The organism is Demequina sp. NBRC 110056, assembly GCF_002090155.1.
GTDB lineage: Bacteria > Actinomycetota > Actinomycetes > Actinomycetales > Demequinaceae > Demequina.
The window spans coordinates 1-57,671 of sequence record NZ_BBRM01000004.1 but is presented as its reverse complement, the minus strand read 5'-3'; the positions used below and the strand labels follow the sequence as shown (position 1 = coordinate 57,671).

At 73.1% G+C, this 57,671-nt stretch carries 42 protein-coding genes and 1 tRNA gene (1 of these 43 running past the window's edge); 23 read left to right on the top strand and 20 right to left on the bottom strand.

Going from position 1 to position 57,671, the window contains the following annotated elements; all coding sequences use genetic code 11:
- On the top strand, positions 1 to 2,247 hold the 3' portion of the coding sequence (locus B7K25_RS06620; protein WP_084104951.1) for a UrvD/REP family ATP-dependent DNA helicase. The gene continues 903 nt to the left of window position 1, outside the view; 2,247 of the gene's 3,150 nt are visible here — the last part of the coding sequence; the start codon falls outside the window, past its left edge; it ends in the stop codon at positions 2,245 to 2,247.
- On the top strand, positions 2,244 to 5,543 hold the full coding sequence (locus tag B7K25_RS06615; RefSeq protein ID WP_159450145.1) for an ATP-dependent DNA helicase: 3,300 nt from the start codon (positions 2,244 to 2,246) through the stop codon (positions 5,541 to 5,543). Before B7K25_RS06620 ends, B7K25_RS06615 begins: the two co-directional genes overlap by 4 nt.
- 16 nt (positions 5,544 to 5,559) lie before the next feature.
- Here B7K25_RS06615 and B7K25_RS06610 read toward each other — a convergent pair whose 3' ends face one another.
- Entirely contained in the window at positions 5,560 to 6,495 is a 936-nt protein-coding gene (locus tag B7K25_RS06610; RefSeq protein WP_084104949.1) for a phosphotransferase, read from the bottom strand.
- A 278-nt stretch (positions 6,496 to 6,773) separates the two neighbouring features.
- Here B7K25_RS06610 and nudC point away from each other — a divergent pair, with 278 nt between their 5' ends.
- Complete coding sequence (gene nudC, locus B7K25_RS06605) at positions 6,774 to 7,670, top strand: NAD(+) diphosphatase (RefSeq protein ID WP_144018904.1); 897 nt, start codon at positions 6,774 to 6,776, stop codon at positions 7,668 to 7,670.
- Between the two features lie 99 nt (positions 7,671 to 7,769).
- Positions 7,770 to 9,752, top strand: coding sequence for an ATP-dependent helicase (locus tag B7K25_RS06600; protein WP_084105240.1), 1,983 nt, complete (start codon positions 7,770 to 7,772; stop codon positions 9,750 to 9,752).
- On the opposite strand, the gene B7K25_RS06595 is transcribed toward B7K25_RS06600, so the two are convergent.
- The 3 genes from B7K25_RS06595 to B7K25_RS06590 all read right to left on the bottom strand — a co-directional run bounded on the left by B7K25_RS06595 (position 9,722) and on the right by B7K25_RS06590 (position 12,443).
- Positions 9,722 to 10,588 carry a hypothetical protein gene (locus tag B7K25_RS06595; protein ID WP_144018903.1) on the bottom strand — a complete coding sequence of 289 codons (867 nt, stop codon included), beginning with the start codon at positions 10,586 to 10,588 and terminating at the stop codon, positions 9,722 to 9,724. The two genes, B7K25_RS06600 and B7K25_RS06595, sit on opposite strands and share 31 nt — an antisense overlap.
- A 144-nt stretch (positions 10,589 to 10,732) precedes the next feature.
- A complete protein-coding gene (locus tag B7K25_RS13840; RefSeq protein WP_144018902.1) occupies positions 10,733 to 10,891 on the bottom strand; it encodes a DUF5679 domain-containing protein in 159 nt (52 codons plus the stop codon).
- A gap of 133 nt (positions 10,892 to 11,024) precedes the next feature.
- On the bottom strand, positions 11,025 to 12,443 hold the full coding sequence (locus B7K25_RS06590) for a zinc-dependent metalloprotease (protein WP_234988109.1): 1,419 nt from the start codon (positions 12,441 to 12,443) through the stop codon (positions 11,025 to 11,027).
- A gap of 106 nt (positions 12,444 to 12,549) precedes the next feature.
- Here B7K25_RS06590 and B7K25_RS06585 point away from each other — a divergent pair, with 106 nt between their 5' ends.
- The 4 genes from B7K25_RS06585 to B7K25_RS06570 all read left to right on the top strand — a co-directional run bounded on the left by B7K25_RS06585 (position 12,550) and on the right by B7K25_RS06570 (position 18,328).
- Positions 12,550 to 13,701, top strand: coding sequence for a PDZ domain-containing protein (locus B7K25_RS06585; RefSeq protein ID WP_234988108.1), 1,152 nt, complete (start codon positions 12,550 to 12,552; stop codon positions 13,699 to 13,701).
- 112 nt (positions 13,702 to 13,813) lie between these two features.
- Positions 13,814 to 16,723: a UPF0182 family protein gene (locus B7K25_RS06580; RefSeq protein WP_084104947.1), complete on the top strand. Its 2,910-nt coding sequence runs from the start codon at positions 13,814 to 13,816 to the stop codon at positions 16,721 to 16,723.
- Positions 16,724 to 16,791: 68 nt separating this feature from the next.
- A tRNA-Met gene (locus tag B7K25_RS06575) sits at positions 16,792 to 16,865 on the top strand.
- A gap of 110 nt (positions 16,866 to 16,975) precedes the next feature.
- Complete coding sequence (locus B7K25_RS06570; protein WP_144018901.1) at positions 16,976 to 18,328, top strand: APC family permease; 1,353 nt, start codon at positions 16,976 to 16,978, stop codon at positions 18,326 to 18,328.
- Positions 18,329 to 18,355: 27 nt separating this feature from the next.
- Here B7K25_RS06570 and B7K25_RS06565 read toward each other — a convergent pair whose 3' ends face one another.
- From B7K25_RS06565 to B7K25_RS06535, 7 genes are all read right to left on the bottom strand, one after another.
- The gene (locus tag B7K25_RS06565) at positions 18,356 to 19,135 is read right to left on the bottom strand and encodes an ABC transporter ATP-binding protein (RefSeq protein ID WP_084104946.1); all 780 of its coding nucleotides are present in this window, start codon (positions 19,133 to 19,135) and stop codon (positions 18,356 to 18,358) included.
- Positions 19,125 to 20,339: an ATP-binding cassette domain-containing protein gene (locus B7K25_RS06560; protein WP_144018900.1), complete on the bottom strand. Its 1,215-nt coding sequence runs from the start codon at positions 20,337 to 20,339 to the stop codon at positions 19,125 to 19,127. Before B7K25_RS06560 ends, B7K25_RS06565 begins: the two co-directional genes overlap by 11 nt.
- A 13-nt stretch (positions 20,340 to 20,352) precedes the next feature.
- Entirely contained in the window at positions 20,353 to 23,244 is a 2,892-nt protein-coding gene (locus B7K25_RS06555) for an FtsX-like permease family protein (RefSeq protein WP_084104944.1), read from the bottom strand.
- The gene (locus tag B7K25_RS06550; RefSeq protein WP_144018899.1) at positions 23,244 to 26,555 is read right to left on the bottom strand and encodes an ABC transporter permease; all 3,312 of its coding nucleotides are present in this window, start codon (positions 26,553 to 26,555) and stop codon (positions 23,244 to 23,246) included. The genes B7K25_RS06555 and B7K25_RS06550 overlap by 1 nt, the downstream gene beginning before the upstream one ends.
- Positions 26,556 to 26,727: 172 nt before the next feature.
- A complete protein-coding gene (locus B7K25_RS06545) occupies positions 26,728 to 27,099 on the bottom strand; it encodes a CrcB family protein (protein ID WP_084104942.1) in 372 nt (123 codons plus the stop codon).
- The gene (locus B7K25_RS06540; RefSeq protein WP_084104941.1) at positions 27,096 to 27,488 is read right to left on the bottom strand and encodes a CrcB family protein; all 393 of its coding nucleotides are present in this window, start codon (positions 27,486 to 27,488) and stop codon (positions 27,096 to 27,098) included. Before B7K25_RS06540 ends, B7K25_RS06545 begins: the two co-directional genes overlap by 4 nt.
- Complete coding sequence (locus B7K25_RS06535; protein ID WP_084104940.1) at positions 27,485 to 27,982, bottom strand: DUF2505 domain-containing protein; 498 nt, start codon at positions 27,980 to 27,982, stop codon at positions 27,485 to 27,487. Before B7K25_RS06535 ends, B7K25_RS06540 begins: the two co-directional genes overlap by 4 nt.
- A gap of 57 nt (positions 27,983 to 28,039) precedes the next feature.
- Between B7K25_RS06535 and B7K25_RS06530 the strand changes: the two genes are divergently transcribed.
- Entirely contained in the window at positions 28,040 to 29,488 is a 1,449-nt protein-coding gene (locus tag B7K25_RS06530) for a sensor histidine kinase (RefSeq protein ID WP_084104939.1), read from the top strand.
- Between the two features lie 60 nt (positions 29,489 to 29,548).
- Here the strand turns inward: B7K25_RS06530 and B7K25_RS06525 are convergent, their stop codons facing one another.
- A complete protein-coding gene (locus B7K25_RS06525) occupies positions 29,549 to 29,803 on the bottom strand; it encodes a WhiB family transcriptional regulator (RefSeq protein WP_084104938.1) in 255 nt (84 codons plus the stop codon).
- Positions 29,804 to 29,970: 167 nt separating this feature from the next.
- Here B7K25_RS06525 and B7K25_RS06520 point away from each other — a divergent pair, with 167 nt between their 5' ends.
- Positions 29,971 to 30,399, top strand: coding sequence for a hypothetical protein (locus B7K25_RS06520; RefSeq protein ID WP_144018898.1), 429 nt, complete (start codon positions 29,971 to 29,973; stop codon positions 30,397 to 30,399).
- A gap of 122 nt (positions 30,400 to 30,521) precedes the next feature.
- On the opposite strand, the gene B7K25_RS06515 is transcribed toward B7K25_RS06520, so the two are convergent.
- From B7K25_RS06515 to B7K25_RS06505, 3 genes are all read right to left on the bottom strand, one after another.
- On the bottom strand, positions 30,522 to 33,554 hold the full coding sequence (locus tag B7K25_RS06515) for an FtsK/SpoIIIE domain-containing protein (RefSeq protein WP_084104936.1): 3,033 nt from the start codon (positions 33,552 to 33,554) through the stop codon (positions 30,522 to 30,524).
- Between the two features lie 66 nt (positions 33,555 to 33,620).
- On the bottom strand, positions 33,621 to 35,207 hold the full coding sequence (locus tag B7K25_RS06510) for a cellulase family glycosylhydrolase (protein ID WP_084104935.1): 1,587 nt from the start codon (positions 35,205 to 35,207) through the stop codon (positions 33,621 to 33,623).
- Between the two features lie 259 nt (positions 35,208 to 35,466).
- Positions 35,467 to 37,584 (bottom strand): glycosyltransferase family 39 protein, encoded by a 2,118-nt coding sequence (locus B7K25_RS06505; protein ID WP_144018897.1) that lies wholly within the window; start codon positions 37,582 to 37,584, stop codon positions 35,467 to 35,469.
- 83 nt (positions 37,585 to 37,667) lie between these two features.
- Here B7K25_RS06505 and B7K25_RS06495 point away from each other — a divergent pair, with 83 nt between their 5' ends.
- Together B7K25_RS06495 and B7K25_RS06490 are read left to right on the top strand one after the other, a co-directional pair.
- A complete protein-coding gene (locus tag B7K25_RS06495; RefSeq protein WP_084104932.1) occupies positions 37,668 to 38,345 on the top strand; it encodes a response regulator transcription factor in 678 nt (225 codons plus the stop codon).
- Between the two features lie 9 nt (positions 38,346 to 38,354).
- A complete protein-coding gene (locus tag B7K25_RS06490) occupies positions 38,355 to 39,665 on the top strand; it encodes an ATP-binding protein (RefSeq protein ID WP_084104931.1) in 1,311 nt (436 codons plus the stop codon).
- A 12-nt stretch (positions 39,666 to 39,677) separates the two neighbouring features.
- On the opposite strand, the gene B7K25_RS06485 is transcribed toward B7K25_RS06490, so the two are convergent.
- Complete coding sequence (locus tag B7K25_RS06485) at positions 39,678 to 40,211, bottom strand: GtrA family protein (protein ID WP_159450144.1); 534 nt, start codon at positions 40,209 to 40,211, stop codon at positions 39,678 to 39,680.
- Positions 40,212 to 40,245: 34 nt separating this feature from the next.
- Between B7K25_RS06485 and B7K25_RS06480 the strand changes: the two genes are divergently transcribed.
- Complete coding sequence (locus B7K25_RS06480) at positions 40,246 to 41,391, top strand: 5-(carboxyamino)imidazole ribonucleotide synthase (protein WP_084104930.1); 1,146 nt, start codon at positions 40,246 to 40,248, stop codon at positions 41,389 to 41,391.
- Positions 41,388 to 41,897 (top strand): 5-(carboxyamino)imidazole ribonucleotide mutase, encoded by a 510-nt coding sequence (purE, locus tag B7K25_RS06475; protein ID WP_084104929.1) that lies wholly within the window; start codon positions 41,388 to 41,390, stop codon positions 41,895 to 41,897. The genes B7K25_RS06480 and purE overlap by 4 nt, the downstream gene beginning before the upstream one ends.
- Before the next feature lie 279 nt (positions 41,898 to 42,176).
- On the opposite strand, the gene B7K25_RS06470 is transcribed toward purE, so the two are convergent.
- Entirely contained in the window at positions 42,177 to 43,439 is a 1,263-nt protein-coding gene (locus B7K25_RS06470) for an LCP family protein (protein WP_084104928.1), read from the bottom strand.
- Positions 43,440 to 43,584: 145 nt separating this feature from the next.
- The gene (locus B7K25_RS06465; RefSeq protein WP_084104927.1) at positions 43,585 to 44,793 is read right to left on the bottom strand and encodes an LCP family protein; all 1,209 of its coding nucleotides are present in this window, start codon (positions 44,791 to 44,793) and stop codon (positions 43,585 to 43,587) included.
- Positions 44,794 to 44,896: 103 nt separating this feature from the next.
- Here B7K25_RS06465 and B7K25_RS06460 point away from each other — a divergent pair, with 103 nt between their 5' ends.
- From B7K25_RS06460 to B7K25_RS06445, 4 genes are all read left to right on the top strand, one after another.
- Positions 44,897 to 45,910, top strand: coding sequence for a glycosyltransferase (locus B7K25_RS06460; protein ID WP_234988107.1), 1,014 nt, complete (start codon positions 44,897 to 44,899; stop codon positions 45,908 to 45,910).
- A gap of 66 nt (positions 45,911 to 45,976) precedes the next feature.
- Positions 45,977 to 46,297 carry a WhiB family transcriptional regulator gene (locus tag B7K25_RS06455; RefSeq protein ID WP_084104926.1) on the top strand — a complete coding sequence of 107 codons (321 nt, stop codon included), beginning with the start codon at positions 45,977 to 45,979 and terminating at the stop codon, positions 46,295 to 46,297.
- A gap of 24 nt (positions 46,298 to 46,321) precedes the next feature.
- Positions 46,322 to 49,423 (top strand): glycosyltransferase, encoded by a 3,102-nt coding sequence (locus B7K25_RS06450; RefSeq protein WP_084104925.1) that lies wholly within the window; start codon positions 46,322 to 46,324, stop codon positions 49,421 to 49,423.
- The gene (locus tag B7K25_RS06445) at positions 49,420 to 50,718 is read left to right on the top strand and encodes a DUF5719 family protein (protein ID WP_084104924.1); all 1,299 of its coding nucleotides are present in this window, start codon (positions 49,420 to 49,422) and stop codon (positions 50,716 to 50,718) included. The genes B7K25_RS06450 and B7K25_RS06445 overlap by 4 nt, the downstream gene beginning before the upstream one ends.
- On the opposite strand, the gene B7K25_RS06440 is transcribed toward B7K25_RS06445, so the two are convergent.
- On the bottom strand, positions 50,700 to 51,104 hold the full coding sequence (locus tag B7K25_RS06440; RefSeq protein ID WP_084104923.1) for a metallopeptidase family protein: 405 nt from the start codon (positions 51,102 to 51,104) through the stop codon (positions 50,700 to 50,702). The genes B7K25_RS06445 and B7K25_RS06440 overlap by 19 nt on opposite strands.
- Before the next feature lie 71 nt (positions 51,105 to 51,175).
- On the opposite strand from B7K25_RS06440, the gene B7K25_RS06435 reads away from it, so the two are divergent.
- Genes B7K25_RS06435 through ahcY form a run of 4 tightly spaced genes read left to right on the top strand, consistent with a single transcriptional unit; the run spans position 51,176 to position 55,392 of the window.
- On the top strand, positions 51,176 to 51,532 hold the full coding sequence (locus B7K25_RS06435; protein ID WP_084105228.1) for a DUF3499 domain-containing protein: 357 nt from the start codon (positions 51,176 to 51,178) through the stop codon (positions 51,530 to 51,532).
- Between the two features lie 32 nt (positions 51,533 to 51,564).
- Positions 51,565 to 52,983 carry a phosphomannomutase/phosphoglucomutase gene (locus tag B7K25_RS06430; RefSeq protein WP_084104922.1) on the top strand — a complete coding sequence of 473 codons (1,419 nt, stop codon included), beginning with the start codon at positions 51,565 to 51,567 and terminating at the stop codon, positions 52,981 to 52,983.
- 1 nt (position 52,984) lies between these two features.
- Positions 52,985 to 53,953 carry a cation diffusion facilitator family transporter gene (locus tag B7K25_RS06425; RefSeq protein WP_084104921.1) on the top strand — a complete coding sequence of 323 codons (969 nt, stop codon included), beginning with the start codon at positions 52,985 to 52,987 and terminating at the stop codon, positions 53,951 to 53,953.
- Positions 53,950 to 55,392 (top strand): adenosylhomocysteinase, encoded by a 1,443-nt coding sequence (gene ahcY / locus B7K25_RS06420; protein ID WP_084104920.1) that lies wholly within the window; start codon positions 53,950 to 53,952, stop codon positions 55,390 to 55,392. The genes B7K25_RS06425 and ahcY overlap by 4 nt, the downstream gene beginning before the upstream one ends.
- A gap of 51 nt (positions 55,393 to 55,443) precedes the next feature.
- Here ahcY and B7K25_RS06415 read toward each other — a convergent pair whose 3' ends face one another.
- Positions 55,444 to 56,271 carry an RDD family protein gene (locus tag B7K25_RS06415; protein WP_084104919.1) on the bottom strand — a complete coding sequence of 276 codons (828 nt, stop codon included), beginning with the start codon at positions 56,269 to 56,271 and terminating at the stop codon, positions 55,444 to 55,446.
- A 38-nt stretch (positions 56,272 to 56,309) separates the two neighbouring features.
- Here B7K25_RS06415 and B7K25_RS06410 point away from each other — a divergent pair, with 38 nt between their 5' ends.
- Positions 56,310 to 57,305 carry a stage II sporulation protein M gene (locus B7K25_RS06410; protein WP_084104918.1) on the top strand — a complete coding sequence of 332 codons (996 nt, stop codon included), beginning with the start codon at positions 56,310 to 56,312 and terminating at the stop codon, positions 57,303 to 57,305.
- The last annotated feature ends 366 nt before the right edge of the window (positions 57,306 to 57,671 follow it).

Below are 57,671 nucleotides of genomic sequence, written 5' to 3'. Positions count from 1 at the left end.
GCCGCGGCCGAGGGCCGCCATGCGTTCGGCGCGGCGGTGATGCGTCTGTCCACGGTGCATCGCCAGCGCGAGGGCCTCGCACGCGTGGTCGACCAGGTGGTCGAGCGCATCGGGACCCAGTCGATCGGGTCGGCGCGGCGAGCGGCTGCCGACGCGGACGGCGACGACCCCGCGGACGTCGAGATCCTCGTCGCCCCTCATCGTTACGCGCAGTCGCGGGCGATCGCGGCGGCGCTGCGTCGAGCGCGCCATGGGGCCGGCGACGCCGCGCCGGTGTCCTGGGACCGGATGGCCGTGATCGCCCGGTCGAACCTGCAGCTGCGCGCGCTGCGCGCCGACCTGCTGTCGGCAGACATCCCCTGCGAGTCGCTCGGCGACGGCGTCGCGCTCCACGAGCAGGCCGTCGTCGCGCCGCTGCTCGGGCTCATGCTCGTGGCGGCCGGCGCCGAGCAGTGGAACCCGGAGCTCGCGGTCGAGGTCCTCTCGTCGCGGCTGGTGGGTCTCGACCCCGTCGGGCTGCGGCGCCTGCGGCGCGCGCTCGTCAAGGAGGACCGCGCAGGTGGCGGCAACGGCTCGGCCGACGCGCTGCTCGTCGACGCGCTCGAGGATCCCTCGCGGTGGTCGAGCCTCGGCGGTGAGGAGGCGCGCCTCGCGGCGCGCGCGTCGGCGGCCGTCGCGGCCGCACGTGAGGTCATCGCCGCGGGGGAAGGTTCGCCGCGCCGGGTGATCTGGTCGCTGTGGAACGCCTTCGGGGTGGCCGAGGCGTGGCGCGCGGCCGCGCTCGCTGGCTCGCCGCGCGACGACGCCGACCTCGACGCGGTGATCGCGCTCTTGCGCGAGGCACAGAACGTCGAGGAGCGGCGGCAGCTGAGCGTCCAGGGCTTCGTGACGCACCTCGCCTCGCAGGAGTTCGCGGTCGACAGCCTCGGAGCGCGCGCCCAGGGCACCGAGGCCGTGTCGTTCGCGACCCCCGCATCGGCCGCGGGGCGCGAGTGGGACCTCGTGGTGGTCGCGGGTGTGGAGGAGGGCGTCTGGCCCAACGTGCGACTGCGCGACTCCGTGCTCGGCGCCCAGCACCTCGCGGAGATCGTCGCCTTCCGCGCCTCTGCTGAACCGCTCGACCTCGAGGCGCGCTCGCGCCTCGCGGCAACCTCGCGCCGCACGGTGCTCGATGACGAGTCGCGAGCCTTCGCGGTCGCCGTCTCGCGAGCGACGAGCCGTGTCGTAGTCTCCTGCGTCGAGGATGAGGACACGCGCCCGTCTCGGTTCGTCGACTGGGTCCAGCGCGCGGCCGGTGTCGAGCGTTCGGCGACGGGCACGGTGCCGCGGATGTCGGACCTGCGCCACGCGGTGGCGACGCTTCGTGCGGAGGGTGCGCGCGCATCGGCCCTTCCTGGCGACGGGCACGCGGAGGCGCTCGCGCGGCTCGCGGCGCTCGAGGTCCCGGGCGCCGATCCGACGTCGTGGCACGGCGTCGCGGAGCCGTCGACGAGCGCGGGCTTCTTCGACGCGACGGAGCTCGTCCGCGTGTCGCCGTCCCGTGTCGAGGGCGTGGAGCGCTGCGGGCTGCGGTGGGCGCTCGAGAGCGCCGGGGGAGTCGGCGTCGACAGCGACAAGCAGCAGCTCGGCACCCTGATCCACGAGCTCGCGCAGAGCCTCCCGGCCGGCACGGAGGACGAGCTGCGGGCCGAGCTCGACGAGCGATGGCACGAGATCGCGGGAGAGGCGACCCTGCCGTACCGCACCCTGCGCTCGAAGGCCGACGCGATGGTGCGCCGCCTCGCCGAGTACTTCGCCGCGAACCCCCCGGACCGGGTGGGTCTCGAGCAGCGGTTCGAGGTCGGCATCGAGGACGCTGTGCTGACGGGCAGCGCCGACCGCGTCGAGACGCGAGGCGACGCGACGCGCATCGTCGACCTCAAGACAGGGGATCCGCAGTACGCCGGTGACCCGGAGACGCACGCGCAGCTGGCGATGTACCAGCTCGCCGCCGCGGAGGGCGCCTTCCCCGGAGTGGAGCACGCCGATGGCGCGGACCTCGTGTTCGTCGGCGGCAGCGCGAAGGGCCATGCCGTGCGCGAGCAGCTGCCCATCGACGTGGCCGAGCAGCGCGCCAGGCTCGCCGACGTCGTGGACACGATGCGCGCCTCGACCTTCGTCGCGGTCGAGAACGACATGTGCGGACGATGCCCCGTGCGGCGCTCCTGCCCGATCCAGCCCGAGGGGCGGCAGGTGAGCGAGTCGTGACGACAGACCTCGAGACCGGGAGGGTCGACGGCCTCTCACGTCCGGTGGCGGAGCTGGCCGCAGCCATCGACCCCGACACCACCCCCACGTCGGAGCAGGCGGCGATCATCGGATCGGGGCTCGAACCCACGCTCGTCGTCGCCGGAGCGGGCTCGGGCAAGACCGAGACCCTGTCGATGCGCATGGTCTACCTGCTCGATCACGGTGAGCGGCTGTTCGGTCGCGCACTGAGCCCGGACGAGATCCTGTGCCTCACCTTCACCCGCAAGGCCGCCGCCGAGATCGCGGAGCGTGCCGAGCGGCGCATCGGCTCGGTGTTCGGCGAGGATGCCGCGCGCCCGCCGGTGACGGTCGCGACCTACAACGGATACGCCGCGTCGCTCGTGGCCGAGCACGGACTGCGCATCGGAGTGGACCCGGACGCCGCAACCCTCACGGATGCCGCGCTGTGGCAGCTCGCGGACGGGATCGTCTCGCGGTGGTCGGAGCCCGTCGACACGACCGCCGCGGTGAGCACCTTGACCGCTGCGCTCGCCTCCTTCGCGGGGCAGACCCGCGAGCACCTGACGACGCCCGCGCGCGTGCGTGACTGGGCGCGGCGCACGCTTGCAGGGCTCGACGGGTTGCCGGGAGCCCGGGGCGGCACCGCGCTCGTCAACGCCAACGGCAACCCCACGCCCGAGGCGACCTCCCTCAAGCAGCTCACGACGCTCATCGACCTCGCGCCCATGGCCGAGGAGTTCCTGCGCCGCAAGCGCGACGGTTCTTTGCTGGACTTCTCGGATCAGGTCGCGTACGGCGTGGAGCTCGCCGACCTCGAGGCCGTGCAGGCGATCGAGCGCAGCCGCTACCGGGTGGTGCTCCTCGACGAGTTCCAGGACACCTCGCCGGCGCAGCTGCGCCTCTTCGCCCGCATGTTCGGCCCCGGGCACCCGGTGATGGCGGTCGGCGATCCCAACCAGGCGATCTACGGCTTCCGCGGCGCGTCGGCGAGCGCCCTGTCATCGTTCGTCGAGCAGTTCGGTGGGGCCGAGCGGGTGTCGCGCCGGAGCCTGTCGGTGTCGTGGCGGAACGAGGCCTCCGTCCTGACGGCCGCGAACGCGGTGGCGCGGGCGCTGCCGACGCACCCCTCGGTGGACGTGGTGCCGCTGCGATCGACCGGACAGCATCTTGGGCGCCCCGAGCCTGAGCGCGCCGCGCCTGGTCTCAGCGCCCACATGGCGCAGGACCTCGCCGCCGAGGGCGATGCCATCGCCGACTACATCCAGCGGCGGCGCGGCGAGCACGCTCGCCCCGGCCGGGACGTCACGGCCGCGGTCCTGTGCCGGCGCCGCGCGCAGTTCGGACCCATCGTCGATGCCCTGGCGCGCGCCGGTCTCGACTACGAGGTCGTGGGGCTCGGCGGGCTCATCGACACCCCCGAGGTGGCGGAGCTCATCGCGCTGCTCCAGGTCGCCCACGACCCGTCGCGGGGCGACTCCCTCATGCGGCTGCTCTCCGGCGAGCGCGTCGCGCTCGGCCCGGCGGACCTGATGGCCCTCAAGGATTGGGCCGATCGGGACCGCGACCGGACCGGTTCGCGCATCGACGCGGCGACGATCGTCGACGCCCTCGACACCCTCCCGCCTGCCGGCTGGACCTCGCACTCGGGCCGCGCGCTGACGGACGAGGGTCGCCGCCGACTCCACGCGCTGCGGTCGGTCGTCCGCTCGGTGCGCGAGCACACCTACCTCTCGCTCACCGAGCTCATCGTCCACACCGAGCGTGCGTGGGGCCTCGACATCGAGGCCGAGGTGAGCCGCCCCGACGGCCGCGCCGCCCGCAACGTGGACGCCTTCGTCGACGCCGCACGCTCGTTCGCCTCCGGTGCCGAACGCGCGACGCTCGGCGCCTTCCTCGCGTGGCTCGACGCGGCGCGCGACGAGGAGCGCGGGCTGACGGCGCCCGTGAAGGAGCCCGAGCCCGGCGCGATCCAGATCCTCACCTGCCACAGCGCCAAGGGGCTCGAGTGGGACGTCGTCGCGATCCCCGGCCTGACCCAGGGCGCGGGCAGGGGAGGGCGCTCGCAGTTCCCGTCGGGCGGCATCCCGTCGGTGGCGGTCGAGGACGGCCGTCGGGTGGTCACCGCGACCGACAGCGCGTGGATGTCGGAGGCGGGAGCGCTGCCGTACCCGCTGCGCCTCGACCGCGACGATCTGCCGCTGTTCGATCTCGGCGACGCCGTCGATCGGGCGTCTCTGAAGGGAGCGATCGACGCCTTCAAGGCGGAGTCCGGATCCCACCGCGTCGACGAGGAGCGTCGGCTCTTCTACGTGGCCATCACTCGCGCGCGCTCCCACGTGCTGCTCTCGGGATCGTGGTGGACGACCGCGGTCTCGCACTCGGTTCCTTCGCTGTTCCTCACCGAGCTCCTCGACGCGGGTCTCGTCGACCGCTCGTCGTGGGCACCCGCGCCCGCGGATGGCGAGGAGCGGCCCGAGGTGGAGCCGGCCCGCGCCACCTGGCCGACCGCGCCGACCGCGGAACAGGAACTCCGCCGCGCGCTCGCCGCCCGGGTGCACGAGGAGGCGCGACGTCTCGCCGACGGCGGCGACACTGCGCTGAGGCCGTGGGCCGACCTGCCGTGGGGAGACGACATCGAGGCGATGCTCGCCGAGCGTGCCCGCCGCGCGGCCAGGAGCGCCCGCGTCGCGATGCCGGGCCATCTCACGGCCTCGCACCTCGTCGCGATGCGCCGGGACCGACAGGCGTTCGCGGATCAGTTGCGGCGCCCGCTGCCTCAGGAGCCGACCGCAGCATCGGCGCGCGGCAACGCGCTGCATCACTGGATCGAAGGCCACTACGGCAGGCCGTCGCTCCTGGAGCCCGACGACCTGCTGGAGCGCGACTCGATCGCCGCCGACGAGGTCGAGGCCCTGCGCGCGACGTTCGCGGCGTCGGATTGGGCCGGACGCCAGCCGACGGACATCGAGGTGAGGGTCGAGATGCCGGTCAGCGGCGTCACCATCAGGTCGCGCATCGACGCGGTCTTCCCCCCGGGCAACGGCCTGGCCAAGGTGACCGTGGTCGACTGGAAGTCGGGCGCTCCGCCTCGCGACCCCGAGGAGCGGCGGGCGCGCGAGGTGCAGCTCGCCGTGTACCGCCTGGCGTGGTCGACCTGGAAGGGCCTGCCGCTCGAAGCCGTCGACGCCGCCTTCTACTACGTCGGCGCGGACGCGACGGTGTGGCCGGAGCGGCTCATGGGTCGCGACGAGATCGTCGCCCTCCTCGACGGCGGGGAGGCATCCGCCGACTGAGCCGCGGTCTCTGAGGTCAGTCCTCGGAAGCGTCGTCGAACAGCAGCGCCTCGAGGTCCGCGAGCATGCCCTCGCCGTCCGCGACCACGTCGTCGTTGTCGGTGCGCACGCCGTACATGAGCCAGCGCACCAGCGCGAGCTCCGACGCGAGCCTGGCGCGGTCGATCAGGTGCGGGTCGCGCGTCTCGCGCCGCCCCATCCGGTACGCCTCGGTGATCGACTCGAGGACGTCCTCCGGTGCCGACGCCGCGAGCCACGCGAGGTCGTCGGCGGGGTCCGCGACGCGCGCGTCCATCCAGTCGCCGATGCCGACCACGGCCTCGCCGCGCACGTGCAGCTGGTGCTCGCCGAGGTCGCCGTGGACCACCGTCGGCTCGAACCGCCACCACGCGACGTTCTCGAGCTGGCGCTCCCACCGATCCGCGAGCCGCGGGGGGATCTTGCCGGTGTCGATCGCCGCGTCGAGCTCGGCCATGCGACGCTCGCGGTACTCCTCGGCGGTGTACGTCGGCAGGCCTTCGTCCTCGATGAGGGTGGCGGGCAGCTCGTGGATCGACGCCAGCGCCGTGCCGATCGCCGCGGCGAGCCCGGGGCCCGGGTCCACGCGCGACAGCACCAGCGGGCTGCCCGGAATCTCCGTGTAGACGACCGCGCGTCCGCCCTCGGCGTCGGCGAGCGCAGCAGCACCGCGAGGCCGCGGGACATCGAACGGCACCAGGCCCGTGTCGTGCGCCCGCGCGAGCGCCGTGAGCAGGCTGCGCTCGGCCTCGAGCGCGGCTCCAGCCGCCGGACGCTTGGGCGCGCGCACCACCCACCTCGTGCCCGTCGCGTCCTTCACGACGACGACATCGAAGTCCGCGTCGGTGTGCGGGCTGCGCAGGACGTCGTACACGTCGAGGCCCGGCACGGCGACCGACGCGAGCGCGGCGAGCGCGAGCGGAGAACGAGGCACGCCCTCACGATAGAACCTCCGCGAGCACGGGCGCCACAGCCCACGCCGCTCACCAGGCCCGACGCACCGGCCGGGCCGCGCCCCCAGGTGTCTCAGAGGCGTGCCCGGTACCCCTCGCCGCCAACGCGCCCGTCGGGCCCTTGTGGTGCATCGGGAGGCTCCGACGGACCCGAGGGACCTCGCTCGCGCACGTCGCGGTGCGAGGGTGCGGCCGCCATCCGCGGGCGCGACGACCGAGCAGGGCCGATGCGCGTGCCGGCGTGGCATAGGTTGGAGCGGTGATCTCTCCCGGCAGCTTCGACGAGCCGATGCGCGTGGACCGCGCCGCACACCGTCGCCCGACGGTCGACCTGGGCGCCGCCGTCGCGGTGGCCGTGGCGGACGGTCAGGTGCTCGCCGACGCCGACGGCGTGGTGCTCCTGGCGCCGGGCACGTGGCCGGACGAGAGCGTGATCTGCTACCTCGGGCTCGACGGCGATCAGGACGTCGTGGCCGTGAGCGCCGGTTCCCTCCCGGAGCCGCCCGGCTCCGCGCGACCCGAAGCGCTGCGCTCGCTGCTGGGGCGGCTCGGCGCCGACGACCGGGGCCACCGCGACCGCGAGCTCGCCACGACGGCCGTCGCGATGGACCACTGGCATGGAGCGCACGGACACTGCCCGCGCTGCGGCACCGCGACCGAGCCTGGTCCTGGCGGGTGGCATCGGCGCTGCCCGCGATGCGAACGCGACCACTACCCGCGCACCGATCCCGCAGTGATCGTCGCGATCACCGACGCCGAGGACCGCCTGCTCATGGCGCACGCGAGCTACTGGTCCGCGCGCCGCTTCTCCCACCTCGCGGGCTACGTCGAGCCGGGGGAGAGCCTCGAGCAGGCGGTGCACCGCGAGGTCGCTGAGGAGTCCAGCCTGCGCTTGGAGGACCTGGAGTACGTCGGCTCGCAGCCGTGGCCCTTCCCCGCCTCGATGATGGTGGGCTACACCGCGAAGGCGGTGGACGTGGACTTCGCGCTCGACCTCGACGAGATCTCGGAGGCGCGCTGGGTCAGGCGCGACGAGCTGGAGGCGGCCGTCACGGAGGGCTCGATGATCATCGCGCCCCGCGGCTCGATCGCGCGCCGCCTGCTCGAGGACTGGCACGGGGACGGCGACGCCCTCACGCGGCTGCAAGGCGACTGACGCCCCCGCGCTCGTCGGCGCTCCCTGCGCGCGCATCGGCCGTCCCCAGCTGGCGGGAGCGTGACGTGGATGTCACCCGCGCCTGCGAGAATGCCGGGCATGTCCGCCGACCAGATCCTCGACGCCCTCGACCCCGAGCAGCGGGAGGTCGCCACGGCGCTCCACGGGCCCGTGTGCGTGCTGGCGGGAGCCGGGACGGGCAAGACCCGCGCGATCACCCACCGCATCGCCTACGGCGTGCGCGTCGACGCGTACGCGCCGCAGTCCGTGCTGGCCGTGACGTTCACCGCGCGCGCCGCCGGAGAGATGCGGCAGCGGCTGCGCGCCCTGGGCGCACCCGGCGTGCAGGCACGCACCTTCCACGCGGCCGCGCTGCGCCAGCTGAGCTACTTCTGGCCGCAGGTGGTGGGCGGGCAGATCCCCCAGCTCGTGGAGCAGAAGGCGCCCCTCGTCGGCCGCGCCGCTCGCCGCGTCGGCCTCAGCCCCGACAGGCTCACCGTGCGCGACCTCGCGAGCGAGATCGAGTGGTCGAAGGTGTCGCTCGTGAGCGCGGACGACTACGCCCGCCGGGTGGCCGACGACGGCCGCCCGGTGCCCGCCGGAGTCTCGCCGCAACAGATGGCCGACGTGCTCCGCGCCTACGAGGACGCCAAGTCCGAGGCGGTGGTGCTCGACTTCGAGGACATCCTGCTGCTGCTGGCGGACATCATCGGGCGTCACGGCGAGGTGGGCGACCAGATCCGTCGCCAGTACCGCCACTTCGTGGTCGACGAGTACCAGGACGTGTCTCCGCTGCAGCAGTTCCTGCTGGACCAGTGGATGGGTGAGCGCCGCGAGCTGTGCGTCGTGGGCGACCCGGCGCAGACCATCTACTCGTTCGCGGGCGCGAGCCCGGGCTACCTGCTGGACTTCACCCGCGCGCACCAGGACGCGACCGTCGTGCGGCTCGTGCGCGACTACCGGTCGACGCCTCAGGTGGTGAACCTGGCGAACGGTCTCATGGCCCAGCGCGGCGGGCGCAGGGCCGGCGTGGAGCTGATCTCGCAGCGGCCCTCGGGCCCTGAGCCGATCTTCACGGCCTGCGAGGACGAGCCGGCCGAGGCCGCGGGCGTGGCCGGTCGTATCGACGCCCTCATCAAGGGCGGCGTGCCGGCCTCCGAGATCGCCGTGCTGTACCGGACCAACAGCCAGTCCGAGGCGGTGGAGGAGGCGCTCGCCGAGCGCGGCATCGGCTACCTCGTGCGCGGCGGCCAGCGGTTCTTCGACCGCGAGGAGGTGCGCAAGGCGATGGTGCTGCTGCGCGGCGAGGCGGTGAGCCCGTCGGAGGCGCCGCTGGGCGAGCGGGTCCGGTCGGTGCTCGCTGAGGCCGGGTGGTCGGAGACCGCCCCCCACGCGCGCGGCGCGGTCCGCGAGCGGTGGGAGGCGCTCGAGGCGATCGCCCAGCTCGCCGACGACTTCGATGCCGACGCCGGCGGCGGGGCGACCATGCGCGAGCTGGTCGAGCACCTCGCCGAGCGCGCCCAGGCACAGCACGCGCCTGCGGTCGACGGGGTCACCCTCACGACGATGCACGCTGCGAAGGGTCTCGAGTGGGACGCGGTCTTCGTCGTCGGCTGCTCCGAGGGCCTCATGCCCATCGCACTCGCGGAGACCGACGAGGCGGTCGAGGAGGAGCGGCGACTCCTCTACGTCGCCGTGACCCGCGCACGCGAGCACCTGCACCTGTCGTTCGCGCGGTCACGCAAGGTCGGAGGGCGGGCGAGCCGCAAGCGCACCCGCTTCCTCGAGCGCTGGTGGCCGGAGGCCGCGCGCCCGCGGACGCGGCGCGCGAGCCGCTCGGAGCGCCTCGAGGGGCTCGACGCGGACCAGGCACACCTCTTCGAGGCGCTGCGGTCGTGGCGTCTGGCGGTCGCTCAGGAGGCGTCGAAGCCGGCCTTCACGGTCTTCACCGACCCGACGCTGATCGACATCGCCGTCGACCGTCCACGCACGCTCGGCGAGCTCGCGGCGATCAACGGCGTGGGTGCCGTCAAGCTCGAGCAGTTCGGTGATCAGGTTCTGAGGGTGGTCGCGGAGAACTGACCCGAGCACGCGCATGCCGGGTGCTGCGGGGGCGCGTCGACCGGACGCGCGCCGTAGGCGTCGACGCGCCACGTGCGCGGCGGCCGTCCGCTCGCGAAGGACTGCGCGGCGCTCGCGGCGAGCATGCCCGCAAGTCCCGCGACCAGCGGGTCGCAACGAGGTTCGCGCGACTCGCACTGGAGGGCGACGATGGGCCACTCGGGGTCGCTCTCGGCAGCCCACAGCCCGAGGCACGTGCAGCACGGGCCCGTGCCGGGCGTGACGAGCGGCCCGACTGTCGCCCCGTGCTCGTCGGTGGCGACGATGAGGTGAGGGCGGTCCGCGCTGAGCAGGCGACGGGAGGCGAGGACCGGCAGGCCGACGCTCACGAGGATGTCGAGGTCGACCTCAGCGTCGGGTCCGCGCACCTCCGCTCCGGGAACGCGGGAGCGAACGCTGTGAGCCGCTGCGGTGCCGCGCGACGAGCCGGGAGCGATCTGGGCCCCGGTCAGGTGGTGGCGCCTGGCGGGCGCGGGATCCACGAAGCCGACGGCCCAGCCGCAGCGCGCGAGGACCGTCCCCGCCTCGCACGCGAGCGCGGAGCCCGAGTGGACGCGCACCCGCGCCGGTGCGCGCTCCGGCGCCTCCGGGGAGGTCTGGCGTCCGGTCGCGAGCGCCTCGAGGAGCGCACGATGGCGCCGGGCCTCGCTTGGGCCCACCGAGCGGCCGCCGTCGAGCGTGCCGAGGAATCGTTCCTGCGCCGGGGTGAGCCCGTCGAGCACCACCGGGCTGGCCAGCCCCACCTGGACCGCGCCGGGGCCGCGCGTGAGCACGGGAGAGGACGGCAAGAGACGCATGCCGTTCAGCGTCGCAGGCGGCGCGGCCGCGTGGGCGTTCTCCACAGGCGCTTCTCAGTGACCGGGCCGGCGACGGTCGCGCCCGGACATGACAAGAGGCGGGCGACCCGCAGGTCACCCGCCTCTGATGTCTCTCGGTGAGGCTTAGGCCTTGCCGAGGATGCGGTTGAGCTTGGTGCCGCACTCGGGGCACGTGGCCTTCGCCATGCGACGACCGTTCTCGGACACGACGACGTCACCCTCGGTGGTGCGCTTGTCCTTGCACTTCACGCAGTAGAACTCGCCAGAGTACTTCTCGGCCATGGGCCTTCTCCTTCTCTCACGCACGCCGCCGGGACGGCGTGCTCCGTTGGCCGCGGGGGCCGATACCCCTCAAGACTAGACGCACACGGCGCGGATTCCGCACAACGGCGGCGCGCCGTGTCGCGCGCGTCGGTCAGCGCTCGTCGCCGTCGCCGGGACGTTCGTGGCCACGGTCGTCGCCGCTCGCCTGCGTTCCGTCGCCGTCGTCGCCCGAGACGCCCCCGTCCGCCGCGGAGCTCAGCAGCGCCTCGAGCTCGCGATCCACGTCGTCCGCGACCGCGCCGCCGAGCAGCATGGTGACCCACGCGTGCGGGTCGTCGAGCGCGGCAGCCGGCGGCAGCATGTCGGGGTGCGACCACACGGCGTCGCGCCGTTCGGCGCCCGCCTGCTGGCCGAGCGTCGCCCACAGCGTCGCGGCATCGCGCAGGCGCCGGGGACGCAGCTCCAGGCCCAGCAGCGTCGCGAAGGTATCCTCTGCGGGTCCGCCGGAGGCGCGGCGGCGGCGCATCATCTCGCGCAGCGCGCCGATGCTCGGCACGTGCGGGGCGGCGGCACGCAGCGTCACCTCCTGCACCCAGCCCTCGATGAGCGCGAGCAAGGTCTCGATCGATCCGAGCGTCTCGCGCTGCTCGTCGCTGTGATGCGTCGCGAAGATGCCCGTGGTGAGCGCCTCCTGGAGCTTCGCGGGCTCCGTGAAGCCGGCGTCGCGCACGGCCTCGTCGAGCGCCTCCAGGTCGATCGAGATGCCCGCGGCATAGCGTTCGATGAGGTTGTGCAGGTGCCCCGGCAGCCACGGAGCGGCAGAGAACAGGCGCACGTGCGCGGCCTCGCGCAGCGCGAGGTACGCGCGCACCTCCTCGTCGGGCACGCCGAGCCCTGCGGCGAACTCCGAGACCGCGCTGGGAACCATGACGACGCGCGGCTCCGCGAGGAGCGGGAAGCCGAGGTCGGTGATCCCGAAGGCCTCGCGCGCCATCTGTCCGGCGGCCTGGCCCACGTGCATGCCGGTGACGGTGGGGCTGACCGAGCCGACGATGCCCGAGGCCTCGCCGCCGAGGTGGGCCGTCGCGTCCTCGGAGGTGAGGATGCGACCCAACGCCTGCGAGACGCTCGTCGCGATAGGTCCCGCGAGCACGCGCCACGTCGGCATGGTGCCCTCGACCCACTCGGCGCGGCTCCACACGCGCGGCTCGAGCGGTGACGGATCGAAGTCGGTCACCGCATCGAGCCACAGCTCGGCGCTCGAGACGGCGGCACGGTGCGTCGCCGCGACCTGGGCCGTGACCGAGGGGTCGCCGCCCTGAGCTGCGACGCCGCGCGCGACATCGTGGGCGAGCGTCCAGTTGACGTCCTCGCCCTGAGACTGGGAGACGAGCGAGCGGATCTGCGACAGGACGTGGTCCATCATCGCGGGGTTCGCGAGCATGCCGCTGGCCTGGGCGAGGGCCTGGGGATCCATCCCCATGCGCTCGAGCTCCTCAAGCGCCGCATCCGCGTCATCGCCGAAGAGCTCGCGCAGCAGGCGCTTCCACGGGGTCTCGTCCTCGCTCACGACGTCTCCTGGGGGTTCGGTGGGGCGCCCGATGCGCCGCCTCGTCCAAGGTAACGTGACGATGAGGCGATTGGGCGCATCGTTCGCTATGAGCAATGATGGTCGGGTGACCCTGCCACCCGAGCGCACCGACGTCCCGCCCGCGCCCGCGGCGGGAGAGGCCTCGGCGCCCCTGAGTGGGGTCGGCGGAGGCCTCGAGGAGCCGGTCGCGGACCGGCGCTCGATCGTGATGGCGGTCTCCGGATTGGGCGCATCGGTGCTCATCGCGGTGCTGTCGATCCTGCCGGCCGCATTCGCGATCGGCGGGCCCGGGCCCACCTTCGACACCCTCGGCGAGACGGACGGCGAGGAGGTCGTCGAGATCTCCGGTGCGACGACGTACCCCGCCTCCGGCGAGCTGCGCTTGACCACGGTGTCGGTCGCGCGTGCGAGCTCGACCCCCTTCACCCTCGGTCGGGTCCTGCGCGACTGGGTGTCCCCGTCGGCGTACGTGATCCCCGAGGAGGAGGTGTTCGGCACCCCCGACCAGGAGGAGCAGTTCGAGCAGCAGGCGCAGCAGGACTGGATCACGTCGCAGGAGGCCGCGACCGTGGCCGCGCTCGAGGCGCTCGGTCAGCACGTGCCGGCCGAGCTCGACGTCGCCCTCGTGGACGAGACGTCGAACGCGACGGGTCTGCTCGAGCCCGACGACCGCATCGTGTCCCTGGACGGCGTCGAGGTCGGCTCCTACACCGAGCTGCTCGACGCGCTCAGCGTGCATGAGCCGGGTGACGACGTCACCCTCGGCTACCTGCGGGCGGGGGTCCCGGGCGAGGCGACCTTCGCGACGCTCGACGACGGCAACGGCGAGCCGATCATGGGGATCTGGGTGGATCCGCAGTTCGACATCCCGATCGACGTGACCGTGAACGTCGCCGAGGTCTCCGGACCGAGCGCGGGCCTGATGTTCTCGCTCGGGATCATGGACAAGCTGACCGAGGCCGACGAGCTCGCGGGCGCGGCCGTCGCCGGCACCGGCACCATCGACGTGTCGGGCGACGTCGGTCCGATCGGCGGCATCCGCATGAAGATGTACGGCGCCCTCGACGCCGGCGCGACCGCCTTCCTCGCCCCCGTGGAGAACTGCGACGAGGTGGCCGGGAACGTTCCCGACGGCCTCGACGTCTATTCGGTGGACACGCTCGACGACGCCTACGACGCGATCGTGGCCATCGGCGCCGGCACCACCGATTCCTTGCCCACCTGCCGCGCGCCATGATGACCTGTGACGTGAACCCTCAGAACCGAAGGACAGACCAGTGACGTTCGACGACCGACCGACGCCCCCGCGCCGACCAGTCGAGGTGCCCCGCCGCCGCCGATCCCCCCTCATGATCGCGGCGTTCGCCGTGGCCGTCGTGGTCGTGATCATCATGGCCGCCGCCCAGGTGTGGACCGAGATCGCCTGGTACCGCCAGGTGGGCTACACCGACGTGTTCACCACCCAGTGGATCGCGCGCATCGCGATGTTCTTCGGCTTCGGCCTGCTCGCCGGCTTCGCCGTATGGATCACGCTCTGGCTCGCCCGCAGGGTGCGCCCCGCTGTCACGGGCCGGCGCACCGCGCTCGACCAGGTGCGCGAGCAGATCCGCCCCGTGGAGCGGCTCGTCATGGTCGCCCTGCCGGCCTTCGTCGGCTTGGTCGCGGGCCTCGCGATGTCGGGTCGCTGGGAGGAGTTCCTGGCGTGGTGGAACCACGAGCAGTTCGGCGTGAGCGACCCGCAGTTCGGCCTCGACGCGTCGTTCTACGTCTTCACGCTCCCGGTGCTGCAGGCGCTCGTCGGCTTCGTGCTCACCGTCTCGATCCTGTGCACCCTGCTCGCAGCCTTCGTGCACCTGCTGTACGGCGGCATCGGCGGCGGCCGATCGTTCGTCGCCTCGCGCGGCGCGCGCATCCAGCTCGCCGTGTCGGGCCTCGTGGTCATGCTCGCGATCGCCGCCAACTACTGGCTGGGCCGCTTCTCGCTGCTCAACACCCAGAACGGCGACTACTTCGGCGCGCTGTACACGGACGTCAACGCGATCATGCCCGGCCGCACGATCCTGGCCGGCATCGCGATCGTCGTCGGCCTGATGTTCCTCGCGGTGATCTGGCGAGGCGACTGGCGCATCCCCGCCGTGGGCGTGTCGCTCATGGTGCTGTCCGCGCTCGTCATCGGCGGCATCTACCCGTCGCTCGTGCAGCGCTTCCAGGTCGAGCCCAACGCGCAGAGCCTCGAGGCCGAGTACATCCAGCGCAACATCGACGCGACGCTCTACGCCTTCGGCCTCGACGAGGTCGAGACCATCCCGTACGACGCCACCACGGAGGCGGAGGCCGACGCCCTCCGCGCCGACGCCGAGACCACGACGCAGATCCGTCTGCTCGACCCCAACGTGGTCTCGCCCGCGTTCAAGCAGCTGCAGCAGAACAAGCAGTACTACGACTTCTCCGACCAGCTCGCGGTGGACCGCTACGAGCTGGACGGCGAGCTGAACGACACCGTGATCGCGGTGCGCGAGCTCAACCTCGAGGGCCTCAGCGACGACAGCCGCACGTGGGTGAACGACCACACCGTGTTCACGCACGGCTACGGCGTCGTCGCCGCCTACGGCAACACCACGACCCGCGACGGCCAGCCGTCCTTCTGGGAGGGCAACATCCCGTCGGTGGGCGCGCTCGGCGAGTACGAGCCCCGCATCTACTTCGGTGAGACGGTGCCGGACTACTCGATCGTCGGGGCCCCCGCGGGCACCGATCCGTGGGAGCTCGACTACCCGGACGACGACTCGCCCAACGGCCAGGTCAACACGACCTACGAGGGCGAGGGCGGCCCCAGCATCGGCACCTTCATGGAGAAGCTGCTCTACGCCATCAAGTTCGGCGAGGAGCAGATCCTGTTCTCGGACCGCGTGACCGAGGAGTCGCAGATCCTGTACTACCGCGACCCGATCGAGCGCGTGCAGCGCGTCGCGCCCTACCTCGAGCTCGACGGCACGACGTACCCCGCGGTCGTCGACGAGCAGGTGGTCTGGGTCGTGGACGGCTACACCACCGCGGGCTCGTTCCCGTACTCCGCTGCGGTGTCCGGCACCGGCCTCTTCGCCGGCAACGCGACCCCGCAGTTCCCCACCACGCTCAACTACGTGCGCAACTCGGTCAAGGCCGTCGTCAACGCGTACGACGGGTCGGTGACCCTGTACGCGTGGGATGAGGAGGACCCGATCCTCAAGACGTGGCAGAACGTCTTCCCCACCGCGGTCGAGCCGATCTCCGAGATCTCGAGCGACCTCATGAGCCACCTGCGCTACCCCGAGGACCTGTTCGAGCTCCAGCGTCACCAGCTGCAGCGCTACCACGTGACGGACGCCTCGGCCTTCTACTCCGGCCAGGACGAGTGGGACCTGCCCGCCGATCCGACCGTGTCGACCTCGGCCGGCAACGGCACGACGCTGCAGCCGCCGTACTACCAGACGCTGCAGATGCCGGGCACGGACGAGGGATCGTTCTCCCTCACGACCTCCTACATCCCGGGTGGAAACACCGACCGCAACATCCTCACCGGCTTCCTCGCCGTCGACTCCGAGACGGGGTCCGAGGCAGGCGCCGTCGCCGAGGGCTACGGCACCCTGCGACTGCTCGAGCTGCCGCGCGACACCACCGTGCCCGGACCGGGCCAGGTGCAGAACAACTTCAACTCCGACCCGGACTCGCAGGAGACGCTGAACCTGCTGCGTCAGGGTGACACGGACGTCGTGAACGGCAACCTGCTGACGCTGCCCGTGGGTGGCGGTCTGCTCTACGTGCAGCCGGTCTACGTGCAGTCGAGCGTCGGCACCCAGGTGCCGCTGCTGCGCAAGGTGTTCGTCTCGTTCGGCGACGAGGTCGGCTTCGCCGACACGTTGCAGGAGGCGCTCGACCAGGTCTTCGGCGCCGGCGCGGCACCGGAGCAGGAGGAGCCCACCGAGGAGGTCGAGCCCGACGCGCCTCTGGATGAGGACGGCAACCCGACCACGCCGGAGCCGTCGCCCACGCCCGAGCCGACGCAGTCGACCACGCCGCAGCCGCAGCCCACGTCGGGCACCGGCGACGCGCAGGCCGATCTCGAGGACGCGCTCGCCCGCGCGCAGCAGGCGCTCGAGGACAGCAACGACGCGCTCGCCGACGGCGACTGGGCGGCCTACGGCGAGGCGCAGGACGCGCTCGCCGAGGCGCTCGGCGACGCGATCCTCGCCGAGGACGAGATCGCGTCCCAGCAGTAGCCAGCGCTCACCGCTCGCGAGGCGATTTGGACCCTCGCGAGCGGTGAGATAGCATTGGTGATTGCCGACGCGGGGTGGAGCAGTTCGGTAGCTCGCCGGGCTCATAACCCGGAGGTCGCAGGTTCAAATCCTGTCCCCGCTACTAGCGAGACGAAGGCCCGGATCCCACGATCCGGGCCTTCGTCGTCTCCGCAGTCGATCCTGTGGCGCCCGCACCTTCCCCGACGCGACACGACGCGCTAGCGTGACGCCGTGACCTCGCCTCGCCGCATCGGACTGGTCGGCGCCGTCGGCATCGGGGTGGGGTCGATGCTCGGCGCCGGGGTCTTCTCGGACATGTGGGCCGATGTGCTGGCCGCGGGGGAGTGGTACCTCGCCGCCGTGCTGCTCGCCGCCGTCGTGGCGCTCGCGAACGCGCTGTCCACCGCGCAGCTAGCCGCGGCGCACCCGGTCGCCGGCGGGGCGTACGCCTACGGGCGGCTCGAGCTGTCGCGAGGCTGGGGCCTGCTCGCGGGCGCCGCGTTCGTCATCGGCAAGACGGTCTCCGTGGCCGTCGGCGCGCTCGTCCTCGGCGCCTACGTGCTGCCAGGCCACACGCAAGGTGTGGCGACCGCAGCGATCGTGCTCGCGTGGGCGCTCAACGCCCGCGGCATCACGCGCACCGCCGCCGGCGCCACGGTGATCGCGGTCATCGTGGTCGCCGCTCTCGCGGTGCTGCTGGTGCTCGCGGCGACGACGGCGAGCGACGGCTTCGGGTGGTTCGCCTACGCGTCGCTCGAGCCAGGCGCGGCGTCCGATCCGTCCCCTGCGGGCTGGGCCCCGCCGTTCCTCGTCGCGGCCGCGGCGGTGTTCTTCGCGTTCGCCGGCTACGCGCGGGTCGCGACGCTCGGCGAGGAGGTGCGCGACCCCGCTCGCACGATCCCGCGCGCGATCGTCATGGCCCTGGGCGTGGTGGTGGTGCTGTACCTCGCGATCGCCCAGGCGATGCACGTGTTCTTCTCGGCACCCGACCCCGCGCCGGGCACGGACGCGTCCCTGACAAGCGCCGCGCCGCCACTCGCCGACGCGCCGCTCGAGGGCCTGGCGGAGGCCGTGGGCATGGCGCCGTGGGTGATGACCGCGGCCGCCGCCCTCAGCGTCGGAGGGGCGATGCTCGCGGTCATGGCTGGGGCCGGCCGCACCGCGATGGCCATGGCCCGCGAGGGAGACCTGCCGCGGGGCTTGGCGCGCCAGGGCGCGACCGGAGCCCCGTGGCGGGCCGAGGCCGCGATCGCGCTGTGCGCCGTCGCACTGGTGTGGAGCCGGGGCACCGACCTGATCCTCGTCAGCGTGGCGGCGATCCTGACGTACTACGCGGTCGCCAACGTGGCCGCGATCCGCCAGCGCCTGGCGGGCACCACGGCCACCCTCGCGGTGCCGGTGGCGGTCAGCGCCTTCGGGCTGATCGGCTGCGTCGTGCTCGCCGCGGTGGCGGCGCCGGCAGCGGCGGGCTCGGCGTGGGCGCTCGCGATCATCGTCGTCGCCGTGATCGGCTGGCCGGCGATCGCGACGGCCGTGCGACGCCGAAGGAGCCGCGGAGAACAGCAGGCCGGCCCGACGGAGTAGCAGCGACCGGGTCGCTCGAACCCTGGGCTAGACGACGCGACCCTGGTGCTCGGATCCCGTCGCGCGCGACCCGGTGCCGACGAAGGAGGCGTCGTCCTCGGCGACGAGCCTTCCATCGGCGAGACGCACGGTGGCGTCGGCGATGTCCATGAGTCCCTGGTCATGCGTCGACACCAGCGCCGTCATGCCCTGGGCCGCGATGACGTCGCGCAGCAGCGCCATCACGGCCTGACCCGTATCGGCGTCGAGCTGGCCGGTGGGCTCGTCCGCGATGAGCAGGCGTGGCTCGTTCGCGAGCGCGCGTGCGATCGCGACGCGCTGCTGCTGTCCGCCGGACAGCTCGCCGGGCCGCTGGTCACGATGCTGGGTGAGGCCCACGAGGTCGAGCAGCTCGGCGACGCGCTGCTCGCGGTCGCGGGTGCGCGTCGCCTTGAGCCGCATGGGCAGGCCCACGTTCTCGGCCGCCGAGAGCATCGGCACGAGGCCGAAGGTCTGGAAGACGAACGCGACGGTGTCGCGGCGCAGGCCGGTGCGCCTGCGCTCCGACAGCGCGGTGACCTCAACGCCGTCGACGGTGATGCGCCCCGCGGTCGGGCGGTCAAGCCCGCCGATGCAGTTGAGCAGGCTGGTCTTGCCGGAGCCGGAGCGTCCGACGAGCGCCACCAACCGGCCGCGCGGCACGTCGAACGAGACGTCCTCGAGCGCCGTGACCTGCTGCGAACCGTAACCGAAGACACGGGACACACGTTCGACGCTCACCATGGGCTCGCCGGCGCGCTCGGCGTCGCGACGTTCCTCAGCGCTCATCGCGCACCTCCTCGTGGCGCGCCTCGCCCGCGGCCTGCGACGGCGGCAGGTAGGGGCTGTCGCCGCCGGCCGGCTCCGCCTCGACCGGTGCCGATGTCCTCTGTGCCGATGCGCTCTGGGCTGATGAGCTCTGGTCCGATGCGCTCTGGGCCTGCGTGAATCGCTCGGGCGACGCCGCTTCCGGCGTGGCGGGCGCCGATGCGCTCGGCGGCTGGGCGGCCGTCGGCGCACCGCCGGGCTCTGCCGGCGAGCTCGGCCGCTCGGGCCGATGCGGGGTGGCGTCGTTCCAGACGCCGACGTGGTCCGACTCGAGCTCGAGCCGCACCCGGTCCCGGAGCCCGAGCGCCTCGCGATAGTCCTTGGGCAGCTGCATGCGTCCCGCGCGGTCCAGCACCGCGTACTCCTCGTGCACGGTGCGCGTCTGGCCCTCCTCGTCGACGTGGGTCCTGCGCACCACCTCGGTCGCGGTGCGGCCGTCGCGGATGGCGACGGTGCGCTGGACCTGTGAGCTGACGGCATGGTCGTGGGTGACCACGACCACGGTCGCGCCGAGCTCCTGGTTCGCGGCGCGCAGCGCCGCGAAGACGTCCTCCCCGGTGCTCGAGTCGAGGTCGCCGGTGGGCTCGTCGGCGAAGATCACCTCGGGGTCGTTCGCGAGCGCGACGGCGATCGCGACGCGCTGCTGCTCGCCGCCCGACATCTCCGCGGGCCGTCGCTGCGCCATGTCCGCCATGCCCATCGCCGCCAGCAGCTCGTCCGCGCGAGCCCCGCGACGCCGGCTCGCGACCCCCGAGAACGCCATCGGCAGCGTGACGTTCTCCCTGGCCGTGAGGTAGGGCAACAGGTTGCGTGCCGTCTGCTGCCACACGAACCCGACGACGGATCGGCGGTAGGTGAGGCGGTCGGCATGGTTCATCCGGAGCAGGTCCCAACCGGCGACGCGCGCCGCCCCAGCGGTGGGGACGTCGAGCCCCGACAGGACGTTCAGCAGAGTCGACTTGCCCGACCCCGACTGGCCCACGATCGCGATCATCTCGCCCTTGTCGACCAGCAGGTCGAGCCCTTGGAGCGCCTGCACCTCGATGTTCTCGACCTGGTAGATGCGCACCAGGTTGTCGCACACGATGAGCGCGTCGGCGCCGTACGCCGTCGCCGGGGCGCCTCGAGGTCGCGTGTGCGTCTGGCTGGCGTCGGTCGGTGTCATTGCAGTACCTCCCTCATCGGGACTCTCCATAGCGAAGCACGTCGCTGAGCCGCTCGCGTCGGTGCGCGAGCACCTCCGCCGTGACGGCGATCAGCAGCAGGACCAGCGCACCACCGGCGACGGCGGCGATGAAGCCCGGGCTCGCGACGAGCGGCGGCGGCGCCAACCCTCCGGCGAGGACCTCGAGGCCGAGCGCGCCTCCGAGCAACCCGAGGATCGCGAGCCCGGCCGCAGCACCGCCCAGCACGGCGGCGGCGGTCAGGGGCCCGAGCTCGGCGAGGGCGAGCCACCAGCCGTAGCGAGCGCCCATGCCCTGCGTCCGGAGCATGGCGAGGGCACGGCCTCGCTCGCGCACGCCCTGGGCGACCGTCACGAGGAGCGCCACGGCGGCGAGCACCCCGACGGCCGCGACCCCGACGGCGAGCAGGGTCTCGACGCCTCCGATGAGCGCGGAGCCGCGGACTGCGTCGAGCCAGCCGGCGCGCGTGGTGACGGTGGCCTGGTCGAGGCTCGGGTCGCCGGCGACCGCGTCCTCCGCGCCGGGTCCCGAGACGAACGCCACGTTCGTCGACCACGGCGTCTCGTACTCGAGGCGCGTGAGCGATCCGAGCGGCGCTACGACGAAGGGGCCGGTCGCCCAGCCGTCCGGAGTCGCCGTGGCGATCCCGGTGACCTCGACGTCCACCCATTCGCGGCCGATGTAGAGCTGCGAGGTCTCGCCCGGCGCGACCACGGCGGCGAGCTCGGCCGAGGCGAGCACGGGGACCGGCTCGTCCGGGCCGCGCTGGTCTGCGAGCGCGTGAAGCTCGCGGAGCTCCTGGGAGTCGACGAGACCCGGTTGGTCGAGGATGTCGGGGTAGTCGACGTCCTGGGCGAGCAGGTACGCCTCCGCGTACTCGGAGCCGAGCTGGACGTTGGTGAACTCGCGCGCGTAGGCCTCCGACACCGTGAGGCCGCGTGCGCGCCAGTCGTCGGCTGCCGCCGCGTCGAGCTGGGCGTCGATGCGCACCTGGCCGCCGACCCGCTCCCAGGCGGCCTGCTCCTGACCTGCCCGGACGGTGCCCACCAACAGGCCGCCAGCGACCGCGACCGCAACGGCAAGCACCAGCGCGGTGAGCGGCAGCACCGGGATGCGCTCGCGTGCCTTGGCGAGGGTGATGACGCCAGCGACGCCACGGGTGCGGCGGGCAAGCGACTGGATGAGGCGCATCGGCAGCGGGTACAGCCGCACGACGATCACGACCATCGCGAGGGAGACGAGCACGGGTGCGGCGGCGAGGAACGGGTCGACTCCGCTGGACTGCGTCTGGAGGACGCCGCGCGAACGCAGCGACACGACAGCCAGGGCTCCGAGCACGATCGCGAGAGCCTCGAGCGTGAGCCTTCGCGCGCCGCGCGCGCGCCGCACACGCGCCCGGTCCGCGCGATTCGCCGGCTCGCGCTTGCCCGCCCACATCGCTCGCGCCGAGGTCGCAGCGAGCAGTGGTGGCGCGGCCGCCGCGACGAGCGCCACGAGCGCGACCTGTGCGTTCACGAGGGGAGCCCCTGGCGCGACGGCCAACGATGCGCCAAAGCCGAGCGCGACGCCGACGACGGTGACCGCCAGCGACTCGAGGCCTGCGCGCAGCGCCACGGACGCGACGGACGCTCCCCGCGCGCGCTCGAGCGCGATGTCGCGCTCGCGGCGGCTCAGGAGGAGGCGCGTCATCAGCATGATGACGACCGCTGCCACTGCCACCACGCCCGAGACGATCACGGACATCTGGGCGAGCGCGGCGCGGGCTCGCGCGGGATAGGCCTCGAGGGCCGGTCCGAGGGAGCTCGTGACGTCCGCCGCGACCCGCGCGTCCTCGCCGAGGACGTCGTCGGAGAACGTCAGCTCCCCGAGCTGCGCGGCGATCGTCGAGGCGCTCGCGAGGGTGAGGGCGCTCGGATCGATCGCCAGCTCGATGCTGCCCGCGACGGGCGCACCGAGCCGAGTGGTGAGCTCATCGAGCGTGGCGTCCGACACCATCACCGTGCCGCGGCGGTAGATCGGTTGCGTGGGGATGTCGACGACGGTGGGTGCGAAGGCGTCAGGGAAGCGCTGCCAGATGGGCGCGTCGGGATCGGCGGGCTCGACGATGCCGGTGACTCGCAGCGCGATGTCGCCGCCCACGGCATCCTGGAGCACCACGACCTCGTCGAGCCCAACGTCGAGCACGTCCGCGACGGGTCGGGTGAGCGCGATCTCGATGATCTCGGGCTCGGTGAAGACCGACTGGCCGTTGTCGCCGAGGGAGGCGACCACCGCCACGCCGTCCCGGGGTCCGTCGACCTCGCGGGAGCGGCCGGTCGCGTCGGCGGGTGAGGTTCCTTCGACGAGCGCGACCTCGGCGTCGGCGGCGAAGCCGAAGGTCAGCACGTCCCCCGGGCGCCTGGTCTCGTCGATGGGGCGTCCCCCCGCGGTCGCTTCCTCGACCTCGTTGCCGGGCGCGCTCCACGGAGCGGAGATCTCGGGGGAGAGGACCCACGACTGGACGCCCGCGACGATGCCCGCGGTCTCGGCAGGCAGCCGCTCCGGGATCGCCTGGGCGAGCGGCTCGAGCGACGCGGACTCGAGGCCCCGCGTGGTCCCGATGCCGCCTCCGAACGGGCTGCCGACCGGCACGGCGACGTCGATGTTGGCGCCCGCGCCCGCCGCGGCGGCGGTGTCTCGGGCGCCGTCGTCGAGGGTCGCGAGCACCAGCTGCGGTCCCGCGTACGCGATCACGGCCGCGAGAGCGACGATGACGGTCGCGCCGACGAGGAGCCACGCGTCGCGGAGCGCGCGGCGCCGCACGAGGAGCCACGAGGCACCCGTGAGCCCTTGAGTGCCGAATCCGCGGCTCGTGCCCTCGCCGCCGGTGTCGATCACGGTCGTCATCAGTCCCCCGTCCGCAGGGTCTGCGCGGGATCGATGCGCCGCACCATGCCGGCGACCAGCAGGACGGCCACCACGACCACGGCGACGGCCTCCACCGCGAGGAGCGCGACCGTGGCCCAGGGAACCTCGACCGTGACTGCGGGCAGCGGGGGACGCCCGTCGGCGCCCACGGCGACCAGCGGCCCCACGAGGTACGCGAGGGCGATGCCGAGCCCGAGCCCGAAGCACACGCCCAGGACGGTGAGCAGCACGGACTCCAAGGTGACGACCCGCAGCAGCTCGCCGCGCCCGAGCCCCACGGCTCGCAGCTGCGCGAGCTCGACGTGGCGCGAGCGCACCGTGACCACCGTGTGCACGGCGAAGCCCACGGCGGCGAGGACCACGGCCGCGCCGGCCACCAGCCACAGCGCGGCCTGCGTCGCGACGCGCAGCGGGTCCTCTTGGAGCGCGATGGCCGTCCCGGATCGCGAGCTGAGCTCGGCCTGAGGCGGCAGCGACGCCTCGTAGGCCGGGATCGAGTCGTCGGCGACGTCGACCCACCACGCATCGGGCGTCGCCGCGGCCGCCCCTGCCTGCACGAGCGCGAGCTCGAGAGCGTCGAGATTGGCCACGGCGGCCTCCTGGCGCGGTGCGTCGCCGGGCAGCAGCGGCACCACGTCGGCGACGGTCGCGAGCAGGCTCGTGCCATCGACGCCGATGCGCACCTGGTCGCCGGGGTCGACCGTGAGGCGGCGCGCGAGGGACGAGGTGAGCACGAGCGGCAGGTCGTTCGCGACGGGGGTGGCAGTCTGCACCGCCGATGCCGGCCGGAAGCGCAGCGCCGTCGCGCTGGTGATCATCTCGATGCGGACCTGGTCGCCGTCGGCCTGCAGCGAGCGCACGTCCACCTCGTTCTCGCTCGCGTACCAGGTCAGGGCGGGGTCGACGTCGATCGGCGTGGCCTCGAGCACGGGCTGGGCGTCGACGACCGGCGGCACCGATACGAGCTCCAGCGCTGCGAGGTCGTCGATGGACAGGCGCAGCGTGAGCGCACCCTCGGACGACAGGGCCGAGGCGTCCGCGGTGTCTCCGGCGGTCGAGATCCAGACCGACTGGAAGCCGGTGATCGTGAGCGGGCGCGCGAGGTCGTCGAGCTCGTCGAGCGGCGCGAGCGTCGCCTCGAGAGCCTGGTCCTCGCCATCCACGGGCAGCGCGCCGAGGTCGATGGTCGAGGACCGCCCGTCGGCGTCCACGAGCACGGCGCGCAGCGACACGAGGATGTCGGTGAGAACGGTCGTCGACGTCGAGGGACGGACCGTCATCGCGAAGCCGTCCGCGTCCTGCGGCAGCTCGATGCCTGCGGGCTCGGGCGGTGTCCAGTCGAGCGCGAGCGGGATCCGGGATGCTCCCTCAGCTCCGGCGCGGCCCTCGCTCAGCACCGCGAGTCCCGCGTCGGTCGAGGCGACGATCGCGACGTCGCGTCCCTCCGGCTCCTCGTCGCCGGGGCCCTGCTCGAGCTGCGTCGAGATGACCGCGTCACGGTCGAGCACCGGAGACGCCGCCGCGCCAAGATCCGGACGGTCGGCCGCAGCTGCCTGCGCGGCCGATCCGCCCGGCAGGGAGGTGACGACCGCATCGGCGGGGTGGAGATACTGCGCCTGGTCCTGCTGGGACTGGCGCCACGTCGCGAGGTAGGCCAGCGAGAACGCGCCGATGGAGACGGCGAGGGTCAGCAGCATGACGGCCGAGACCGCGCGTGCCGACCGGCGCCCCACCTCCCACGCCGCGAGCGGCATGACCGCGCGGCGGCCGCGCGATGCGACGCCTTCGAGCGCCTTCGAGGCTGCGGGGATCAGGCGCACCGCGACGAGCGCGCCTGCGAGCAGGGCCAGCGCAGGTCCGGCCGCGAGGAGCGGATCGAGCCGGGCGACTCCGCCGTCCGCGATGACCGGGGACTCGTACGAGCGGAGCTGCCAATAGGCGAGGCCCGCGAGCACCAGCAGGGCGAGGTCGATGCCGCCGCGTTGGAACGCGGCGGCTCGCCGCGGCCGGGCGCTCGCCGACTCGGCCTCGATGAAGCTCGCCGACCGCCGCAGCAGGGGCGCGACCATGACGATCACCAGGATGGCGCCCACGATCCCGGTCACCGCCCAGGTGATCCCCGGGATGCCGGGGTCCTGGTCCATGCCGGCACGAGCCATCGCGTCCCGGGACGACAACGCGCCATACGCGAGCCAGGCCAGCACGGGCGAGACTGCGGCGACGATCGCCCCGAGCACCGTGGCCTCGATGAGTCCCAACCCGAGCAGCTGGCGCCCCGAGGCGCCGCGGGCGACCATCAGCGCCTGCTCGGCGTGCCGGCGCTCGCTCATGAGCCTCGTCGTCTGAGCGAGCGCCGCCACCGACAGCACGAGCAGCAGCAGCCCGGTCACGAGGACGCTCGAGCGCGTCACGGCGAGCGAGCCGACGACGCCGCCGAGAGTCGCGTCGAGGCGGGTCGTGACCCGAACATCGCCTCCAGAGCGGCCCACCGCGGCGATGGTCGCGCGTTCGAGCTCGACTGCGCGCTCGATGAGCTCGTGCGCCTGCCCGATCGAGACGTCGGAGAAGTCGGGAACGTACTCGAGGTTCACGGTGCCCACCGGGTACCGTTCGACGCTCGCGGCCGTGGTCAGGAGGGGGCCGTAGCCGTCAAGGAGGATGCGCCCTCCCGAGAACGGCAGCGGCGTCGCGGGATTGTGGGCGGCGCCCTGGAAACGGTCCAACCGCCACGGGTCGGTCCCGGGCTCGAGGACGGAGTACACGCCGGACACGCGCGACGCGGGCTCGTCGTCGACGCCGAACACGTCCGCGAGCGCGAGCTCGTCGCCGACCCGGACGCCGAGGTCGCTCGCCAGCTCCTGCGGGACGGCGACCTGACCGTCCTCGGGCATGCCGCCCTCGACGATCGCGACGATCTCCTCCACGCCGTCCATCGACGACACGTACGCGAGCGGTCGGCCCTCGGCCTCGGGAATGCTCAGCAGGTCCGTCTCGCGGTGCTCGGCGCGCGAGTGGGGGACGTCGCCGAAGAACGCGTCGACGGCCCCGTCGACCGCGGCCGCGACCTCGTCCGACGGCGCGTCCGGGGTGACGCGGACCACCACGCGCAGGTCCTCGACCGGCGCATCGGTGAGAGCGGACCTCGCCGCGAAGGTCTCGGTCGCGTCGGCGAGCAGCGCGAGCGTCGCCAACAGCGTCGCGGCCAGGGTGGCGACCAAGAGCACCACGGCGAGCAGCGCCCACTGCACGCGCGACCGGCGCAGGGCCAGCCGGGTTCTCCACGGTCGCACGCGGGCGCACTCCTTTGGGTCGAGTCTGCGGTGACGCGGTTCCCATCCTGGTGGTGCACGGGGGCCAACTTCGTCCCCGGGAGACGGTGTTATCGAATCGTTATGACCCGCGAGCGCAGGGCGCATTCAGAGAAGGCGCCCGCAGCCGCGCCGAGGAGCGGGCCCGCTCCTCTCAGGAGGCGGCTGCTGACACGACGGACCACCCGATCGCGACGCACGCGAGGCCCACGACGAGGGTCGTCGCGAGGTACCCGACCGACGCGGTCCAGCGCCTCTCGCGCAGCAGCGTCACGGCATCGACCGCGAGGGTCGAGAAGGTCGTGAGGCCGCCTGCGAACCCGGAGCCGACGACGAACAGGAGCGTGGGGGTGGCGCCGTGCTCGACAGCGGCCGCTGCCGCACCCAGCACCGCGCTGCCCACGGCGTTCGCGGCGATCGTGGGCCACGGGAACGCGGCCTCCGGGTCGAGGCGTGCGATGAGGTACCTGGTCATCGCCCCCAGGCCGCACGCGAGGATCGCCGCGGCCCATGCGAGCGCGCTCACAGGTCGGTCTCCGGCAGCTCAGGCGCCGTGGCGTAGCCGTGCCCGAGGCGCCAGCCGATCCCGGCCGCCGCGACGGCCGCGACCGTCGTCCCGACGAGAGCCGCGAGCGAGACCCAGGCCGGCGCATCGGCCGTCCACGGCAGCGCCGCGACCGCCGAGAACGTGGTGAAGCCGCCCATCGCGCCCGTGGTGACCATCGGGGTCCACCAGCGGACGCCGCGCACCGCTGCGTGAGCGGCCACGAAGCCCAGGATGAGCGACCCGAGAACGTTGACCGCGAGGATCTCCCACGGCAACGAGGCGCCCTCCCAGGTGGCGTCGATCGCCATCCGAGCGGCCCCGCCCAGACATCCGCCGATCAGGACGGCGAGCGGGGGAGGAGGGGTCATCGATCGCCGGCGAGCCACGCGTCCGCGACGGCGAGCTCCGCCTCGAGCCCCTTGACGACGGCGTCACCCACGGCGGACTCGATCATGGCTCCGACGAGCGGGACGCGCACGGAGATGGCTCCTGCGGCCACGAACCTCGTGCCGTCGCCGTCGGGAACGAGGGCGAGCGATCCTGCCGCGTGACCGGGGGCGCCGACGATCTCGACCGCGAACGTGCCGGTGCGGTCGGGCCCGACCGCGGGCTCCCAGACCTCCGTGTAGCGCACCGCGAGGCTCGAGCCGACGAAGGAGCGGAACTCCGCGGGGATGGAGGACGATGGGACCTGCTGGCGGATCGTCACCGAGAAGCCTTCCGCCACGGTGCCTTCGACCTGGACGTCGGGGCTTCCGGAGCCCGACGCGGCCCCGCGCCGCTCCGCGAAGGTGCGGTCGGCAAGCATCGTCGAGACCTCGTCCGTGGTCGCGGCGAAGACGTGGGAATGGCTGATGTTCATGGAGCTCCTCGTGGCCTGCCTTAGGGTATCGCGCCCGGATTGCCTAGTCTTGGAGCCGTGGCAACCCTGAGAGAGACGGCCGAGAAGTACGGCCCCGTGACCGACGCCGAGGCCGACTGGCTCGCGCTGCTCACCGCCGACTGGCAGATCATCGCGGACCTGTCCTTCGCTGATCTGGTGATGTGGAGGCAGGTCGACGGCGGGTTCGTCGCGATCGCCCAGTGCCGTCCGTCCACGGGACCCACGGTGCACCAGGAGGACGTCGTGGGCACGATGGCGGCCGCGGGACGCATCGCCCACCTGCAGCGGGCGGTCGACGACCGCGAGCTCGTCGCGTCGCGTGAGCCCCGCTGGGACGAGACCTACGCCGTGCGGGAGGACGCCCTGCCGGTCGTCATGGACGGCAAGGTCATCGCGGTCCTCACCCGCGAGGTGTCGCAGGCGGTCTCGCGCTCCTCGAGCCGGCTCGAGCTCAACTACAAGGGCGCGGCCGACGACCTGCTGCGGATGATCACCCGCGGCGAGTTCCCCGTGCAGACGTCAGTGACCGGTCCGCGCCGCGGAGCCCCGCGCGTGGGAGACGGCGTGCTGCGGCTCGACGCCGCAGGCCATGTCACCTACGCGAGCCCCAACGCGCTGTCGTGCTTCCACCGCCTGGGCGTGACGGGCTCGCTGATGAACCGCTCGCTTCCGCGCGTCACCAGCGAGATCGTCCTCGACAAGGTGCACATCGACGAGACGCTCGCGATGGTGGTCATGGGGCGAGCGGCGTGGCGCACGGACCTCGAGGCCAACAGCGCGTGCCTGTCGCTGCGCGCGATCCCCGTGACGGAGCACGGCGAGCGCACCGGTGCCGTGCTGCTGTGCCGCGATGTGAGCGAGCTGCGCCGCCGCGAGCGCGAGCTCATCACGAAGGACGCGACGATCCGAGAGATCCACCACCGCGTCAAGAACAACCTGCAGACGGTCGCCGCGCTGCTGCGCCTGCAGTCACGGCGTGTGCAGGCGCCCGAGGCGAAGGAGGCGCTCGCCGAGGCGATGCGCCGCGTGTCCACGATCGCGCTCGTGCACGAGACGCTGTCGGGAACGCTCGACGAGCTGGTGAACTTCGACGACCTCGCGCAGCGCTCCATGAGGATGGCGGCGGATGTCGCGTCGCCGGGCGTGCAGGTCAAGATCGTCCGCGAAGGCGACTTCGGGCTGATCCCCGCGCAGTACGCGTCCTCGCTCGCGCTCGTCGTCACGGAGCTCGTGACCAACGCGGTCGAGCACGGCTTCGAGGGACGGGAGTCCGGCACCATCACGGTCACGTCGACGCGTGAGGGAGAGCTCCTTCACGCGGAGATCGCGGACGACGGCGTGGGCCTCGCAGGGGAGCCCTCGGGGCTCGGGTCCCAGATCGTGCGCACCCTCGTCGAGAACGAGCTCTCTGGCTCGATCTCGTGGCAGCGCACCGACGTGGGCTCGAGCGTCCGGCTCGAGGCACGAGTCGACGACGAGCGCTGACGACAGACGGTCAGCGCCCGTCGGGTGCCCGGCGCGGTGTCGCTGCCGGGCTCGGACGCGCTACTTCGCTGCGCGGCGCGCGCGGGCGGCGCGGCGCTTGAGGGAACGGCGCTCGTCCTCGGACAGGCCACCCCACACGCCGGAGTCCTGGTTGTGCTCCATCGCCCACTGCAGGCAGGTGTCGCGGACCTCGCACGTGTTGCACACGGCCTTGGCCTTCTCGATCTGAACAAGCGCGGGGCCGGTGTTGCCGACGGGGAAGAACAGCTCCGGGTCGTCAACTTCAAGGCATGCTGCGCGGTTACGCCAATCCATGGTTCCTCCTGGGTCTGGAGGCGCGGCAAAGCCCCGAGGTGTGGTGGGGGATCATGCCGCTGCCATCGCGGTACTCACTGCTTCAACTTTCTCATTGTTACGAACAGATGACAAGGGTCTGACGCTGTGCGATCGCTCACAAAGTTCAGCGGCTACCGTTGTCGCCTATGACATCAACGTCCGAGCGGCCCCCCGTGTTGCGGCGAGTCGCGGCCATCCTGGTGATGCTCGAGGCCGCGGCGTTGGTCACTGTGGCGGGCATCTACGTGGTACGTGCGGCCACGGGCGAGGCTCCCGCCGATGCGGCGGTCGCCATCGCGCTGCTCGCGCTGCTTCCGGGGGTAGCCCTGGTCTTCGCGGCGCAGGCGCTGTGGCGAGGCGCGCGCTGGCCGCGCGGGCTGGTCATCACCTGGCAGCTGCTCCAGACTGCGGCCGGAGCGCTGCTCGTGCAGTGGTCGCCCGCCGCCGGGGCGGCGGTCATCGCCGTCGGCCTCGCCGCCGCGGCCGCGGTGCTGCGCGACGCGAGCGACACCGCGCGCGTCGCCGGGACCGACGCCGAGCCAGGGCCGGCGTCCGACCCCCGCGACGCCGCCTGACGCGCGCGGCCGACTGCCAGCGCCGGGCTGACGACCAGCGCCGAGCCGACAGCCAACGCCGAGCCGACGACCAACGCTGAGCCGCACCGCACCGGGCCGCACCGCACCAGCCAGGGGCCTCGTCACGAGGCGAGTCGTGCCGCTCGAGCCACGCCGTCCTCGATCAGCGCGACGCGCCCGGGTCGAGGTGCCGGATCCACGACGCCCTGCCACCCTCGGGGCGCGAGCGCGCGCACGGTGCGCGTGGACGGCTCCATGACGACCACTCTCCGTGTCCCGGGAGGCACCGCGTGCGGGGCATCCACGCACGTCGTGCCGGCACCGGGGAGCGACGCCACGACGAGGTCCCTCGCTTGCCCAGGCGGGCCGACGACGGTGATCGCACCCGTGGGTGCCGGGATCGCCGCCGCGTCGTCCCCGGCGCAGGCCCAGGCGCCGGCCGGCGGGTCGGTCAGGGGCCGCACGAGGACCGCGCCGTCGGCGGCCGCCTCCCACGCGAGCTGTGCCTCCGCCCAGCCGTCCGGCACGCTGCTGCAGCGCACCCACGCGCGCCCGGGCCCTGGATGGGTGAGCGCGCGCTCGCGTGGGACGCCCCAGGCGCTCGCCGCGTGCGCATCGGCTCCCGGCAACACGGCGGTGACGGCCGCGCCCTGGGCGAGCCGGGAGGGCGCGTGCAGGCCGCACGCGATCGCGGTGGGCAGGCGCAGCGCAAGGCGCGAGAGCAGCGCGTCGGCCGCGGCGCCGTCGTCAGCCGCGCTGAGCCGCGACAGCGCGGCCTCGGCGTCGTCGACCAGCAGGAGCACGTCCGCCCTCCCGGCACCCAGATGGAGCGTGCGCGCGGCCTCGCGTGAGTCCGCGGGCAACGCGACCGGGGTCAGCCCTGCGCCGACCGCCTGACGTGCGAGCGCGCGGAGCAGCCCCGTGCGCCCCGAGCGCGACGTGCCCGCCACCAGGACGTGCCCGGCGCCCGGATCCCACGTCACGTGCACCTGGCGGCGCTCGCGCGGCAGGTCGGCGAGCGCGACCGCCATGTCCTCGCCGCGGGAGCCGGCGGACGCGCGCCACCGCTGCGGCAGGGGAGGCAGCCACAGCGGCGCGGCGTGTGCGGCCGTCCGCCACCGCTCGGCGGCCGCGCCGGCGAGCGTCGGCAGTGGCTTCGTGTCGCGGTCTCCGTCACCGGCGAGGGCCGCATGCGACGCTCCGTGCTCCTCCGACCTCGGCGCCACGTGCGTGCCGAGGCGCCGTCCTCCCGCCTGGCCACGGATCCGGCGCACGGGAGGGCTTGGGGCCGCGAACGGCGTCGCGACCTGCACCTCGAGGAGATCGGCGCCTCGAGCGAGGATCGCGCGCCCAGGCAGCGATGCCGGGATCTCGGCGGCCCTGGCCGTGCCGACGAGGTCGCGTGACTCGAGGGCTGAGGACACCCGGAGGGCGATCGTCGAAGAGACGTTCGCGCGCACCTCAGGCGTGACCGCGCCGGCCGGCCGCTGCGTGGCGAGGACGAGGTGCAGGCCGAGCGCCCGACCCTGAGCCGCGAGCCGCGCGAGGTCAGGAACGAACCGCGGGTGGGCGGAGACCACCTCCTGGTACTCGTCGATCACCACGAGGAGCCGAGGCGGCGGCCCGCTGTCGGTGCCCGACGACTCGGCGGCCTCCCACGCCTCGAAGGAGGCGAGGCCCCGGTTGGCGAGGAGGCGCTTGCGCTCGGTGAGCTCAGCCGCGATGGCGTCGACGACGCGCGGCGCCAACGCGCCGTCCAGGTCGGTGAGGAACCCGCACAGGTGGGGCAGGGCGAGGCAGGAGCGAAGGCCCGCGCCGCCCTTGAAGTCGGCGATCGCGACCGCGAGGTCCTTCGGCGGGTGCGCGTAGGCGAGCGCGGCCACGATGAGCTCGAGCGCGATCGACTTCCCGGCGCCCGTGGTGCCGGCCACCAGCAGGTGCGGACCGTAGCGATCGAGGTCCAGGCGGACCGGTCCGTCCTCGCCTGCGCCCAAGGTCACGACGAGGCTCCGCGGCCGACCAGCGCGCGATCGCGATCTGTGGTGCGCGGGTTGCAGGTCGGCCCACCGCACGTCGTCGGGCAGCACCGGTGGGCTGGCCAGGGCTGCGGCGGCCCGGGCGAGCGCATCGGCGGTGCTCTCGGAGAGCGCGAGGGGAGGGAGATCCGTGCCGCCGACGCCGGCCTCGACACGGCCTCGTGGCCCCACCTCGACGTGCGTGCGGCACCACGAGGGCGGGCTCGCGCCCGGCTCGACGTGGACGAGCGGCTCGTCGTCGCGGGCGGGCGCGAGCCACCGCATCCACGGTTCGCTCCAGCGGTCGCCGGCGGGTGCGCGTCCCCGAGCGATCGCGACCGCGCGGACGTAGCCGCGCGCCCAGCGGTCGTCGCCGATGATGGCGATGGCTCCGCGCGGGGGCTCCCACGCCTGGGCCTCGACCGGATCCCGGGAGCGCCAGCGAGACACGACCGCCATGGTGGCCGGCGCGGCCAGCCCGACTGCGGCGAGGTACCAGCGCCCCGTGAGCGCCGCGAGAGTGATGCCGGCCGTCGCCCCGGCGACCACCGATCCCCACGCCACCCCCGCGCGGCGGGACGGCGGAGCCTGCTCGGCGCGCGCATCGGCGCTCCTGTTCGTCCCGGCGGGCAGGGGTCGCTCGACGACGAGCACGGACCTGCCGACCGTGAATCGCTCGCCCTCGCGCACGCGGCGACCGCGGCGCGGCCAAGCGCGTCCTCGTCCAAGGCTCCGCCCCACGCCGTTGGTCGATCCGGCGTCACGCACTCGCGGGCGGGCGCCTCCCGTCACGAGCGCGTGGACCGCCGATACCGCGGGGTCGTCGATGGTCAAGTCGCACCCAGGGTCCCGGCCGACGGTGACCCCCTCCGGCGCGATCGCCACGCTCGCGCCAGCGTCCGGGCCCTCCGCGACGCGCAGCACCGGAACGCCAGGCGCCGGGCTGGCGCACGGTGCACGCCGAGGTCCGTCGGTCAGGCGAGCGCCGTGCACCAGCGGCGGCGTCCCCGCCGGGTGGTCGGCGTCGAGCCGTCTCGTCCCGCACCACAGCTCCGCGGCTCCGGCGAGGCTGAGGAGCGCGCTCGCCGGGGCGCCCGGGCGCACGTCGACGTCGGCGCCGTCGGGCAGGGTGATCCGCATGCGCCCAGCGTGGACCGCGGCGGGCGGCCGCGACAGGTCCCCGAACGGATCTGTGGAGAGGCGCGCTCACTCCTCCTTCACTGTGACGGCGATCCGCGCCTCGCCGCTCGTGGCTCCCGCGGCGTCGACGGCGACGTATGTCGCCCGCACGGTGCCGGACGCGCCGTCGTGCGGCGTGAACTCCACGGACTGGCCCGCGACCGCGAAGACGCCGTCCTCGGTGTCCACCGAGCCCTGGACGCCGGACATCGCGGGATCGAGGTCGATCGCCTCCGCGGCCCACCCCACCTCGTAGACCTTGTCGTTCGCGAGCACGTCGATTGACACGGCGGCGCCCGCGCCGGTCTCCGCGTAGTCCGTCTCAGCGATCGGCGCGAAGGCGCTCCACGGGGTGCCGGCTCCGACGTGGCGCGACCAGTTGCCGACGAGGTCGCACGCGGTGCCGGGGCACTTCTGGGTGAAGCCCACCGAGTCCGTCGGCGCGGCGATGGACGACGCCGGCTGCATGATCCAGAAGTGCGACGCATCGCCGCCGGCCGCGTGGAACGTCTCGAGCCAGTGGTCGAAGACGCGCATCCGCTGGTACTGGTCGATCCATCCGTACTCGCCGATGTAGTAGGGCTTGCCCGCGGCCTCGGCGATGGCGCCGTGCTGCTCGATCCACCACGCGCCCCACTCCTCCCAGTCGTCCGTGGGCGTCGTGGGCAGCCAGTGGTTGGGGTAGACGTGGATGCCGTGGGCGTCGATGTTGGGGTCCTCGAGGAGCGCCACCGGGTCGGCGGACTCCTCGCAGTTGAAGAGCGTGTCCGCGCTGTCGGGCTCCGTGCACAGGAAGCCCTCGCCGCCGAACGCGACCATGTGGTCGGGGTCGATCGACTTCACGTGGGCGGCCATCTCCTGGGCCCACGCGAGGATCATGTCGGAGCCGCACTCGTCCCGCACGGGGTAGGGGCCGGTGTCTGAGCATCGCAGCTCGTTGCCGATCTCCCACAGCATGATGGTGGGGTCGTCCTTGTAGGCGATGCCGGTCAGCGGGTTGACGCGGGTGAGCAGGTGGGTGACCCAGTCCTTGTACCAGCCGCGGATCGTCTCGTCGGTGTAGAACTCGTCGTGGTACTCGCCGCCGGCCCAGCGCACGTACTGGTCCGCGCCGCCGAACGCCGTCCAGTTGTTGACCAGCGGCAGCATGAGCCTGACGCCGCGCTCGCCGGCGGACCACACCATGTAGTCGAGCCGTCCCAGCCCGTCGGGGCCGTCGTTGTAGGCCGGGGCGCCGGCCTCGGCGTCCCAGTACTGGAACGAGGCGCCGTGATTGTTGCCCTCGACTCCCAGCTCGCCATCCTCGGTGCCGGTGTCGAGGAACGCCCAGGCGCGAGCGACGGGCATGGCGCCGTCCGCGAAGGTCTGGAGGTAGACGTCGACTCCCGGCTCCGACTCGAGCATGAGCGTGTAGGCGTTGGCGCTCGCGTAGCTGAAGGGCTCCCCGTCGAGCATGAACTGCCCGTCCTCGGCGTACACGAAGCCCTCGGGTGCCTGGTGGCCGCCGCCGCGAGCCACGCCGACGGCGATGGATCCCGCGAGCATCAGGCCTGCGATGACGAGGATCGCGATCCCGGCACGAGCCGAGGCGGGCGTGGTGGAGCTGTCAGACATCGTCGTCCTTCCAGGGTCCTGTCACGGTCAGGGCCGCGACCTCGACGTCGAGGCCAGGGCGGGTGAGCGCCAGTGTAGGGACTCGGTCGGAACGTTTCGAGCGCCGATGCGCGAGTGAGTCCGAATCGTGACCTCGCCACGGAGCGGCCTGGGTGGGGGAGCGACGCCTGGACGGCGTCCGCGCCTGTGCCCGTGTCTGTGCCCGAGTCTGTGCTCATGCCCGTGGCGCGCGGGATGACCGGGTGTCTGGTCGTCGAGCTCAGGCGATGGGCTCGACCGTGCCGTCGTCGGTGACGATGCCAGCGATCCACCGGTACGAGCGCTCGTACACCGAGCGGGGTAGGCCCTCGAGCGTGTACGCCGAGTGGCGCACGGTCGACTCGACCGCGCGCCCGGGGTCCGTGGTCCACGGGGCGCCGTCCGGGTCACGAGTGAGGACGACGGGCGCGGTGTCGAAGGACTGCGCCATCGCAGCCAGGTCCTTCGCGTCCTGATCGGCGAGAGCGAGCACGACGGGCACGTCGCAGGTCACTCGCAGGCTCCCGAAGACCTCCGACGTGCCGACAAGGATGATCGGCCTGCCGGGTGCCAGCGCGCACAGGTCGTCGAGCATCGCGCGGGCGCCCACCATCTCGCGGGTGGTGACGTTGACCGCCGACGACACGGGGATGTCGCGATCGGGCGTGAGGGCGAGCCACGTGGTCACCGGCGCGAGGACCAGGACAGCGGCGCCGATGCGGCGGGCGACCAGCCGTGCCCGGTCGCTGCGCGGCAGGGCCGCGAGCGTCCAGACGGCGAGGGCGGCGGCCAGCACCAAGCCCGGCAGGGTCGCGGGCTCGAAGCGCCGGATGGCCCAGATCTGGTCGGGGATGATCGAGGGATACACCAGGTACAGCAGCGTCGGGGCGAGGCAGGCCCCGAGCATCACCGCCCATCCCGGGCGCGTGCGCACCATCCGCGAGGCAGCGATCGCGAATCCCACGACCGCCAGCACCACGACCACCCACGTGAGGTGGTACGAGAGCCAGGATACGGTCGACTCGGCGTACGTGCGTTGGCCGTCGATCTCGAGGCCCTGAGCGGCCTGGAAGCTCTCGACGACGCCGTTCGCGAAGACGGCCGACTCGGTGTCGGTCCCGCGCCGTGCGACGGTCCACAGCGGCCGCGCGGCGAGCGCGACGAGCACGAGCGCGACCGCCGCCCCGGTCGCGCGAGCGACCAGCAGGCCCCCGGGGCTCGTGCGCAACCACACGCGCGCGAGCCGCAGCCGCGACCGGAGCGGCGACCACGCCGCGAGCGCGAGCAGCACGAGGGCTCCCGCCGCAGCGAGGAGGTACACGGCGTTCAGGAGGGTCGAGCGGCCCTCAAGCCGCGCGAGGTACTCGGTCGACCACACGGCGACCGAGACGTAGCCGATCACCGCGAGCAGCACCTGCGCGGCGACGAAGCTCGCGCCGAGAGCGAGGCGTCGGCGCGGCCACGCGTCGCTCAGCAGCAGTGCGAGCAGGACGCCCGCGCACGCGCCGATCGCGAAGGCGGTGCCGTCGATCCGCACGAGCATCGTCGCGCCGCTCGTGGCGCCGGCTGCGGCGAGCAGGCCGGCCGAGCGGCGCTCGACGCCGCGCCACGCCCACAGCACCGCGGCGATCGCGAGCAGCAGGGTGAGCGGCTCGGTGTAGGCGGGGCGCGACAGGCCGATGTGCGCGACCGTGAGGGCGAGGCAGCCGGCGGGCGCGAGCGCGGCGAGGGGGCTGAGGAACCGGCGCGCGACGGCGTACACCGCGAGAAGGCCGGCGGCGCCGATCACGACGTTGGCCGCGAGCACTCCTGCGTCGCCGGCGATCCACCCGCCGATCGCGATGGTCGCCGGCAGCATCTTCGCGCCCTGTGGCTGGATGACGTCGCCCTTGAGGTTCCAGGCCTCCGACGCATCGGGGATCGTCTGCGTCCCGGCCTGCGCCGCGAGGTCGGCGCCGAGCGCGGGGATGTCGGTGCTCGCATGGTCGACGAGCCACATCCCGGACAGGCTGAGGAAGCCAGGGTCGCGCACCACGAGGAGGTACTCGGCGCCGAGGATCATGTTGACGACCGTCCACACCGCCGCGCCGCCCATCGCGATGGCACCGGCGCGCGCATCGGCTGCCGTCGCGGGCCCCTCGGGTGCGAGGGGGCGCCAGCAGAGCACGATCACGGCGGCGGCGAGGGGCAGGACCACCCACCAGACGTGGGCGCCGACGGTCACGGCGAGCCCCGCCGCGATCGCCGTCGCCGCCACGATCAGGACGGTGCGCTCGGGGGCTGCCGCGAGCGCTCGAGCGAGGGGGCCCAGGCGCGTGGGCGGCGCCGCTCCGGGGGCGTGGTGCGCGAGGTCCGTCACGAGGCACCAGGCTAATGGCGAGCCCGGCCGCGGCACGCGGCGCAGCGCGTTGCAAAGTCCGTGCGCCCCGGTAGTGTGGCCCCATGACGCGAATTGTCTTGGTCGAAGATGACCCGACCATTTCAGAACCCTTGACCCGCGCTTTGGGTCGCGAGGGGTACGAGGTCGAGTGGCACGGCACCGGCATGGGTGGCGTGGGCGCGGCGGACGACGCCGAGCTGGTCATCCTCGACCTCGGGCTCCCGGACATCGACGGAGTCGACGTCGCGCGACGCATCCGCGACAAGGGCCTGCAGGTGCCGATCCTCATGCTCACCGCACGCGCGGACGAGGTCGACCTGGTGGTCGGGCTCGACGCCGGTGCCGACGACTACGTGACGAAGCCCTTCCGGCTCGCCGAGCTGCTCGCGCGCGTGCGCGCGCTGCTGCGTCGACGGGTCGCCGACGAGGGCGCTGGCGAGCTCGCGGTGCGCGGCGTCCGTGTGGACGTCGCCGGGCACCGCGCGTTCGTCGACGACAGCGAGCTGCAGCTGAGCGGCAAGGAGTTCGACCTCCTGCACCTGCTGGTGGCCAACGCCGGATCGGTCGTCTCGCGCGACACCCTCATGCGCGAGGTGTGGGACGCGGACGCCGGGGCTCCGTCGAAGACCCTCGACATGCACGTCTCGTGGCTGCGCCGCAAGCTCGGGGACGACGCCTCGGACCCCACCTACATCACCACCGTGCGGGGCATGGGCTTCCGGTTCGAGAACGACGCCTAGGCACGGGCGATGCGTCGCCGGGTCCTCCAGGCCACGATCTCCGCTCTCGCGGTGGCCGTGGTGCTGCTCGGCATCCCGCTGGGCTTCTTCGTCGCGCAGCTCGTGCGCGACGACGCCCTGCGCGACCTCGACCTGCGCACGGCGACCGCGGCGCGCGCGCTCGACGTGCGCTACCAGGCCGGCGAGACCATCACCGAGGACAACCTCGCGTCCTACGTGAGCTCGGCGCCGGGCGCTGGCTCGTTCATCTACGTCCAGCTGCCGGACGGCACGGAGCTGACGGCGGGCGCCGAGCCCTCGTCGACCTTCTCCGACTCGACGGTCACGGACTCGGGCATCGTGGTCGTGATGTCCGTCTCGTGGTGGGACGTGTTCTGGCAGGCCGCGCGCTATGTCGCGATCGTCTTCGCGCTGGGAGTGTCGGCCGTCGTGGCCGGCGTGTCCATCGCCATCTGGCAGGCGAACCGGCTGACTGCGCCCCTTGTCTACCTGGCGGCCAGCGCCGAGCAGCTGGGCACGGGCCAGGTGCGCCCCCGCATCGACCGCTCCGGCATCGAGGAGATCGACCAGGTCGCGGAGGAGCTCGCGCGCAGCGCGGATCGCATGGCCGCGCGCCTCGCCGCCGAGCGCCAGTTCGCATCCGACGCCTCGCACCAACTGCGCACGCCGCTCACCGCCCTCACGATGCGCCTCGAGGAGATCGCGGCGACCACGCGCCAGGACGAGGTGCGCGAGGAGGCGGAGAAGTCCCTCGAGCAGGTCGAGCGGCTCGTCGGCGTGGTCGACGACCTGCTCGGGCGCTCGCGCCGCGCGCTCGGCTCCGGCACCGAGCTCGTGGTGCTCCAGCCCCTGCTGGACCAGCAGAGCGAGGAGTGGGGGCAGGCGTTCCGCACCGCGGGGCGCAGCCTCGTCATCAACGAGACGGGCGCGACGGTCTTCGCGACCCCCGGTGGCCTTGCCCAGGTGCTCGCGACCCTCATCGAGAACTCGCTGCACCACGGCGGCGGCACGACGAGCGTGACGACCCGCGAGTCCGGCACCAACCACGCCATCGTCATCGAGGTCCGTGACGAGGGAGACGGCGTGCCGGAGGAGCTGGCACCCCGGATCTTCGAGCGGGAGGTCACCGGCGGTCGCGGCACCGGGCTTGGCCTGGCGCTCGCGCGCGACCTGGTGACCGCCGACGGCGGGCGGCTCGAGCTCGCGCACCGCGCGCCGGCGGCGTTCGCCGTGTTCCTCCAGGGCGTCCCGCAGATGGTCGACCTCGACACGGTGGTGCCGCACTCGAGCTCGCTTCCGCAGCGTCGCCGCGGCCGCTGACGGCTCAGGCGGTCAGACGGAGGGCCCGGACGGCGACGCTTCCCCGGCGTCCGCGGAGCGGTCGCCGGCGGTGGCGACGGGATCCTCCGCCTCGTCAGGCTCGGGCAGGAACACGAACAGTGCGTAGCCCGCGTACCGGGCGACGGTGCCGAGGCCGATGCCGACGAGCGTCGCGGCGTTGTCCCACGCGAGGCTCGTGAGCCCCAGGCCGTGGTGGCTGATCGCCACGACGCCTGCCTCGAGGATGAGCGCGACGCCGTTCACGAGCGCGAAGAGCGCGAGCTCACGTGCCGGCCGGTGCCGGGATCCGCCGCGGAACGTCCACCCACGATGGGCCCACCAGGCGAACGCCATCGAGACGAGCGTCGCGATGATCTTCGCGGTCACGACGCGGTCGTCGTCGCCAGCGACCTCGGCGTGCGGAGCGAGCGGGCCCAGACGCAACAGGTTGAACACCGCGAGGTTGACGACGATCCCCGCGAGCCCCACCGCACCGAAGCGCGCGAGCTGCCCCGCGCGCCGCGTCAGCCAGGTCCGTGCACTCACGAGGGTCGAGCGTAGTCGCCGGTAGGGTTCAGCCATGACCGCTCCCATCGTCGCCGTGGTGGGCGGCGGCCAGCTGGCCCGCATGATGGCCCCGGCCGCCACCGCCCTCGGCATCACCCTCCGAGTCCTTGTCGAGTCCGATTCCGCGTCCGCCGCGGGGCCCGCGCACGAGTCCGTCGTCGGCCTGCCGACGGACCCCGAGGCGATCGACCGTCTGCTCGCCGCCCCGCGGCCCGACGTCGTCACCTGGGAGCACGAGCACATCCCGGCGGAGGTGTTCGACGCGTGCGCGGCCGCGGGCGTGCCGGCCCGCCCCGGGCTCGCGGCTCTGCGGTTCGCGCAGGACAAGATCGCGATGCGCACGCGGATGGCGGAGCTCGGCCTGCCGAACCCGGCATGGAGCGAGATCACCGACGAGGCCTCGCTGGCATCGTTCATCGCCGAGCAGGGCGGACCCGTGGTCCTCAAGACCGCTCGCGGAGGCTACGACGGCAAGGGCGTGCGCATCGTCGCCGAGGCCGCCGAGGCGCGCGACTGGATCGAGGCGATGGTGAACGGCGGCCCGCGCCTGCTGGCCGAGGCGAAGGTGCCGTTCACCCGCGAGCTCGCGGTCCAGGTCGCGCGGCGCCCGAGCGGCGACGCCGTGACGTGGCCCGTGGTCGAGTCGGTGCAGCGTGACGGCGTCTGCTCCGAGGTCACCGCCCCCGCGCCCGACCTCGCGCCGGAGCGCGGCGACCTCGCGCGTGACGTCGCGGTGCGCATCGCGACCGAGCTCGGGGTCACGGGCGTGCTCGCCGTCGAGCTCTTCGAGACGGAGGACGGCCTGCTGATCAACGAGCTCGCGATGCGCCCCCACAACTCGGGACACTGGACCATCGAGGGCTCGGTGACGAGCCAGTTCGAGCAGCACCTGCGGGCGGTGCTCGACCTGCCGCTCGGTGACACCTCGGCCGTGGCCCCGGTCACGGTCATGGCCAACGTGCTCGGGGGTGCGCGCGGCGACCTCGGCTCGGCGCTGCCCGACGTGGACGATGCTGGCGCGAAGGTCCACCTGTACGGCAAGGGCGTGCGCCCGGGGCGCAAGGTCGGTCACGTCACGGTGTGCGGCGACGAGGTCGCTCCCACCTACGCCAGGGCCGTCGCAGCCGCGGCTATCGTGAGGGACGGAGGTGCGGCATGAGCGAGACGCCCGTGGTCGGGATCGTGATGGGATCGGACTCCGACTGGCCCGTGATGCGGGCGGCGGCGGAGGCGCTGCGCGAGTTCGACATCGCTTACGAGAAGGACGTGGTGTCCGCGCACCGCATGCCCGACGAGATGATCGCCTACGGCCGTGACGCCGCCGCGCGGGGTCTGCGGGCCATCATCGCCGGCGCCGGAGGCGCGGCGCACCTGCCGGGCATGCTGGCGTCCGTGACCTCGCTGCCCGTCATCGGCGTTCCCGTGCCGCTCAAGCACCTGGACGGCATGGACTCGCTGCTGTCGATCGTCCAGATGCCCGCCGGCGTTCCCGTCGCGACCGTGTCGATCGGTGGCGCGCGCAACGCGGGCCTGCTCGCCGCGCGCATCCTCGGCGCCGGTGAGGGCGACCAGGCGGCGGCGCTGCGTCAGCGGATGGACGGCTTCCGCGACGAGCTGCGCCAGGTCGCCTACGCCAAGGGCGAGGCGCTCCGCGCCGAGGACTGACGCAGCAGTTCGATGAAGCAGCTCGACGCAGCCGTTCGACGCAGCCGGTCGACGCCGGAACCGGACGCCCGGCTTCCGGCCGATCCGTTCCACCACCCGCGCCGCGCTCGCTGACGTCCAGAGCGGACACCCAGCGCGTGCATCGGCCCTCTGGCGACTCGTGAGCGAGTGGGGCCCGGGTCCGTGCCGAGCGTGCGCAAGCGTTGAAGGAGGGCCCACCGCCGTCGCCTAGCGGCGGGGCGTGATGGCGCGGTGGTGCGGAAAGGCCGTAGGGCGGGCTCAGACCGCGCAGGACGCGAGGATGTCCTCCTGCGTCTCGCGCAGCGGCTCGGTGGCCGAGGGCGACGGCGTCGGCACGCTCGTCGCGGGCGTCGAGGGCTCGGCGGTCGCGGACGGCGCGGCGGAGGGGCCCGCATCCGGGGTCGCCGTAGCGGTCGTGTCGGGCTCCGGGTCCGTGATCGGCACGTCGTCGACCAGGCGCTGGAACATCTCGTCGGCCTCGGCCTGGACCATGACGACGTCGCCTGACGCGTCCCCGGCGTACTGCCACGGGACGGTCTCGAACACGAGGTTCGAGGTGTCGAAGTTGCGCAGGTGGTACGCGAGGCCCGCCATGTTCGTGATCGAGCCCAGCTGCTCGTCGATGGTGATCGACTCGGTGCCGGCGCGCACGAACTGCGTGAGCTTCTGGATGTCCGTGAGCATGTTCATGCCCAGCGCCTTGCGCGCCGTGTTGGTGAGGAGCTCGTGCTGGCGGTCGATGCGCATGAGATCGGTGCCGTCGCCCAACCCCTGGCCGGTGCGCGCCCGAGCGAAGGCGAGCGCGGTCTGGCCGTCGAGCACCTGCGGGCCGGCCTCGAGGTCGAGCTTGGCCTTGGTGGAGTACATGTCGTTCGGGATGCACATGGGCACGCCATCGAGGGCATCGATCATGTCGATGAAGCCGCTGAAGTCGACCACGACGTAGTGGCCGTTGAAGTCCAGTCCGGTGAGGTCGGACACGGTGCGCATGGTGCACGCGGCGGCCTCGGCGCGGTTGCCGTTCGATCCTCCAAGGGAGAAGGCGGTGTTGAACTTCGCCGTCCAGCCCTTCTTGACGGTGCCGTCGAACATCTGGCAGTCGGAGATCCGCACCCGCAGGTCGCGGGGGATGGAGACGACCTCGATGCGCTCGCGGTCTCCGCTGATGTGCATGATCATCGTCGTGTCCGAGCGCATGCCCTCGGCGACCCGGCCGCCGATGTCGCCGTTCTCACCGTTGCGCTCGTCGGAGCCCATGAGCAGGATGTTGATCGGCTCGCCGGCCGCGAAGTCCGTGGGCTCGGCCGGGGTCTCGACCGTCTCGCCGTTCTCGTCCGTGGGCGCGACGAGCTGGGAGATGTCCTGGCGCTCGATCGAGTTCTGGGCGAGCAGCAGGTAGCTGGCACCGGCGACCACCGCGAAGCCCAGGATCGCCGCGGTGGCGCTGGCCAGCGTCGACAGCACGCGGTGACGCGGCGCGCGGGACGCATGGCGCGCGAGAGCGCGGCGGCGAGTGGGCATGGGAGTCCTTCACATGAGGGGACGGCAAGGGCAAGGGTACCTGCCGGGTAACGATTTGGTTGCGACCCCGGTTCCCGCGGATTCTTCGCGGTGTCGTGGGTGACGCGCGTCGCAGCCGGTGTCTCGTCCCCGAGTCCCAGCGTTGCTACGGCACCTGGCACTCGGCCAAGATGTCCTCCACCGTCTCGGGCTCGGCGTCCGCGCTGGGCGTGGTCTGCGGCGACTTCGACGCGGTCGCGGTCGGCGTCGTCGAGAGCTCGTCGTCGTGCCACGTCGAGGTCGCGTCGTCCTCGGCGGCGACGGACAGCGGTCGGTCGTGGCGCAGGTCGTCGAGCATCACCTCGGCGTCGTCGGTCATCACGACGTTGAGGCGATCCTCGGTGTACTCCCACGGGATGGTCGCGAACGTGAGGTCTTCGGTGCGGATGCCGCGCAGGCTGAGCGCGAGAGATCCGAGGAAGCCCACCGAGCCCAGCTCCTCGTCGGTGCTGAGGGACTCCGCTCCGGCGCGCACGAACTGGGTGAGGGCCGCCGCGTCCGTGAGCAGGTTCTTCGACAGCGCCGTCCGGAACGTCTGCTCGAGCAGCTCCTGCTGGCGGGCGATGCGCTGGAGGTCCGAGCCCGACACGTCGCCGATCTCCGCGGTGCGCAGCCGCGCGTAGTTGAGGGCGGTGATGCCGTCGAAGATCTGTGGCCCGGGATCGAGATCCAGCTGCGCCTTGGAGGACACGATGCGCTCGGGAACGCACATCGGGATGCCGTCCAGCGCGTTGACCATGTCGATGAAGCCCACGAAGTCCACCACGGCGTAATGGTCGATCCGCAGGTCGAAGGCGTCGTGGATGGTGTTGATGACGCACGCGGCGGCCTCGGCCGGGTTGCCCTGGCGGCCGCCGTTCGAGAAGGCGATGTTGAAGTCGCCGTAGCCGCCCTGCGCCACGGAGCCGTCGAACATCTCGCAGTCGGGGATCTCGACCTGAAGGTCGCGGGGGATCGACACCAGCTCGACGCGCTCGCGGTCGCCCGACACGTGGGCGATGATCGTGGTGTCGTTGCGCATGCCGTCGGCGACGCGGCCGCCGATCGCACCGTTCTCTCCGGTGCGCACGTCGGAGCCCATCAGCAGGATGTTGATCGGCTCGCCGTCCCCGGTGGGCGCGGGCGCGTCGGGGGTCGAGCTGACCAGGCCGCCGACGTCCTCGGTCTGGATGGACGAGGCGATGGACGTCGTGACCGACTGAGCGAACACCAGCCCGAAGCCCAGCGCGGCCGCGATCGCGACGGCGAGGATGCGGGCCACGGGGTGCGAGGCCGCGCGGCTGCCATGCCGAACGCGCTCCTCAGCCGACGCCACGTGACCTCCCTCTCATCCCCGGAGTGCCCATCGTACGTGGGAGGACGCCGTGGCTGGCGAGCGCCGGGCGGCGCGGCGGGTGCGCCGGGATAGCCTACGAGGCGTGACCGACCTGCCCGATCTTCCCTCCCAGCCCCCGGTGAGCGTCATCATGCCGGTGCGCAACGAGGCCGCTGAGCTCGCCGCGTCCGTGGCCGCCGTGCTCGCCTCCGGCTACCCCGGCAAGGTCGAGGTGGTGATCGCGGTCGGGCCGTCCGAGGACGGCACGGAGGGCATCGCCGCCGAGCTCGCCGAGGCGCCCGAGGTCACCGTGGTCGCCAACCCGAGCGGCCGCACCCCCGACGGGCTCAACGCCGCCATCGCCGCATCGGCCCACGACGTGGTGGTGCGGATGGACGGGCATGCCCACATGCCCGTCGGGTACATCGACCTCGCGGTCGATGCCCTGCGGCGCACCGGGGCAGGCAACGTGGGGGGCCGCATGGTCCCGACGGCCGATGCGCCCTTCGGGGCCGCGGTCGCCGTCGCCATGTCCTCCCGCTGGGGCTTGGGAGGAGCCGGCCACCGGCAGGGCGGGACGGAGGGGGAGGCGGCATCCGTGTACCTCGGCTCGTTCCGCCGGGGCGCCCTCGAGTCTGTGGGCGGCTACGACACCCACTTCACGCGCGCCCAGGACTGGGAGCTCAACTTCCGCCTCCGCGCGGCCGGGTACGGGGTGTGGTTCGTCCCCGCGATGGCCGTTCCCTACACGCCGCGCTCGAGCTGGCGAGCCCTCGTCCGTCAGTTCTTCACCTCGGGCCAGTGGCGGCGAGAGGTCATCCGCACGCACCCGCAGAGCCGGTCGCTGCGGTACCTGGCGGCGCCGCTCGCCACGATCGCCGTCGCCGGCGGAATCATTCTTGGGGCGCTCGGCGCGATCCTCCAGAGCCCGTGGCTCCTGGCCGCGATGGCGATCCCGGGGCTGTACGTGCTGGGGGTGCTGGGCGCATCCGCCCTGCTGCTGCCGCGAACGGGCCTGGCCGCGGGTTTGAGGATGCCGCTGGTGCTGGCGACCATGCACCTGGCGTGGGGTTCCGGCTTCGTGTGTGGAGTGCGCTACTCTCGGCTTGACGCGTAGGGATAACAACGGTGTAATTCCTACAGGCAGGGTCACTATCCTGCCGTGGCGATCGGAGGACAGCCCATGTGGAATATCTACGGCGGCGCAGTGCCCTCGGACGCAGGCAAGCCGGCGCCCACCCTGGCCTCGGTGGTGGACATCTTCGGGGGCGTGGAGGACGACGGCCCCCTCGCTTGGCAGGAGCGCGCGCTGTGCGCCCAGACCGATCCCGAGGCCTTCTTCCCGGAGAAGGGCGGATCCACGCGCGAGGCGAAGAAGGTCTGCGCCTCGTGTGAGGTGCGATCCGAGTGCCTCGACTACGCGCTCGCGAACGACGAGCGGTTCGGGATCTGGGGTGGGCTCTCGGAGCGTGAGCGGCGCAAGCTCAAGCGTCGCGCTGTCTAAGCGGCAGGCCTGCGTGGGGACGGCATGAGTCCCGCGCGCATCGTGGTGCGTGCGGTGGTGGTGTCCGATGGCCGGTCGCCCCACCTCTTCGCGGCGGTCGACGCCGTGCTCAGCCAGGACCCCGCACCTGACGAGGTCCACCTCGCGCTCACGGCGCCCGTGGACCCGCCCCCCGGAGGCTGGGACTCCCGGCTCCGCGTCGAGCAGGTCGACGCCCGCGACCTCGGTGGTGCCGTCGACGCGGTGCTGGCCGACAGCCCTGGCGAGCCCGCAGAGCTGCTGTGGATCCTCCACGACGACATGGCGCCGCTGCCCGGAGCTCTCGCCGCGCTCACGGCCACGGCACGCAAGCGCCGCCTCGCCGGCGTCGTCGGCGCGGCGCACGTGCAGTGGGATGCCCCCGACCGCCTCGTCTCCCTCGGCACGACGACCACGCGCGTGGGAGCCCGCCGGATCGCGCTCGTCGAGGAGGACGACGTCGACCAGGGCCAGTACGCGGAGCGCGACGACGTGCTCGCGGTGTCGCTCGGCGGCTCGCTCGTGCGCCGCGAGCTGTGGGAGACGCTCGGCGGTCTCGACACGGCAGGCGAGGGATGGTCCTCGAGCCTGGACTTCTCGCGCCGCGCCTGGCGCGCCGGATACGACGTGGTCGCCGTCCCGGCGGCGCGGATCCGCCACAGCCAGGAGCGGCTGCACGCGCGGCGCGGTGGGTCCGGAGGCGGCCGGCGCGCGACGTACAGCGTCCGGCGGGCCTCCGAGTGGTACCACGCCCTCGTCTTCTGTCCGTGGTGGGCGGTGCCCTTCGTCGCCCTGTGGGCGCTGCTCGGATCGCTCGCGCGCGCGGTGCTGCGCGTCGCCCAGAACGAGCCCCAGCTGCTGCTCGCGGACCTGTTGGTCCCGTGGCGCGTCATCGGCCTTCTGCCTCGCGTGCCGGGCGCGCGGCTGCGCGTCCACCGAGCCGGCCGGGCCACCGATGCGGAGCGCCGCCTCCTCGCGGGCCCGCGCGACGTGGCGAGGCACGTGCGCGCCCTCGAGTGGGGCACCCGCAGTCGGGTCCAGGCGGCGGAGCAGCCCTCGGACGTGGTGCGCGCGGAGCTCGCGACCGCCGCTCGCCGGCGCCGGCTCACGCTCGTCGCCGTCGCCATCGCCCTGACCGCGTTCAGCATCGCGCTGCACCCCACGTGGCTCGCGGCGCTCGCCCAGGGCCAGATGCTCACCGGCGCGACGCTCGGCATCACGGACGTGTCGCTCGGGGAGCTCTGGGACCGCGCCCTCACGGGATGGTCGTCGCAGGCATTCGGGGCGCCGGCTCTCGACCCAGGGCTGAGCCTGCTGCTCGTCCCGCTCGCTGCCATCCCCGGCGGCCTTGCCGCGTGGCTCGGCGCGGTGCTGCTGGTCGCGCCGCTGCTGGCCGGCCTCACGGCGTGGGCCGCGGCCGGTGCGTTCACCCGGTCGCTGCCGGTGCGCGCGCTCGCCGCCGGCGCGTACGCCGTGGGGCCCATCGCGCTCGAGTCCTCCGCGCAGGGCCGGGTCGCAGCGGTCATCGTCCACGTCGTGGCGCCGCTCGCCGTCCTGGGGCTCGCCCGCGCGGGTGCCTGGCACCGGGGGGAGGCCCTGCCGGACGGAGCCGAGCACCCGGCAGTGAGGCGCCCCTCGCGGAGTGCCGCGATGGGAGCCGCCGCCGCGCTCGCGGTCGTGGTGATCGCCGCTCCCGTGCTCCTCGCGCCCGCAGTGGTGGTGGTCCTCGTGGCCGGCGGCTTCGCCGGTCGCGCCAGGTGGCGTGTCTGGGGCGCCGCCATCGCGCCCATCGTCGTCTCGGGGGCGGCGCTCGCCGCGACGCTTGCCGCGCCGTCGTCGGCGCTGGCGATCGGCGTCCGCGAGCCCGGCCCCTCCGCCACCGCGCCCTCGCTGTCCGCCGCGGAGCTGCTGCTCGGTGGCATCGGCGAGACGGGAGCCGTGCCCGAGCCGATGGTGTGGGTGCTGCGGACGCTCCCCATCGCGCTGCTCGCCGCCGCCGCGATCGCCGCGGTGATGGGCCGTCGCCGCTGGGTCTCGCTCGGCGCGCTCGCGGTCGCTGCGGCGAGCCTCGTGATCGCCGTGCAGGTGCAGGGCGTGACGCTGTCGCCCGACCTGGGCGCCGGGGCACCTGCCGCGGCGGGCTGGTACGGGGCCGCGATGTCCGCAGTCGCCCTGGGCCTGCTCGTCACGGTCTGCGCCGCGTGGACGCCCGGAGCGGTCGCGTGGCCCGTCGCGGCACGGCGGGCGGCGTCCGCGCTGGCGATCGCCGTCGTGGGCATCGGCGTGCTGGGGTCGGCAGCCGCACAGGCATGGCCCGGACGCACGGCGCTCGGCGACGTGCAGCCGCAGGGTCGCGACGTGCTCCCGCTGGTGGCCACCCTCGAGCAGGAGACGGCGCTGTCGCAGCGGGTGCTCGTGCTCGACCAGGCGTCCCAGGCGATCACGTTCTCCGTGCTGTCGGAGGACGGCACCGAGGTCGTGCCGACCGCGGGAACGCTGTCCTCCTCGGGCGTTCCGCTCGCGCGCGGAGAGGGGGCCGCCGCCGTGCCGGGTCCCGCTGACCTCGGGGAGACGGTCGCCGCGCTCGCCGCTGGCGGCGACGTCAGCCTCGATCCGCTCGCCGCGTGGGGGATCGGCGTCGTGGTCGCGGCGCCGGGAGCTGAGGCGCTTGCCGACGTGCTGAGCCAGCACCCCGACCTCGCCCTCATGGGCTCTGCGGAGCGCGGCACGTCGTGGCGCGTCGGCGGCGCCGAGGGCGACGCCCGCGTGAGCCGCGCGCGCTTCGTGTCGCCGCAGGGCGACCAGCCGGTCGCGATGGGACGGACCGCGGGCGAGCTCGACGCGCCCGAGGCCGGAACGCTCGTCATCGCCGAGGCGGCCGACGAGCGCTGGGCCGCCACGCTCGATGGCGCGGAGCTCGACGCGGTCGAGGACGCGTTTGGACGCCAGGCCTTCGAGGTGCCCGCCGCCGGCCACGTGATCGCGTCCTACGACGACCGCGAGTACCGCGTGTGGTTCTGGGCCGGCCTGGTCACGCTCGGCTGGGTGCTGGTCGCCGCGATCCCGGTGCGCTCCCGCCGCGTCACCCGCGAGGAGCGTCTGCCATGAGGATCCTGCTGACCGTCATCGGCCTCGCGGCGCTGCTCGGCGCCGCGACGCTCGCGGCGCCCGAGCCCGGCGGACAGCCCGGCGCGAGCGTCGAGGCGAGCATCGACCCGGTGCGGCAGCCGGTGGTGTGCCCGGGGCCCCTGGAGGTTCCGGTGGGCGCGATCGTGTCAGGCGACGAGGACCTCGACTCGGGCTCGAGCGACGTGACACGGGAGACGCTGCCGTCGGGCGAGGCGCTCGGTGACGGCACCGCCGTCGATGCGACGCAGGCGGTGACGGTCGAGCGGGTCGCGTCGGGGGACATCGCCGGGTTGGCGGGAGCCGCGTGCACCGCTCCCGCTCGCGACCAGTGGCTCGTCGGCGGCTCGACGGCGCTGGGCTCGAGCGCGCGACTCGTCCTGTCGAACCCGACCGGATCCGCGGTGCGCGCCCGCATCGAGATCCACGGTGCCGTCGGGCTCGTCGAGGACGACCGCTCGGTGCTGCTCGGACCGGGTGCGCAGGAGACCCTGCTGCTCGAGTCGGTGACGCCCGAGCTTCCGGCGCTCGCCGTGCACGTGGTCGCCCAGGGCGTGGGGGTGAGCGCCGCGCTCCAGGACTCCCGTCTCGACGGGTTCACGGCCGCCGGCACCGACTGGGTGTCGCCCTCGGCGCCCGCGACCGAGCTCGTGATCCCGGTCGCCGGTCCGTCGGCTGAGGAGGCCGTGGCGACGCTCTCGCTGCTGGCGCCCGATGGCGCCGACGCGACCCTGACGCTGCTCGGCGAGGAGGGCCCGCTGCCGTGGCTCGGCGACGAGCGCCTCGCGCTCGAGCCCGGCGTGCTCACCGACCTGCAGGTGCCGGTGGTCGGTCTCGCCGCGGTGCGGATCGAGGCGTCGGATCCGGTGGTCGCCGGCGCGCTCGTGAGGGTCGCCCGCGACGCGGCGGTGCTCGAGGGCGCGGTGGCGCTCGACCAGGCGTGGACGGGGGGACAGGACGCGGCCGATGCGCGCGCGAGGGCGGCGGTCGTGCCCGACGGCGACGTGACGCTCGTCGTGGCGTCAGCAGCGGCGGGCACCTTCACTGTGGATGCGGGCGGGCACACGCTCACCGTGGACGTCGCCGAGGATGGCGTGGCGTCGTTGCCGCTCGACCTGGAGCCGGGCACCGTGCTGACGAGCTCGGCACCCTTCGCGTGGGCGCTCGTGCTCGCCGATCCTGAGGCGGGCTTCGTCACCACCATCGAACCGGTGTCGACCGAGCTGGAGGCGACCGTGCTCGAGGCCGCGGTGGCGCCCTACTCGCCGGCGCCGTAGTCCGGGTCGACGTCCTCCGGCGCCCTGCCCAGCACGGCGCCCACCTGCTCCGCGAGCACATCTCTCAGGATCGGCCGCACGTGTCCCGGATCCGCTCGCAGCTCGAGCGGGCGCCGGTAGACGACCACCCGGGTCGGCTGACCGAGCTCGGCGGGGAACACGCGCCCGAGCGGGACGCCGTGCTCCCATGGCGTCGGGTCAGACGGCGGGACGTCCTCGGCGGCGAAGTCGATGCGGCCCCACGCGCGGCCCCAGCGTGACTCGAGGCGTTCGGCGGCGTCCCGCAGCTCGTCGTCGAAGACCTCGCCGCGCGTGCGGTACCCGGGGGCGTCGTACGGCAGCAGGGGCGCCCGCAACCCCCTGCCATGCCTGTCCCTGCGCGCCATGGGCCACACGCTACCCCCGCATCGGCGTGGCACCTGGGCCCCGCGCTCGGGCGCGCGTAGTGTCCGGAGGCGTGAAGTCCACGCGTCAGTGCTCCCGTACCACCTGCGACCGCCCCGCGGCCGCGACGCTGACGTACGTGTACGGGGACTCGACCGTCGTCGTGGGCCAGCTGTCGGCGCAGGCTGAGCCGCACAGCTACGACCTGTGCGCCCTCCACGCCGAGCGCTTCTCCGCGCCGCGCGGATGGGACGTGGTGCACATCCACCAGGAGTTCGTCGACGCCGGCCCCAGCCCCGACGACCTCGACGCGCTCGCGCGTGCCGTGCGCGAGGCGGGCCGCCCGCGCGTGCCCGCCACCCCGCCGCCCGCGCCGCTCGCTTCCGAGCCGCGACGGGGGCACCTGAGGGTGGTCTCGGGAGACGCCTGAGCGGCGCCGCTCGGTGGCGCTAGTCTGGGCGCGTGAACGAGCGCCCCGATCTCTCCGCCCTCATCAAGTCCTATGACGTCCGCGGCATCGTGGGCGAGACGCTCACGCCCGAGGTGGCGCGCGCGATCGGCGCAGCCTTCGCCGACGTGGTCGTGATCCCCGACGGCGAGACCGAGGTCGTCATCGGACGCGACATGCGCGACTCCGGTCCCGAGCTGGTCGCCGCCGTCGGCGACGGCCTGCGCGACCGCGGCGTCGACGTCATCGACATCGGCATGTGCTCGACCGATGGCCTCTATCACGCCTCGGGCGCGCTCGAGCGGCCCGGCGTGATGGTCACGGCCTCCCACAACCCCGCCGCCTACAACGGGATGAAGATGTGCCGGCGCCTCGCACGTGCCGTCGGTGAGAACACGGGTCTCGGCGACGTGCGCGAGCGCGCCGCCGACTACCTCGCCGACGGCGTGCCCGCCGCGGACGCGCGCGGCGGCCTCGTCGAGCGCGACATGCTCGCCGAGTACGGCGCCTTCCTGCGGTCGCTCGTGGACCTGTCGGAGATCCGCCCGTTGACCGTCGTGGTCGACGCGGCCAACGCGATGGCGGGCCACACCGTGCCCGCCGTGCTCGAGACGGGGGCCGGCCTGCCCGAGCTGCCGCTCACGATCATCCCGCTGTACTTCGAGCTCGACGGCACGTTCCCCAACCACGAGGCCAACCCGCTCGACCCCGCGAACCTCGTCGACCTCCAGGCCGCGGTGCGCGAGCACGGCGCGGACATCGGCCTCGCCTTCGACGGCGACGCCGACCGCTGCTTCGCGGTCGACGAGCGCGGAGAGGTGGTGCCCGCCTCGGCCATCACGGCGCTCGTCGGCCTGCGCGAGACCGCGCGCGAGCTCGCCGAGGGCGGCGAGCCCACGGTGATCCACAACCTCATCTCGTCGCGTGCCGTGCCCGAGCAGCTGACGGCTGCCGGCGCCACGCCCGTGCGCTCGCGCGTGGGCCACAGCTACATCAAGGCGGAGATGGCGCGCCTGAACGCCATCTTCGGTGGAGAGCACTCGGCGCACTTCTACTTCCGCGACTTCTTCTACGCGGACTCGGGGATGCTCGCCGCGCTGCACGTGCTGGCGGCGCTGGGCTCGCAGGAGCGCCCGCTGTCCGCGCTGCTCGAGGCGCACAGCCCCTACGCCGCGTCTGGCGAGATCAACTCCACCGTGGACTCGGTGCCCGACGCCCTCGCCCGCGTGCGTGCGGCGTTCGCGGCACACGACGTGCAGGTCGACGACTTCGACGGCCTGACCTTCGACCACTGGAGCGCGGAGCCGCGCTGGTGGTTCAACGTGCGCCCCTCCAACACCGAGCCGCTGCTGCGCCTCAATGCGGAGGCGGCGGACGCGTCCGAGATGGAGCGCCTGCGCGACGCGGTGCTCGCGGTCATCCGCGAGGGCTGACGTGTCGGCTGAGGGCGGCACCAAGGCGATCATCGCCGCGCTGAGCGCCAACCTCGGCATCGGCGTCACCAAGTTCATCGCCTGGGGCCTCACCGGGGCATCCTCGATGCTCGCCGAGGGCATCCACTCCGTGGTCGACTCCGGCAACCAGGTGCTGCTGCTCGTCGGCAAGCGCAAGGCAGCGCGCGCCGCCGACGACACCCACCCCTTCGGCTACGCGCGCAACCGCTACTACTACGCGTTCCTCGTCGCGGTGATGCTCTTCACGCTCGGCGGGCTGTTCTCGCTGTTCGAGGCGTGGCAGAAGTGGCAGGACCCCGAGCCGCTCGAGGGCTGGGTGTGGGTGCCGCTCGTCGTGCTGCTCATCGCGATGGCGCTCGAGGGCAGCTCGCTGCGCACCGCGGTCAAGGAGGGCAACCAGGTCCGCGGTGGCCTCGGCTGGTTCTCCTACATCCGCCGATCCCGCTCGCCCGAGATCCCGGTCATCCTGCTCGAGGACACCGCGGCGCTCATCGGCCTGCTGTGCGCGTTCTTCGGGATCTCGATGACGATCATCACGGGCGACGGGATCTGGGACGCGATCGGCACCGCGTTGATCGGCATCCTCCTCATCGTCGTCGCCGTGATCCTCGCGCGCGAGACCAAGTCGCTCATCATGGGGGAGTCGGTCACCCCCGACGACCTGGAGCGCATCCGCGGCGCGTTCGCCGCGTCGCCGCTCACCGACGTCATCCACCTGCGCACCATGCACCTGGGCCCGGACGACGTGATGATCGCCGCTAAGGTGGGCGTCGAGCATGGGGTGAGCGTCGACCAGCTCGCCGAGCACATCGACCGGGCCGAGCGGCTCATCCGCGAGGTCGTGCCCGCTGCCCGACTCATCTTCATCGAGCCGGACCTGCGCCGTGACCCGGCCAGCGCATCGGCCCTCACCCCGCCCCCCGAGACCCCTCCTGAGGAGCCCGCATGACCCTGGACCACGTCGTCGCCGACCTGTCGCTCGCCGAGGCCGGCCGCCACCAGATCCGCCTCGCCGAGCAGGAGATGCCCGGGCTCATGGCGCTGCGCGAGGAGTTCGGCGACGCCCGGCCGCTCGCGGGCGCGCGCATCGCGGGCTCGCTGCACATGACGACCCAGACCGCCGTGCTCATCGAGACCCTGACGGCGCTCGGCGCCGACGTCCGCTGGGCGTCGTGCAACATCTTCTCGACCCAGGACGATGCCGCCGCCGCGGTCGTCGTGGGCGCGGGCACCTACTCGGCCCCCGACGGCGTGCCGGTCTTCGCGATCAAGGGCGAGACCATCCGCGAGTACTGGGAGTACACCGACCAGATCCTCACGTGGGACGGGCACGACGGCCCCACGATCATCCTGGACGACGGCGGCGACGCGACCCTGCTGGTGCACGAGGGCGTGCGCCTCGAGGCGCTCGGCGAGGTGCCCGAGCCGCTCGAGGAGGAGGACCCGGAGTTCAACGCCGAGGTCGAGGGCATGCGCGCGGTGATCCGCCGGTCCATCGCCTCCGACCCCACGCGCTTCACGCGCATGGCGGCCGGGATCGTGGGCGTGAGCGAGGAGACCACGACGGGCGTGCACCGCCTCGAGGCGATGTTCCGCCGCGGCGAGCTGCTGTTCCCCGCGATCAATGTCAACGACTCGGTGACCAAGTCCAAGTTCGACAACCGCTACGGCATCCGCCACTCCCTGCCGGACGGGATCAACCGCGCCACCGACGTCCTCATGGGCGGCAAGGTCGCGTTCGTCGCTGGCTACGGCGACGTCGGCAAGGGCGCCGCGGAGGCGCTGCGCGGCCAGGGCGCGCGCGTGATCGTCGCCGAGGTGGACCCCATCTGCGCGCTGCAGGCCGCGATGGATGGGTACGAGGTCGCGCGCCTCGAGGACGTCGTGGAACGCGCCGACTTCTTCATCACCACCACCGGCAACAAGGACATCATCCGCGTCGAGCACATGGCCGCGATGAAGGACAAGGCGATCGTCGGCAACGTCGGCCACTTCGACAACGAGATCGACATGGCCGGCCTCGCGCGCTCGGGCGCCAAGCACCAGCCCATCAAGCCGCAGGTCGACGAGTGGACCTTCGCGGACGGGCACTCGGTGATCGTGCTCAGCGAGGGGCGCCTGCTGAACCTCGGCAACGCGACCGGCCACCCGTCGTTCGTGATGTCGACGTCCTTCGCGAACCAGGTGCTCGCGCAGATCGAGCTGTGGGTCAACCTCGCCGCGTACCCGCTGGGCGTGCACCGCCTTCCCAAGGTGCTCGACGAGAAGGTCGCGCGGGCGCACCTCGACGCGCTCGGCGTGCGCCTCACGGAGCTGAGCGAGTCCCAGGCGGACTACATCGGCGTGCCGCAGGAGGGCCCCTTCAAGCCAGAGCACTACCGCTACTGATCCGCTGCTGGCGGTCTCCGGAGCGCCGATGCGCGCGCCGGGGGCGTCGGGTCAGTCGACGGCGTCGGCGACGCCGTAGGGCAGGCGCGCCACGCGCGCGGCCTCGTCGCGTGCCCGCACCTGGCGGCGTGCCTCGATCGACGTCTCGCGGCGGCCGCGCTCGGCCAGGACGGCGGCGATGAAGTACTCGGGGTGGGGGGTGACCTCGGGCATCGGCGACACGTAGCCCTCGAGGCGGGCGGCCAGCTCGCGGCCGAGGCGAGCCCTCGAGTCGGCGTGCAACGTCGTGGCGCGCGCGAGGAACATGCGGCAGGTGAGCGCGAGCCCGTCGGGAAGGCGTGCGATGTCCGCCGCCCGCGCCCAGTCCGCGAGGTGCGGCGGCATCTGCAGGGGAGGCAGCGCCCGCGTCGCGCCGCGCACCCGCATCGCGTAGGTGCCGGCGAGCATGTCGCCGATGCGCTTCGAGCGGGCGTTGAGCAGCGACACCGTGAGGGCCATGAGACCGAGCGTCGCGAAGATCTCGATGAAGCCCGTGAGCGCGCGGATGAACGCGTGGCGGAACGAGATGGGCCCGCCGTCGTCGCGCACGACGCGCAGCCCGCACGCGAGCCGTCCCACCGAGCGCCCGCGGGAGAAAGTCTCGACGAGCGCGGGCACGATGATGAGCATGAGCACCATCGCGGAGATCGAGGCCGCGCGCTGGATGGCGCCGTTCGCGAGGCCCGTCGCGCCGGTGATGAAGTACAGCGCGAATCCCGCGGGGATGCCGTAGACGACGAGGTCGAGCGCGCCGGACAGCATGCGGTGCGTCACGGCGGCAGCGCCCGTGCTGAGGGCGACGCCCTCGCCGGTGAGGATCTCGTCCTCGACCGTGTCCATGCCAGTCCCTTCGAGCGGTTCTATGGCATCGTAGCCGCGTGGACCTCGACGCCTTCTCGTCAGCGCGCCGCGAGCGCTGGGACCGGCTCGAGGAGCTGTCGCGCCGGCGCTCGCTCACGGGCGAGGAGGCAGACGAGCTCACTCGGCTCTACCAGGCGACGTCGGGCGACCTGTCGGCGCTGCGCTCCGCGGCACCCGAGCCCGGACTCGTGACGAGGTTGTCGATCACGCTGGCGAACGCGCGCGTGTGGCTCACCGGCGCGCACGAGGTGTCGACGCACGGCGTGCGCCACTACCTCACGCTCGGGCTCGCGGCGGCGTTCTACCGCGTGCGCTGGTGGGGCGTCGCGGTGACGCTCACGGTGATCGGGCTCGCCGCGCTCAGCGCGTGGTGGACCGTGACGCATCCCGAGGCCCTCGCCCTCATCGGCAGCGCCGAGACGCGCGACGCCATCGCCCAGCTCGAGTTCGAGAGCTACTACTACGAGTACGACTCGGCCTCGTTCTCCGCCTCGGTCTGGACCAACAACGGCTTCCTCGCGCTGCAGTGCATCGCACTCGGCATCACGGGGATCTATCCGGCCTACCTGATGTACAACACGGTCATCCAGCTGGGCGTCGCGGCGGCCGTGCTCGCGGAGGCCGACCTGCTCGACATCTTCTTCCAGCTGATCATCCCGCACGGGCTGCTCGAGCTGTCCGCGGTGTTCGTCGCCGCCGGGGCCGGGTTCCGACTGTTCTGGACGCTCCTGTCGCCGGGGCCGCGCACCCGCATGCAGGCACTCGCCGAGGAGGGGCGCGTGACGATCTCGGTCGGGATCGGCCTGGTCGCCGCACTCTTCGTGTCGGGTCTCATCGAGGGCTTCGTCACGGGCTCGGACCTGCTGTGGCCCATCAAGATCGTGATCGGCACCCTCGCGTTCGCGGCGTTCTGGATGTACATCTTCATCGTCGGGCGCTACGCGGTGAACGCGGAGGTATCGGGCGACGTCGAGGGCGACTTCGCCACGGACGCGGCCGCGGTCAGGGGCTAGTCGTCCGGCGGTCGATCCGTCACCGCGCGCCTCCCCTTCACCACCAGAGTGGGCCCTGCAAGTGTGGGTGGTGGCTGGCCTGGGGCTGGCTGACGGGGCGACGCTGGTGTTTGCCCCTGGGTATGACTCGTTTGGGTCTGGACCGGCGACTGTGGTCACCGTGTCTTCAAAGTGGCTTGTCTGCCTGGGGGTGAACACCGGCGTCGACCCGCCCACCACGATGGCTTGATAGAAGCATGCCCAACCCGTGCAGGTTGTGGCTCATTGCAGGACTGCCTCGTAGTGACTCACCCGGGCCGACGCCGGCCAGACAGCGACGTCACTGAGAAAGGGAGATCACTGCCATGTCTATCGTCGCAAACACTT

Coding starts and splice junctions, on each gene's coding strand:
- purE (WP_084104929.1), top strand. CDS start 41,388: ATGAGCGAGACGCCCGTGGTCGGGATCGTGATGGGATCGGACTCCGAC.
- B7K25_RS06565 (WP_084104946.1), bottom strand. CDS start 19,135: ATGAGCGCTGAGGAACGTCGCGACGCCGAGCGCGCCGGCGAGCCCATG.
- B7K25_RS06560 (WP_144018900.1), bottom strand. CDS start 20,339: ATGACACCGACCGACGCCAGCCAGACGCACACGCGACCTCGAGGCGCC.
- ahcY (WP_084104920.1), top strand. CDS start 53,950: ATGACCCTGGACCACGTCGTCGCCGACCTGTCGCTCGCCGAGGCCGGC.
- B7K25_RS06540 (WP_084104941.1), bottom strand. CDS start 27,488: ATGACCCCTCCTCCCCCGCTCGCCGTCCTGATCGGCGGATGTCTGGGC.
- B7K25_RS06580 (WP_084104947.1), top strand. CDS start 13,814: ATGATCGCGGCGTTCGCCGTGGCCGTCGTGGTCGTGATCATCATGGCC.
- B7K25_RS06445 (WP_084104924.1), top strand. CDS start 49,420: ATGAGGATCCTGCTGACCGTCATCGGCCTCGCGGCGCTGCTCGGCGCC.
- B7K25_RS06600 (WP_084105240.1), top strand. CDS start 7,770: ATGTCCGCCGACCAGATCCTCGACGCCCTCGACCCCGAGCAGCGGGAG.
- B7K25_RS06595 (WP_144018903.1), bottom strand. CDS start 10,588: ATGCGTCTCTTGCCGTCCTCTCCCGTGCTCACGCGCGGCCCCGGCGCG.
- B7K25_RS06495 (WP_084104932.1), top strand. CDS start 37,668: ATGACGCGAATTGTCTTGGTCGAAGATGACCCGACCATTTCAGAACCC.
- B7K25_RS06515 (WP_084104936.1), bottom strand. CDS start 33,554: ATGCGGATCACCCTGCCCGACGGCGCCGACGTCGACGTGCGCCCGGGC.
- B7K25_RS06480 (WP_084104930.1), top strand. CDS start 40,246: ATGACCGCTCCCATCGTCGCCGTGGTGGGCGGCGGCCAGCTGGCCCGC.
- B7K25_RS06470 (WP_084104928.1), bottom strand. CDS start 43,439: ATGCCCACTCGCCGCCGCGCTCTCGCGCGCCATGCGTCCCGCGCGCCG.
- B7K25_RS06535 (WP_084104940.1), bottom strand. CDS start 27,982: ATGAACATCAGCCATTCCCACGTCTTCGCCGCGACCACGGACGAGGTC.
- B7K25_RS06440 (WP_084104923.1), bottom strand. CDS start 51,104: ATGGCGCGCAGGGACAGGCATGGCAGGGGGTTGCGGGCGCCCCTGCTG.
- B7K25_RS06490 (WP_084104931.1), top strand. CDS start 38,355: ATGCGTCGCCGGGTCCTCCAGGCCACGATCTCCGCTCTCGCGGTGGCC.
- B7K25_RS06525 (WP_084104938.1), bottom strand. CDS start 29,803: ATGGATTGGCGTAACCGCGCAGCATGCCTTGAAGTTGACGACCCGGAG.
- B7K25_RS06510 (WP_084104935.1), bottom strand. CDS start 35,207: ATGTCTGACAGCTCCACCACGCCCGCCTCGGCTCGTGCCGGGATCGCG.
- B7K25_RS06455 (WP_084104926.1), top strand. CDS start 45,977: ATGTGGAATATCTACGGCGGCGCAGTGCCCTCGGACGCAGGCAAGCCG.
- B7K25_RS06450 (WP_084104925.1), top strand. CDS start 46,322: ATGAGTCCCGCGCGCATCGTGGTGCGTGCGGTGGTGGTGTCCGATGGC.
- B7K25_RS13840 (WP_144018902.1), bottom strand. CDS start 10,891: ATGGCCGAGAAGTACTCTGGCGAGTTCTACTGCGTGAAGTGCAAGGAC.
- B7K25_RS06555 (WP_084104944.1), bottom strand. CDS start 23,244: ATGACGACCGTGATCGACACCGGCGGCGAGGGCACGAGCCGCGGATTC.
- B7K25_RS06520 (WP_144018898.1), top strand. CDS start 29,971: ATGACATCAACGTCCGAGCGGCCCCCCGTGTTGCGGCGAGTCGCGGCC.
- B7K25_RS06415 (WP_084104919.1), bottom strand. CDS start 56,271: ATGGACACGGTCGAGGACGAGATCCTCACCGGCGAGGGCGTCGCCCTC.